Genomic DNA, 57,671 nt, shown 5'->3' on the forward strand with positions numbered 1-57,671 from the left:
ATTTACAGTGTCGAGGTAGTACGTATGCGAGTCGAAGAAATCGACGCTGCTCACCACCGTGTGCCGCTTTTCCACCGGATCGTAGTGCGCTTCCACGCCGATGTCGCTATACGCGCCCCTGAACACCACGGGCGCGTCGGCGAGCGCCGTGCCGCGCGTCCAGCGCCGCACCTCGCGCGGATAGCCGGAGCGCGTGAGGCTCTTGCGTCCATTGTCCCAGCCGACGTAAAGCGTATCGCGGTCGATCCACGATGCCGTGTGCTTGCCGGCCTTCGGGATCGCAAAACCATCGTCGATGAAACGGCGCGCGTCGATGTCGAACTCGCGCACCACGAGTGCGTCGGAGCCGCCCGGCGACATCGTGATCAACGCGCGGTCGCCATCGGGATAAAGAATGTCCAGCTCGACGCACACCCACGGCGTGCCTTCGGCCTCGCCCAGCGCGTCGAAATCGATCAGGTTCTGCCATTCAGGCTTGCCGCTGCGCCAAGCCGCCCACGTCGTGCGCCGCCACAGGCCTTTGGGATTGCGCTCGTCCTGCCACAGGTCGTACGCCCACTCTTTCCATCTGTCCGGAATGACCGGACGTTCGCGCGGCAAGTAGGCATCGGCGAGCCGTTGCCGCAGCGTCTCGAATGGCGCGCCGCTGCACCACGCGGCGCGCGTCCGGGCATTCTGCTGTTCGACCCATGCCAGGGCTTTGGGGTCGTCGAGCGCTTCGAGCCAGAGGAACGGATCGGGGGAAAGCGGCCAGGGAGAAAGAACGGCGGAAGCGGAAGGCATCGTGGGCTGTTGGATGGAAACAGCGTTGATTATGCCTTGAGGCGTCGTGTGCGTCGGGCGCGGCGGGGCGGCGGCTGCGCCAGAGCAACAACTCAAGCCCGGCCCGCCGCGTCCGTATGAGCCCCCATCAGGGCTCGAGATTCAACTCCTGAATCTTGCGCGTAATCGTGTTGCGGCCGATGCCAAGACGCTCCGCCGCCTCGACCTTGCGCCCGCGCGTGAAGTCGAGCGCCTCGCGAATCACCGCTGCTTCGAAACGGCGCGCGAGTTCGTCCATCACATCCGCCGAATTCTCGCGCAACATGCGCGCGACTTCCGTGCGCAAGCCGCCTTCCCATGCGCTGACAGGCGACGCGACCGGCATGCCGCCCGCCGCAGCGGGATGCACCGCGGAGCTCCCGGCGTTTAGCGGAGCAGTCGCCGCAAGGCTCGCGTCCGCAGTGCCGATCACCGCACCGCCACCGCCGCCCAGATCCGTCGCACCGGCTTGCGCGGGACCGAGATCCGGCGGCAAGTCCTTGCTCTCGATGGTCTGCGCGGGCGCCATCACCGTGAGCCAGTTGGCAAGATTCTCCAACTGCCGCACATTGCCCGGAAACGGCAGCGACGCGAGATAAGCAAGCGCCTCTTCCGACACGCGCTTCGGCTCCACGCCGAGATCGCGCGCGCTCTTTTGCAGAAAGTGCCGCGTGAGCAGCGGAATGTCTTCGCTGCGCTCGCGCAACGCCGGCAAACGCAGGCGAATCACATTGAGGCGGTGATACAGATCTTCGCGGAATAGCCCTTGACGTACGCGCGATTCAAGATTCTGGTGCGTCGCCGCGATCACGCGCACATTCGCACGCAACGGATTGTGGCCGCCGACCCGATAGAACTGGCCATCGGACAGCACACGCAACAGACGCGTCTGCAAATCGAACGGCATATCGCCGATCTCGTCGAGAAACAGCGTGCCGTTCTCGGCCTGCTCGAAGCGGCCCTGGCGCATCGCCTGCGCGCCGGTGAACGCGCCGCGCTCATGACCGAATAGTTCGGATTCCAACAGATCTTTTGGAATCGCCGCGGTGTTCAGTGCAATGAAGGGACCGTTCGCGCGTGGGCTATGTCGGTGCAGCGCACGCGCGACCAGTTCCTTTCCGGTGCCTGATTCGCCCGTAATGAGCACGGTTGCCGCAGAATGGGACAGACGGCCGATCGCGCGAAACATGTCCTGCATCGCGGGCGCCTGGCCGAGCATTTCAGGTGCATCGGCGACGCGCTCGTCCCACGTCTGTTCGCCGCGCATGCTTTCGTCCACCGCGCGGCGGATCAGCTCGACCGCCTTGTCGACGTCGAACGGCTTCGCGAGATATTCGAACGCGCCGCCCTGGAACGCGGCGACCGCGCTGTCGAGATCGGAGAACGCCGTCATGATGATGACCGGCAAGCCCGGTACCTTGTCACGCACGGTTTGCAGCAATTCGAGGCCGGAGCCTCCCGGCATCCGGATATCGGACACCAGCACCTGCGGGCTTTCGTGATCGAGCGCCGCCGACGCCTCGCGCACATTCGCGAAGCTGCGCGTCGCGAAGTTTTCGCGAGCGAGCGCTTTTTCGAGCACCCAGCGAATCGATTGATCGTCGTCTACTATCCAGATCGGCTTCATATAGGTCTGTCAGAAGTCTTGAGATGCTTGCGGTGTGCAGAAGCGTGTCAGTAGTCGAGCGGCAGCAGAATCTGAAACTCGGTGTGGCCGGGCCGGCTTTCCACTTCGATCAGGCCGTCGTGTTGTTGTACGAACGTCTGCGCGAGCGTCAGGCCGAGACCGCTGCCGTCCTCGCGCCCCGATACGAGAGGATAGAAAATACGGTCACGGATATCCTCGGGAATGCCCGGACCGTTGTCGATGATATGCAAGTCCAGTGCCAACTTACATAAACGTTTCGAGATCGTGATCTTGCGCGCGATGCGCGTGCGCAATTCGATGCGCGCATCGCCTTGCGAGATGCGTTCGCGCAAAGCTTCAGCGGCATTGCGCACGATATTCAGCAGCGCCTGGATCAGTTGCTCCTTGTCGCCGCGCAGGTCCGGCACGCTCACGTCGTAATCGCGTTCGATCGTGAGGCCGCGGGGAAACTCCGCGAGAATCACCTGACGCACGCGCTCGCATACTTCGTGAATGTTCACGTCGCCGACGATATGCGGATGACGGTGCGGCTCGAGCAAACGATCGACTAGCGTTTGCAGGCGGTCCGATTCCTTGATGATGACTTGCGTGTACTCGCGTAACTCGTCGCGCTGACGCTCGCCGAGTTCGAATTCGAGCAACTGCGCCGCGCCGCGAATGCCGCCGAGCGGATTCTTGATTTCGTGCGCGAGGTTGCGAATGAGTTGCTTGTTGACCGCCGTGAGGTCGTTGATGCGCTCCTCGCGGTCGGTGCGCAAATGCCGCTCGTTCTCGAACAGTTCGAGCAGCACATAGTCTTGCGCGCTTTCCATAAAGCCGACGATCGCATGCACGTGCAGCGGCTCGTGGCCGGGCCGCTCGAGAACGGCGTCCACATGCGTCGCGTGAAAACGGTGGGCGGCAATCGCAGTGATGGTCGCGACCAGTTCGTCCGCGTTCGAGAAGATGTCCGGCCACGCCATCTGCGTGAGCTGCTTGCGCGAAAGCTCGAGCATCGACTCCGCCGACGGATTCGCGAACGCCACACGCAGCGTGCGCTTCTCGAGTATCAGCACGACGGTCGGCAGTGCCTCGAGGCCCGGCAACAGTCCGGAGGCGACCAGCTGTGCATCGTCCGACAGCGTCTCTACGTGCCCTTTTCTCGTCTTGATCAGATTCTTTAGAACCATCTTGCAGTCTGGCCGATAGGAGATGGTGGCAAACCCTGCGCCCGGTCTAACGAAAAAGGGACGGCGCCGCCGTCCCTTCGTGACCGATCGCGAGCGTCGGACAACGCGCTTCGCCGTTCGAAGGGCGAAGCGCCATTGCCGCTTACAGCGAGTAGTACATTTCGAATTCGATCGGGTGCACCGACTGACGATAACGCTGCAGCTCGTTCGTCTTCAGTTCGATGTACGCGTCGAGCATCGAATCCGTGAACACGCCACCGCGCGTCAGGAATTCGCGGTCGCCGTCCAGCGCGTCCAGAGCCTGATCCAGGCCGGCGCACACGGTCGGGATCTTTGCATCCTCTTCCGGCGGCAGGTCGTACAGGTTCTTGTCGGCTGCTTCGCCCGGATGAATCTTGTTCTGCACGCCGTCCAGACCCGCCATCATGAGCGCGGAGAAGCACAGGTACGGATTGGCCATCGGATCCGGGAAGCGCGTTTCGATACGGCGGCCCTTCGGGTTGCTCACGTGCGGAATGCGGATCGATGCCGAACGGTTGCGTGCCGAGTAAGCCAGCTTGACCGGTGCTTCGAAGTGCGGCACGAGACGCTTGTACGAGTTCGTCGACGGATTCGTGATCGCGTTCAGCGCGCGAGCATGCTTGATGATGCCGCCGATGTAGAACAGCGCGAATTCCGACAGACCTGCGTAGCCGTTGCCCGCGAACAGGTTCTGGCCGTCCTTCCAGATCGACTGGTGAACGTGCATGCCCGAACCGTTATCGCCGACGATCGGCTTCGGCATGAACGTAGCCGTCTTGCCATACGTGTGCGCGACGTTCTGGATGATGTACTTCATCTGCTGCAGCCAGTCGGCGCGTTGCACCAGCGTCGAGAACTTGGTGCCGATTTCATTCTGGCCCTGGCCCGCGACTTCGTGGTGATGCACTTCGACCGGAATGCCGATCTGCTCGAGCAGCAGACACATTTCCGAGCGGATGTCCTGGAACGTGTCGACCGGAGCGACCGGGAAATAGCCGCCCTTCGTGCCCGGACGGTGACCGGTGTTGCCGCCTTCGAATTCCTTCGACGACGACCACGGTGCTTCTTCCGAACCGATCTTGACGAAGCAGCCCGACTGGTCCGTGTTCCACTGGACGGAGTCGAAAATGAAGAATTCCGGTTCCGGACCGAAGAAGGCCGTGTCGCCGAGACCCGAGCTCTTCAGATAGGCTTCGGCACGCTTGGCGAGCGAGCGCGGGTCGCGCTCATAGCCCTTGCCGTCCGCCGGTTCGACGACGTCGCAGGTCAGCACCAGAGTGGACTCTTCATAGAACGGGTCGATGAAGGCCGTATTCGCGTCCGGGACCAGCAACATGTCCGATGCTTCGATGCCCTTCCAACCGGCAATCGACGAACCGTCAAACGCATGGCCGCTTTCGAACTTGTCTTCATCGAATGCCGACACCGGCACCGAAACGTGTTGCTCTTTGCCGCGCGTGTCGGTGAAACGGAAGTCGACAAACTTGACGTCTTCGTCCTTGACGAGTTGAACGACGTCGGCCACGGATTTACTCATAACCTATCTCCTGATTAACGAATTCGGCGGATTCAGCCGCCGCCCAATCTAGCTGACCCGTCCCGGCGCGTCCACCCCTGTATTGTGAAGAGCGAATGTGAAGATTAGCCGTCGCAGATCGATCGGGACGAACAAAGCAGCAATCGTGCCATGTGTGCGCCAATACGGCGCGCAGGCGCGCTGCGCGCGCGTCAGCGGGGAATTCGCGCACCGACGCGTATGCAGCCCTTATATCGGTGAGGCGTCTTGAGCACCAAAATGGGGCGTTTTTGGCGGCAGGCGCTGTCGGGCCGTTTATCGTGGTGCATCACGCTAATTCTGCACCAGTTTGGGGCTGTCACGGGGGAGCGCGTTGCGGCGTCTCGCCCCCGCTTGCGAATGCCGCGCGCGCCCAAAACGCCGCGCTAGAATGGTCGTTTCAGGAAGGAGACCAAGCCATGAGCACACTGGAACAGCTGTACTCGCAAGCCGAGAAACGCCGCACGGAAAACCAGTTGCCGTATGCCGGCGCACTCTCGCCGGCCGAGGCGTTCGAGCTACTGCAACTCGACCCGCGCGCGCGTCTCGTGGATGTGCGCACGCGTGCCGAACTCGACTGGGTCGGCCGGCCGGTGATCGGCGACGGACAATACGCGCACGTCGAATGGACGCGCTATCCTGGCGCCGTACCGAATCAGGGATTTCTGCATCAACTGAGCGAAGTAGCGTCGCCCGATACGCCGGTGCTGTTTCTGTGCCGCAGTGCCGCGCGCTCGAAGCTCGCCGCGGTCGCCGCCGCCCAAGCCGGCTTCTCCAAGGCGTACGACCTGCTGGAAGGATTCGAAGGCGACAAGGACGGCCAGGGGCATCGCAAGACCGTGTCAGGCTGGTGCTTTCGCGGCCTGCCGTGGATCGGCGCGTGACGGCTTGAGCGAGCTGGGAGCCGGCAAGGCGTGTCGCGGGCCGCTCCCTCCCTTCGCAACCGCGCTCGCAGCGCTTACCGGGTCAGCGGTTAGCCTCAGTGATCGCTCCCGGCGATCACCCTCGGCGATCACCCTCGGCGATCACCCTCAGCGATCAGGCTCGGCGATCAGACGTCGCTCAGGCGCGCGGCTTTGCCGCCGCAGTCTCGTGCTCGACGATATCGCCGCCGAGCAGATGCACACCCTCGCGCAGCTTGACGAACGCCGCGGCGACCGCTTCCGGCTCGCCTTTCACGCCCAGGTCGATGTGATGGCGCGCATAGACGCCGCCGCGTTCGGCGTCGCCCACGCTCGGCAGACTGAACACCCGCACGCCCGGGAAATCCTGCTCGATCTTTTCCATCAGCGGCGTGACACGCGACTCGGGCAATTCGAAAACCAGCAGCGACTTTTCCGCGTGCGGCATTGCGTGGTGCAGATGCGCGTAGTGCGTGTCGAGCACCCATTCGATCATCGGCCATGCCATGACCGGAAAGCCCGGCACGAAGTAGTGCCCGCGAATCGAAAAGCCGGGAATCTTGTTGTAGCCGTTGGGGATGATCTCCGCGCCTTGCGGATACGTACCCATGTTCAGCCGATGCAGATTCTCAGGCGAGTTCAGGTCGAGCGGCGCAGGGGCCGTCGCCGGATACATGTCGCGGATACGCTCCTGAATCAGCTTCTGCGCTTGCGGATGCAGTTGCAGCGGCACCCCTAGCGCGGCCGCCGCGCATTGACGTGTGTGGTCGTCGGGCGTCGCGCCGATGCCGCCGGTGGAAAAGACGATGTCGCCCGACTCGAAAGTACGCCGCAGCGTCGCGGTGATGCGCTGGGGGTCGTCGCCGATGTACTCTGCCCAGCCAAGCGACAGTCCGCGCGCGCCGAGCAATTCGATGACTTTCGGCAAATGCTTGTCGATGCGCCTGCCCGACAGGATTTCATCGCCGATGATGATGACGCCAAATGCCATTGCCGCCTCTTTGGTTGTCTCGTTCGTTGATCAATAAGGAATGGGGGCCGTCTGCCGGACTCCGCCAGCCTCGTCCGCCCGCATGCGCTGCAGCGCCCGCAGACAGTAGTAGCCGAACCACAGCGCCGAAAACACGAGGATGAACGCGTAAATCCAGATCGTCACCGCGGTCATGACCGGAAACAGCACGACCAGCCAAACCGACGACGCCCACAGCAACGTCGGCAGCGACCCCAGTAGGCCGCTCGCGACGCCAATCAGCAGGAGCGGCAAGCGAAAGCGCCGCACCAGCGCGCGCCGCTCATCGCGCGTGGCGTGCAGCGCAAGCGCGTCGTAGCTCATCACCCGGTACGTCAGCCAGCCCCACAGCAGCGGCGGAATCAACGCGAAAAACGGCGGCACGAGCCATAGCGGCAGCGTCACGATCAGCAGCACGAGACATACCAGCGTCGTCCACAGCGCCTGGCCGAGGCTACCGTACCACGTTCCGCCGCGGCGCATTTCGAGGCCGGCGAACTGGCGTGTCGCCAGAAAGCGGATGACGGCCGGCATCGACAGCGTCGCGATCAGCAGCAAGACGGTGACGACAATGAGCGGGATCGTCATCGCAATCACGAGGAACGGCGCAATGGCCGCGTGCAGCGCCGAAAATCCGAGCGAGTCGAACAGATGGTAAAGCGTGACGGTAAACGACCAGCTCTCGAGCCAGGTGCGGGTCGCGCCGATCAGCGTCTGCCAGGAAAACCACAGGATCACGCCCCACCCGACCGTTGCCGCGAAGAACGGCATGAAGGTCAGCCAGAGCATGCGCGGGTGGAGCGCGCTTGCGAGCGCGCGCCCGAACGAGCGCAAAAGGTCATTCATGCGAGCGGGTGCCGGTGAATGCAACGATGAAATAAAGAAAGCGACACGGCGGCCATTGAACTCGGACCGCGCGCAAACGTGGACAGCATAAACCACGCGACGGGCCACCGGGGAGACCGGTAGCGCACGAAGAAAGGGAGTCAGCCGGGTTCAGACCGCGTTCGCACCGCTCTCGTTGCGGCGCCGGGCGGACAGGCGCCGGCCGATGCGCACGAAGGCGAGCCAGTGCTGCGCCCAGAAGCCTTCGCCGTACCCGCGGCCCTGCAACTGGTCGCTGATGCCGGTGGGCTCCATGTCGCGGCTCCACGACACGCTGCGAAACAGCATGTCCCACCACGGAAACAGCACGCCGAAGTTGCAGCCGTATTTCAGGCCTTCATGACCGTAGCCGATTGCATGATGGCGCCTATGAAACGTCGGGCTGACCAGCAGGCGCTCGCCGAGCCAGCCGAAGTACAGGCGGATGTTGGCGTGCTGGACGCTCTGCGCAAGATTCGTAATCGCGACGAGCACGACGAACTGCGACGGCGGCACGCCGATCACAAGCGCAATGATCGCGAAGAACGACGCCTGCAGCAGGTCGTCGAGCAGATGGTTGCGGTCGTCGGCCCACAGCGACATCTGCTGCTGGCTGTGGTGCACCGCGTGCAACTCCCACCACACGCCGATGCGGTGCTGCCAGCGGTGATACCAGTAACCGGCGAAATCGAGCGCGAGCAGGTACATGACGAACGTTACGAGCGGTTGCGTCGTAACGCCCGGCCAGAGGTTGTCGAACTCGATATTGGAGATGTTATGCAGACGCAGCCACGCCTGAACGTTGTCGAAAAACGGCTGCAGCGCGAAGAAGAAGAACAGGTTCAGGATGCCGAGCTTGGCGATCCACGTGTAGATCACGTCGACGCGCACTGCCTTGCGGTTCTCCCACTGCTCGACTGGCCGCAGCGACTCGAGCGGCCGCAGCACCGCGTACATGGCCAGCACCTCGAGCACACCCACGATCACCCAGTAAAGGCTGTCGTAAGTGTCTTCGTCGTAGTCCATCAGATCGAAGTGGAACAGCAGCGGCTGCACCACATTGACGTACAGCAACGTCTGCGCGGCACAGACGAAGTTGTCGAGCGAAGAGAAGATCAGATGGAACATGGCGCTGGTCGGTTACTTCGATCTTTGCGGCTCGTGATCTTGCAATATGACGTTGCGATGTGAGCTTTGCGATATGCCGCGGCTTTGACGCGGCATGGCAGGCTCTATTATCACGCGCCGTTCGGCGCCGTGACCGGCGCCCGATTAAAGAAATAGATGCCGTGCGGCGAGCGGCCCACGGCGATCGTCTGGATCAGCTTGCGGGTGCTCAGGTCGATGATGCCGACGTGCTTCGCGAAGCGGAACGTTACCCACAGATAGCGTTTGTCGGCGGAAAGTTCCATGTCGTCGGGCCCCGGCATCAGACCGGTGATGTCGCCCACGTTGGTGAGCGACTCTTCGTCGATGATGCTGATCGTGCTCGCCACGCGGTTCGACACCGCGACGTGCTTGCCGTCCGCCAGTGAGCGGAAGTTGTGCGCGCCGTTGCCCGTATGGATCGTCTTGACGATCTTCTGCGTATGCCAGTCGACCACGGCCACGTAGTCGGCGCCGGTCATGCCGACGAGCAGGTACTTCTCGCCCGGCGTCATCCACAGCCCCGCCGGCACCTTGCCGACCTTCATTTTCCACTTGACGGACTGGGTGGCGAGGTCGATTGCGGCGAGTTCGCCGGACACCTGCAGCGTGACGAAGACCGTCTTGCTGTCATTCGTGAAAGCCATGTGACTCGGCATGACGGCGAGCGGCAGACGCGAGGCGAGCGTCATCTGGTTCTTCTGGCCGTCGTAGTGGTAGATGTCGAGGCGGTCGAGGCGCAGACCGGTCGTGACGAGCCACTTGCGGTCAGGCGAAAATCCGATCTGATACGGATCCTCGATGTTTTCGACCCAGCGCTGGACCTGCCCTGTTTTCGGGTCGACGAACATCAGATTGTTCGACACCGAGTTCGCGACGATCAGCGACGAATTGTCCGGCGTCGCCATCAGGTGATGCGGTTCCTTGCCTGTCGGCACCGTGCCGATGACCTGACGGGTCGTCTCGTCGATGAGGCTCAGCGTGGCTTCGGCGGAATTCAGCACGATCACGTTGTTGGCGTGGGCCGCCGGAGAAAAAAAGCCTGCCGCGGCGGCGAGAGCGAGGCCTGCGGCGAACGTGGCTGTCACGCCGGGAAGAAAAAATTTACGCATGAAAACTCGCTTCGGAGAACGGCTGTCATTGTAGAACGTTTGCCGCTGCCTGCGGTTGACGCAGGTCGGGCTGCGCTACCGGGAAAATGAAGGGCCACATGCGTGATGGCGGGGGGGCGAACGGGCCCAGAAACGGGCCCAGAAGCGCCCCCCCGGGAAGCGAAAAACGTTGTCTTATTTGATGTTCAGCGCAACCAGGAACATGCCGAATAAGACAAGTTTCCATAAAGACAAAATGCGACTCCTCTTTATATTGCCCGGCGAATTACGTCGAATACACACAAAGATAAGACAGAAAAAATCGATTTTTCATATTTCGGATTTGGCTTATTTTTGGGCTTACACCGAGCCCGGACAATCCTCGCGCGTTCATCGTCCAGCCCTTAACCAGGTGGACTTTCGAGTGAGCGCGGACTGATCCGGTTACTGAAAATGCGCCAACAGCACCCACGATTATTAATGGCAACAAACGGCACCGCCATTAATATCCGTTAGCTTTGCAAGACCAGAAAATGGGCGATGACGCCTCTCCGGATTATCGCGCCCACTCCGCCACAAAAACAACAGTGCGGAGTTTAATACATGAATAAAACCTATCAATCAATCTGGTGTGAAGCGACGTCGACGTGGGTAGCGGCCCCGGAAACGTCGAAGGTGAGGACGAAACGGGGTTCGGCCCGCACGAAAGCCGTGGGACGAGCTGTCGCGGCAATTGCTCTATTTGCCGCAGCGAATGCGATGGCAGCGGGCAGCAGCGCGACAGAGGTGGGACCGGGCGCCAATGCTGCGGGAAGCGGCTCGGTCGCGGTTGGCGTCAACGCGAATGCATCAGGCACCAATGCCATTGCTGAAGGCGCAAATGCCGTTGCCTCGGCCGACAATTCCATAGCCTTGGGCATGGGCACCACCGCGACCGGCTCTGGCTCGACTGCGATGGGCGTAGGCGCCAGCGCGTCGGCGGACGGCGCCACTGCTACTGGAATAGCTTCGGTAGCGGCGGGCCTGCGCTCGGTGGCGAGCGGATTCACTGCACAAGCGAACGGCACAGACTCGATCGCGGCAGGTGCCGGAGCCGTCGCGGGCACAGCCGGCGCAACCGCGTTGGGCGGCTTGGCGCACGCCAATGCCATGATGTCGACCGCGGTTGGATATGGCGCACGGTCTGACGGGGTCAACGCTGTTGCACTTGGCGATGGCGCGACCGCTTTGAGCAGTTACTCGTTCGCCGGCGGTACATCCGCCACGGCCGCGGGCGCTAACTCCACGGCACTCGGCCATGCCGCCTCGACCACCGGCCTGAACTCGGTCGCCCTTGGCTACGCTGCCGGCGCGTCGACTGACAACAGCGTTGCGCTGGGCGCCCGGTCCACCACAAGCGCGGACCTCAGCAAGGGCGCCTATGTACCGCCCGGCGCCGATCCCACGACAATAGCGGGGGCGAGAGCAAACGGCGAAGTGTCGGTGGGTTCGTTTGGAGCGGAACGCCGCATGACTAACATCGCCGCCGGTGCCGATGCAACCGATGCGGTGAACGTCAGTCAGTTGCGGGCCGCAACCGCAGGTCTCTCGCGCTACTTCAAAGCCAACGGCGCCAATGACGGCAGCGACGACGCAAGTTCCACCGGAGACCGTGCAGTCGCCGTCGGCAGCAGCGCGGCGGCCAGTGACGCTCAGACCGTCGCCGTCGGCGCTAGCGCGGCGGCCAGTGGCTCTCAGGCCATCGCCGTGGGCGCAAGTGCCATGGCAAGCGGCGCCGACGCGGTCGCCATCGGCAGTTCGGCGCAGGCCGTCGGTCAGGCCAGCTTCGCCGCCGGCACCAGCGCGCAGGCCCAGGGCAGATTCAGTACGGCCGTGGGGGGCTTCTCCAATGCGGCCAGCGACGGCTCCACCGCCCTCGGCTACGCGGCAAGCGCGACCGGCGGCAACGCAACTGCGCTCGGCTATCAGGCAGGCGCGCCCGGCGGCAATGCAACCGCGCTCGGCTATCAGGCACGTGCGCAGGCGGCGAACTCGGTCGCACTGGGCCAAGGCTCTTTAGCGGACCGGGCCAACACCGTTTCCGTAGGATCGAAAGGCAACGAACGGCAGATTGCGAACGTGGCGGCCGGTACAGCCGGTACGGATGCGGTCAACGTCACGCAGCTCAATACAGTGGTCGGCAACGCGTCGCGCTACTTCAAGGCCGGCGGCGCCAACGACGGCAGCGACGACGCAAGTTCCACCGGAGACCGTGCAGTCGCCGTCGGCAGCAGCGCGGCGGCCAGTGGCTCTCAGGCCATCGCCGTGGGCGCAAGTGCCACGGCAAGCGGCGCGGACGCGGTCGCCATCGGCAGTTCGGCGCTGGCCGTCGGTCAGGCCAGCTTCGCCGCCGGCACCAGCGCGCAGGCCCAGGGCGGATTCAGTACCGCCGTGGGCGGCTTCTCCAATGCGGCCAGCGACGGCTCCACCGCCCTCGGCTACGCGGCAAGCGCGACCGGCGGCAACGCAACTGCGCTCGGCTACGAGGCGAGCGCCGCCAGCGGCAACGCAACCGCGCTCGGCTATCAGGCACGCGCGGGCGCGACGAACTCGATTGCACTCGGCAATGGCGCCTCGACCAATGGCGTCGGCGCCATTGCCATAGGCACGGGGGCGAGCGCGCCCAACGACTATGGCATCGCGCTCGGTCACTTCGCCTATGCGGAGGACGCCGGGTCTCTGGCTCTGGGTGCGATGTCGGAAGCTCGCGCGCAGGGCTCGGTTGCACTCGGCCAGCGCTCCATCGCCGATCGCGCCAATACGATCTCCGTCGGCTCCGCCGGCAACGAACGCCAGATCACCAACGTCGCCGCCGGCACCGCCGACACCGACGCGGTCAACGTCGCCCAGTTGAAAGCCGTGAGCGACCAGGGTGCCGCTACCGCCGCGAAGCTCGACGGCGCGGTGACGTACGACCGCAACGCCGACGGCAGCGTTAACAAAAACAGCGTCACGCTCGGCGGCGATGCAGCGAGCGGCGGCACGGTCATCCACAACCTGGCGGACGGCGTCGACAGTTCCGACGCGGTCAACGTCGGTCAACTGAACGCAGCAATCAACGGCGCGGTGAACAACGCCGTCGTGAACGCGGCGAACCCGTTCATGAGCGGGGAAGGCGACCGCGACCTGGAAGGCGCGGTGTCGTCGGGCGTGCATTCGGTTGCAAGCGGAGCGAACGCGCGCGCCACCGGCGCCAACGCCAGCGCCATGGGCGCGAACTCGCTTGCGAGCGGCAGTGGGGCGACTGCGCTGGGTGCGGGCGCCACCGCGAGCGCCGCGAGCTCCGTCGCATTGGGCCAAGGCTCGGTCGCGGATCGCGCGAACACCGTATCGGTGGGCGCGGCGGGTCAGGAGCGCCAGATCGCCAACGTCGCAGCCGGCGTGCAAGGCACCGATGCGGTCAACGTCAACCAGTTGCAACAGAGCATGAGCGACGCGCTCGGCGCAGCGCGGAGCTACACCGACGATCAGATCCGTTCCGCGCGACGCGATTCGTACGGCGGCACGGCATCCGCACTGGCCACGGCCGGTCTGCCCCAGGCGGTCCTGCCTGGCCGCGGCATGGTCGCAATGGCCGGCGGCACGTATGGCGGGCAGTCCGCGCTGGCCATCGGCGTGTCGCAGTTGTCGGAGACCGGCAAGTGGGTCTACAAGCTGCAAGGCAGCACGGACTCGCGCGGCCAGTTCGGCGCGTCGGTGGGTGCGGGCATGCACTGGTAACCGGTTCCGCGGACCAATGCAGCGCGGTCCGCCGTGCGAAGCATGGTGAAGCGGATGTAGTGAGCAGGTAGGCCCAGGTCCAACTCCGCCCCTGGGCCGGCTTCGCGCGTGATGGGTGCAGCATAAGGGAGCCCATCACGCGCCTTTTTCCCGCACGGCAAAAAGAGCTGGAAGCACGCCAGCCTTGCGTTGCATTCCGCGATCCGGCCGCCTTCTGCCTCTGTCACCGCTGCATCGAATCCCACACCTTATGAAGCCGCTTGACCGACACCGGCATCGGCGTGCGCAATTCCTGCGCGAACAGCGACACGCGCAACTCTTCCAGCAGCCAGCGGAACTCGGAAAGACGCGCGTCCGGCACCCCGCCACGTTGCGCGACCGCGCGCTGATAGTGCTGCAGCAACGGCTGGAATTCGGCGAACTGCCGTGCATCGCGCGCGGGGTCCGCTTTCAGCTTGTCGATGCGCAACGCAATGCCTTTCAGATAACGCGGAAAATGCGTCAGTTGCGAATACGGCGTATCGACCACGAACCGCTTGCCGATCAGCGCATCCAACTGATTCTGCATGTCGGCATGCGCCACGCTAAACGACTTGGCCTGCACCAGCTTTTTCAATACGGCCGCGTATTCGCCAAGAATCTGCCCGACGAGCCGCGCAATTTCCTGCGCCAGCAGGGTGAGACGACTGCGCCCTTCATCGCGGCGTGCATGAAAACTCGCGTCGTCGTCCGGCAACGGGTCTTGCAGGCACGCGCGATCGAGCGCCGTGTCGATCAACTGATCGCGCAGTTCTTCCTGTGTGCCGCGGGTCAGGAACTGCATCGCCATTTCGCGCAGACCCGGCAGGTTTTTCTCCAGATACTTGATCGGCTCCTTCAACTGCAAAGCGAACAGTCGACGCAAGCCCGCACGATGAATCCGCGCCGCCTCATCCGGTGAATCGAACACCTCGACGTCGCAGTGCGTGCCGCGATCGACCAGCGCGGGATAGCCGAAGAGCGTCTGCCCGCCGCGGCGGATTTCGAGCAACTCGGGCAGCTTGCCGAAATTCCACGTGGTGAGGTTTTCGTACAGCGCAGTGCCGGCGGCACCGCCGCCTGGCGCGGGGCTCTGCGCGCCAGGCACGGCAGCGCCCTTGCCGCGCGCAGCCGTAACAGGAGACGAAGCCCCCGACGCAGGCCCTGACGCCACCGCCCCTTCGCCTCGCGCCCCCGCTGCGCCCGCGAGCGCCGCGCCCGCCGCGCTCGACGCAATCTTCTGAAAATGCTGCTGCGCCTGGCCGCCCAGCTCCGCGCGCAGTTGCGACAGATTGCGGCCCATCGCCAGTTGCCGCCCGTGTTCGTCGATCACCTTGAAGTTCATGAACAGATGCGGCGGCAACGTTTCGAGCTTAAAGTCCGCCTGCTTCAGCGCGACCTGCTTCTGCTCGCGGACATCGGCGATCAACGCTTCGAGCAGACCGCCCGCGGCAAAGCGCGGCGCCTCATGACGTTCGACGAAACCCGCCGCGTATTCCGGCAGCGGCACGCAATGGCGCCGCAACTTCTGCGGCAAGGACTTCAGCAGCAGTTGGGTCTTCTCCTTCAGCATGCCGGGCACGAGCCACTCGCAGCGCCGCGCGTCGACCTGGTTCAGTGCGAAGAGCGGCACGGCGAGCGTCACGCCGTCGCGTGGCGAACCCGGCTCGAAGTGATAGCTGAGCGCCATCTCGACGCCCGCCATCGTCATCCGTTTCGGGAACAGGTCGGTCGTCACGCCGGCGGCTTCGTGGCGCATCAGGTCGTCGCGCGACAGATACAGCAGGCGCAGCTTGTCCTCCGGCTGGCCGCTTTTCTTCACCTCGTCGCGATACCAGCGCTCGAACGCCGCGCCTGTGTAAATGCCCTTGGGCAGCGCGTGGTCGTAGAAGCCGAAAATCAGCTCTTCGTCGACGAGCACGTCCTGACGGCGCGACTTGTGTTCGAGTTGCTCGATGTCCGCAAGCAGCTTGCGGTTGTGCGCGAAAAATCCAAGCCTCGTGTCGAATTCGCCTTCGACGAGCGCGCCGCGAATAAACAGCTCGCGGGCCCGCGCCGGGTCCTGCCTGCCGAAGCTCACGCGCCGGCGGTGATAGATGGGCAGCCCGTACAGCACCGCGCGCTCGAACGCCGAGACCTGCGCCGCGCGCTTTTCCCAATGCGGCTCGCTAAGCGATTTCTTCAGCAGATGCGCGCCGATCTTCTCGATCCACTCGGGCTCGATCTTCGCGATGCAGCGCGCGTACAGACGGCTCGTTTCGACCAGTTCCGCGGCCATCACCCACTTGCCCGCTTTCTTCACGAGTGCGGAGCCTGGCCACAGGTAAAACTTGATGCCGCGTGCGCCGAGGTAATACGGCTCGTCGTCGGCTTTCAGACCGATGTTGCCGAGCAGGCCCGTGAGCAGCGCCAGATGGATCTGCTCGAACGTCGCGTCAGCTTCATTCAGTCGCCAGCCATGCTCGCGTACCACGGTCAGCAACTGCGAATGGACATCGCGCCACTCGCGCAGACGCAATTGCGACAGGAAGTTCTTGCGGCATTCCTCGTGCAACTGCTTGTTCGACTTCTTGTGCGCAATCGCTTCTTCGAACCAGTTCCAGATCTTCAGCCATTGCAGGAATTCCGAGCGTTCGTCGGCAAAGCGGCGATGCGCCTGGTCGGCCTGCTCCTGCGCTTCGATCGGCCGGTCACGCGGGTCCTGCACGGACAACGCACTCGCGATGATCAGCACTTCCTTCAGCGATTGCTGGTCGCGCGCGGCGAGAATCATCCGGCCGACGCGCGGATCGAGCGGCAGGCGCGCGAGCTCGCGGCCGAGCGGCGTGAGCTGATTGTCGTCGTCGACGGCGCCGAGTTCGTTCAGCAGTTGATAACCGTCGGCAATCGCGCGGCCCGGCGGCGGCTCGATAAACGGAAACGTCTCGATCGCCGTCAGATGCAGCGACTTCATGCGCAGAATCACCGAAGCCAGCGACGAGCGCAGGATCTCCGGGTCGGTAAAACGCACGCGGCTCTGGTAATCGGTTTCGTCATAAAGACGAATGCAGATGCCGTCGGCCACGCGCCCGCAACGCCCCGCCCGCTGATTCGCTGCCGCCTGTGAAATCGACTCGACCTGCAACTGCTCGACCTTGTTCCGATACGAGTAGCGCTTCACGCGCGCCAGACCCGTGTCGACCACATAGCGGATGCCTGGCACCGTCAGCGAGGTTTCCGCGACGTTCGTCGCGAGCACGATGCGCCGCGCGTTCGACGTGCGGAACACGCGCTCCTGGTCGGCGGCGGAGAGCCGCGCGAAGAGCGGCAAGATTTCCGTATGCGGCGGATGGTGCTTGCGCAGCGCCTCCGCGGCGTCGCGAATTTCGCGCTCGCCGGGCAGGAACACCAGCACGTCGCCGTGACCTTCGCGACACAATTCGTCGACGGCGTCCACGATCGCCTCCATCAGATCGCGGTCGGACTCGCGCTGGGTCTTGGGCCGCTCGCCGCGCGACGACGCCGCGCGCGAGCCACCCAGCGTGCCTTGCGCCGCCTTCACCGCCGGGCTTTCTTCGGCAACCGGACGGTAACGCACCTCCACCGGATACAGGCGCCCGCTCACTTCGATCACCGGTGCGGGCTTCTCGTCGCTGCCGAAGTGGCGCGCGAAACGGTCGGCGTCGATGGTCGCCGAGGTCACGATGAGCTTCAGATCGGGGCGCTTCGGCAGGATTTCTTTCAGGTAGCCGAGCAGAAAGTCGATGTTCAGGCTGCGCTCGTGCGCCTCGTCGATGATCAGCGTGTCATACGCTTTCAGCAGCGGATCGGTTTGGGTCTCGGCGAGCAGAATGCCGTCCGTCATCAGCTTGACCGACGCGCCCGGCGACAGATTGTCGGTGAAGCGCACCTTGTAGCCGACCACCTCGCCGAACGGCGTGCCAAGTTCCTCGGCGATGCGCCGGCCCGTCGCCGAAGCCGCAATACGGCGCGGCTGCGTGTGCCCGATCAGCCCCGAGCCTCCCGCGCCGAGGCCGCGGCCCAACGCGAGGCAGATTTTCGGCAACTGCGTGGTTTTACCGGAGCCTGTTTCGCCCGACACGATCACCACCTGGTTTTCGGCGATGGCTTTCGCGATCTCGTCGCGGCGGCCGGAAACCGGCAGCGCTTCGGGGAAAGTGATCGGGGGAATCGGGTTCGGCTCGGCGAGCGCGCGCACAGTGCGCGGCGTTTGCGCAGCGCGCGGCTCGCGGCGCTCGCCGCGCCGCGCGTTCTTCGCGGCCTGCGCCGGATCGCGCGGTTTGGCTGGCGTCTCTTCGCCCGGCGCGGCACGCTGCGGCTCGCGCGCCGTGCGGGGCGCGTTCGGCTTGCCGCGGTTCGCCTCGTGGCCGGGGCGGCGCTGCGCGTCGCCAGCCTTCGTTTGATCGGCGGCCGGCGCCGCATTCTCGTTCGCCGCGGCGGGACTTTTGGGTACATTCGACATGGGGGCGCATTATAATCCCGGGCATGAATTCCCAAACCGACCTCGTCCCCGCGCCCGCGAGCGTTCCGGCCCCCGCCGGCACATCGGAAGACCTCGCACAGCACGCGCAATTCGTCGACTGGATGCGCTCAGTCGCCCCTTATATCCACGCGTTCCGCAACAAGACCTTTGTCGTCGGTTTTGGGGGCGAGGTGGTGCATCAGGGGCTCCTGAATGCGCTCGTGTCCGACATCGCGCTGCTGCAGGCCATGGGTATCCAGATCGTGCTGGTGCACGGCTCCCGTCCGCAAGTCGAGGAGCAGATGAGCCTGCACGGCGTGGAGTCGGAGTTTTCACACGGCATGCGAATTACCGACGCGCGCGCGCTCGAGTCCGCGAAAGAGGCGGCCGGCGAAGTGCGCCTGGATATCGAGGCAGCCATCAGCCAGGGCTTGCCGAATACGCCGATGGCGCACGCGCACATCAGCGTCGTGTCGGGCAATTTCGTGACCGCGCGCCCGGTCGGCATTCTGGACGGCGTGGACTTCGCGCACACCGGCGTGGTGCGCAAAATCGACGCGGATTCGATCCGCCATTCGCTCGCGAGCCGCAAGCTCGTGCTGCTGTCGCCGCTCGGCTTCTCGCCCACTGGCGAGGCATTCAATCTGGCCATGGAAGACGTCGCGTCCGCCGCCGCCATCGCGTTGCGCGCCGACAAGATCGTGTTCCTCACTGAAACGCCCGGCCTCATGCAAGCCGGCGAGGAAGGCCCCGAACTCATTCGCGAACTGTCGCTCGACGACGCCTACAAGCTGCACGAAAGCGGCGAAGTGACCGGCGACGCGGGCTTCTATCTGAAGCACTCTATCCGCGCCTGCCGTGGCGGCGTGGCGCGGGCGCACATCATCCCTTATGCGCTCGACGGCAGTTTGCTGCTCGAACTGTTCCTGCACGACGGCGTCGGCACGATGATCTCGTATGAGAACCTCGAAAGCCTGCGCGAGGCCACGCCGGACGACGTCGGCGGCATTCTCGCGCTGATCGAGCCGCTCGAATCGGACGGCACGCTGGTGCGGCGCGGCCGCCATCAGATCGAACGCGACATCGACCATTTTTCGGTGATCGAGCACGACGGCGTGCTGTTCGGCTGCGCCGCGCTGTATCCGTACACGCAGGAGCGCATCGGCGAAATGGCATGCCTCACTGTTGCGCCCGAAGCGCAGGGCACCGGCGACGGCGAGCGGCTGCTCAAGCGCATCGAGCAACGCGCGCGGGCGCGCGGCCTGACGCGCATTTTCGTGCTCACCACGCGCACCGAACACTGGTTCCTGAAGCGCGGCTTCGTCAAGGTCACGGTCGACGACCTGCCCGAAGACCGCCGCCGACTCTACAACTGGCAGCGCAAATCGCTCGTGCTGATGAAACAGCTCTGAGCGGCCTCATATAAGCGCCTGGCCGGTCCCCACATCGATTAGAGGAGAAGCACAGCATGACTCGTATGGTTCAATGCGCGAAGCTCGGCAAGGAAGCCGAAGGCCTCGATTTCCCGCCGCTGCCGGGCGAACTCGGCAAGCGGATCTACGAAAGCATCTCGAAGGAAGCGTGGCAAAGCTGGCTGAAGCAGCAAACCATGCTGATCAACGAAAACCGCCTGAACATGGCCGACCCGCGCGCGCGCCAGTATCTGATGAAGCAGACCGAAAAGTTCTTCTTCGGTGAAGGCGCGGACACCGCTCAGGGCTATGTGCCGCCGGCGGGCGAGTAAGGGCCTCGTGGTCGCTCAGTGGTCAATCAGTGGTCGCTCAGTGGCCACTCAGTGACGGCTCGGTGAGCGCCGGGGTCCCACGGCTGAATCAGCGTCCGCCGCCCGCAACCCGCAGCAACGAGATCCGCGCCTCATGCGCGGATTTTTTTCGTCCGCACACCGGCGCGAAATTCTCTAAACGGTACATTTTCGAGCCGTTTCAAGCCCTTTCTGCACACTGCCGCGATTCTCCGAATCCCCCGCCCGGCAAGGGATCGGACGCCGTAGCCGGCACTCTGAAGCAAAACCGGGTTTGCGCGATCCTCTGTCATCGTGCTAACATGTGCCTCGTTCCAACAGCAATTCACCTTCATTCGCGTTCTCTGACCTTGCGACACCAAGTGCGTGCACTGCGCGTGTCCATCGCGATGGAACAGTTTTTATACAAGAAGGCTTGTCGGTCGTATCGTAGTTTGAGCTTGCCCTGAGGGTCCGCCAAAGGATCGTCCAAGGGTTGTCGCAAAGTTGTCGCAAACGGCGAATCAAGCACCGGCCTTTTTCGTTTCAAGCCTTCCAGTGGCGCAGGTCCGGCTTCCAGCCATCCGCGTCCTCATGCACCTGCCCCGTTTCACGGCCACGCAAGTGCGACAGTCAGCACAATCTAGACGAGTGTTTTTTCGCGACCTGGCTCGCGAGGCACGGGCGCTTGCCGCTTTTGCGGCCTTTGCTGCGCTGCTGCGTTTTCTTTTGACGCGCGCCCACTCTTTCGCCGCCGCGGCGAAGAGGCCCTCGCCCCGTTTGCGAAACTGCACTTCCCAGCAACCGTGGCGGAACGCATCATGAGTTTCGTCGCAGTCATCGGAGTTTTACCTTGACCGCTTCCAGCAACGGCTTCTGGCGACACCAACAAGAACAACGCCTTTCCCTCGACGACATCACCGTCGTCGACAACTCCCTCCTCAAGCGTGCCGTCGGCGCCATGGCGCTCGGCAACGCAATGGAATGGTTCGACTTCGGCGTGTACAGCTACATCGCCGTCACGCTCGGCAAAGTGTTCTTCCCGTCGTCGAGCCCGTCCGCCCAGTTGATCGCGACCTTCGGCACGTTCGCCGCCGCGTTTCTGGTGCGCCCGGTCGGCGGCATGGTGTTCGGGCCGCTCGGCGACCGCATCGGCCGTCAGCGCGTGCTGGCGATGACCATGATCATGATGGCGCTCGGCACCTTCGCGATCGGCCTGATTCCGAGCTACGCGTCGATCGGCATTCTTGCGCCGGCGCTGCTGCTCGTCGCGCGTCTCGTGCAAGGCTTTTCGACCGGCGGCGAATACGGCGGCGCCGCCACCTTCATTGCCGAGTTTTCGACGGACAAGCGCCGGGGCTTCATGGGCAGCTTCCTTGAATTCGGCACGCTGATCGGCTACGTGCTCGGCGCGGGCACGGTTGCGGTGCTGACCGCAACGCTCTCCAACGACGCGCTGCTGTCGTGGGGCTGGCGTGTGCCGTTTCTGATCGCCGGTCCGCTTGGGCTCGTGGGTCTGTACATCCGCATGAAGCTCGAGGAAACGCCCGCGTTCAAGAAGCAGGCCGAGCAACGCGAAGCCGAGGAAAAGGCGCTTCCCAAGCAGTCGTTCCGCCAGCTGCTCGTGCAGCAATGGAAGCCGCTGCTGTTGTGCGTCGGCCTTGTGCTGATCTTCAACGTCACCGACTACATGGCGCTCTCGTATCTGCCGAGCTATCTGTCGGCGACGCTGCACTTCAACGAATCCCACGGTCTTTTCATCGTGTTGATCGTGATGGTGCTGATGATGCCGGCAACGCTCGCCGCGGGCCGTTTGTCGGACGCGATCGGTCGCAAACCGGTGATGCTGCTCGGCTGCGTGGGTCTTTTCGCGCTGTCGATTCCCGCGCTGCTGCTGATCCGCATGGGCACAGTGCTGCCGGTGTTCGCCGGCCTGATGATTCTCGGCATGCTGCTGTCGTGCTTTACGGGCGTGATGCCGTCGGCACTGCCGGCGTTGTTCCCGACGAAGATCCGTTATGGCGCGCTTGCCATCGGCTTCAACATTTCCGTGTCGCTGTTCGGCGGTACGACGCCGCTCGTGACCGCATGGCTCGTCGACCGCACCGGCAATCTGATGATGCCCGCGTATTACCTGATGGGCGCGTCGCTGATCGGCATCGTCTCCGTGGTCGCGCTGCGCGAAACCGCCCGCAAGCCGCTGCTCGGCTCGGGCCCGTGCGTCGCGACGCGCGCGGAAGCGCACGCCGTGCTGCGCGGCGAGCGTGAAGCCGAAGAGATGGACGAACGTTACGCCGCGACCGCTACGGCGCGTGCGTGATCAAATGAGGCGCGGCGCGCTGCCGCGCTGTTCATGAGAATCTGTGCAAGACGGGCCGGCTTTACAGCCGGCCCGTTTTTCATTTGATCAGCAGATCGAATCTCGCCGCCGCCCGCGCACCTTCGACAATCACAATGCCCGCCGAAACGGGCAACTTGAAACGCCGTGGTCCTGCACTGCCGGGATTGACGAAGAGCACACCGTCGCGTTCGCTGATCGACGGCTTGTGCGAATGGCCGGTCACCACCACGCCGATGCCCTCCTTGCGCGGATCGGCTGGCACGTCGGCGATGTCGTGCACGACCAGAATCGTGACTTGCTGCACGGTGAGCGTCGCTTGGCTCGGCAGGGACGCGGCCCAGTCGCCGATGTCGTTATTGCCGCGCACGACTGTAAGCGGTGCGAGTTTCGCGAGCGCGTCGAGCACGGCCGGGTTGCAAATGTCGCCCGCATGGACGATGGCGTCGCAGCCCGCGAGATAGTCGAGCGCTTCCGGCCGCACGAGGTTGTGTGTGTCGGAGATCAGGCCGATGCGGCTTGGCGGCGAACGATGTGTGGATGAGGTCATGAAGACACTATCTCGCGAGCTTCAACGCGAGCACGCTCAGGTTTCCAGCACGTGTTCGATACGCCGGTCCGGCACCAGCCACCACGCGGCGGCGAGTGCGTACAGCGCCGCCGACAGCCAGGGCACAACGAACGCGAGCACGATGCCCGCCAGATAGATGCCGACAGATACCCTGCCCTTGAAGTCGTTGCCGACCGCCTTTGCCAGTGTCGAATCGCGGCCATGCTGACGAACGAGCAAGCGCGTCAGAATGAAATAGGCAATCGCCGACATGAAGAGCACGACGCCGTACATCGCGGTCGGCCAGGAAGCCAGATGATTTTCGCCGACCCAATGCGTGACAGCAGGTAGCAGCGACAGCCAGAAGAGCAGATGCAGATTGGCCCACAGCACCCCGCCGTTGACCTTCTGCACCGCATGGAACATGTGGTGATGGTTGTTCCAGTAAATGCCCACGTAGATGAAGCTCAGCACATACGCGCCGAACACCGGCACGAGCGGCCGCAGCGCGGCCAGGTCGAAGCCTTCCGGCACCTTGATCTCGAGCACCATGATCGTGATGATGATGGCGATCACGCCATCGCTGAAGGCTTCGACGCGTCCCTTGCCCATCGGCTGTTCCTCGAGTGAATGCGGGGTTGAATGTGCACCGCTCGGGATTATCCGCGATGCCAGGACGCCTTGTCGATCCGCGCCTCGCGGGCCGCGCTACTTCATGGGCCTCAGACCGTCGAGCAAAGTAGGAATCAACTCGCTGATGGTCGGATGAATGTGCATCGCGTATTGCAAGGTCGGATACGGCGCGCCCGCCGTCATGATGTCGATGAACGTGTGGATCGCCTCGTCGCCTTCTATGCCGTGAATCGCCGCGCCGAGAATCTGCTTGCTGCGCGCATCGGCGAGCACCTTCATGAAGCCGTCGGTTTCGCCGCGTTCGCGCGCGCGGCCCACGCGCGACATGGGCATCGTCGCGATCAGTGCCTCGCGGCCGCTCTTGCGCACGTCTTCTTCGGAGAGCCCAACGCGCGCGAGCGGCGGATCGACGAATACCGCGTACGCCATGACGCGCGTGTCGACCGTGCGCGCACCGCCGTCGAGCAGATTGGCCGCGACGATCTGGTAATCGTCATAAGACGTGTGGGTAAAAGCGCCGCGCCCGTTGATGTCGCCGATTGCCCACACGCCCGGCACGTTGGTGCGCAACTGGCTGTCCACAGGAATCGTGCCGTGCCGGTCTGTCTCGATGCCGGCGGCGGCAAGGCCGAGATCATCCGTATTCGGTTCGCGCCCGGTCGCGAACAGCAGGTGCGACGCCTCGAGCGCCGGCACGTTCTGCTCGAAGCCAATGCACACTTCATTCTCGCGATGCGGATGCGGCTCGACCCGCGAAGGCTGCATGCCGAAGCGAAACTCCACGCCTTCGCGTGCGAGTACCTTCTGCACCGACTCCGCGAGATCGGCGTCCTCGCGCGTGAGTACGCGGTCCCCGCGCACCAGCACGGTCACTTCGCTGCCGAACCGGCGAAACACCTGCGCGAATTCGAGCGCGATATAACTCCCGCCGACAATCACGAGCCGGCTCGGCAACTCGGTCAGCTCGAGCATGCTGGAGTTGGTGTAATAGCGGATTCGCTCTATACCTTCGAGCGGCGGCACCACCGCGCGCGTGCCCGTATTGAGGAAGATTTCGCCGGCGCTCAGTTCGTGCAGCAGCGTGCCGTCCGGTCCGCTGATGGACAGCGCATGCGGTCCTGTGAAGCGTGCATGGCCGTTGAATACGGTGATGTTTTCCGTGCCGCGCAGCCATTGTTCGACGCCGTCGCGTGACTGCCCGATGATCTTGTCCTTGCGCGCCTTCACCGCCGAGAGTTCGACGTTGACCGCGCCGCTCACCAGCACGCCGAGCCGTGCAGCATGGCGCGCCACGTGCGCCGCGCGCGCGCTCGCCACATACGCCTTGGTCGGCGTGCAGCCGACGTTCACGCAAGTCCCGCCGAATGCCGCGCGTTCGATCACCGCCGTGCGGCGGCCGCTTTTGCCAAGACGAACGGCGAGCGGCGCACCGCCCTGCCCGGTGCCGATCACGACTGCGTCGAAGTGCTGTGCCATGGCGACTCTCCTCGCGGCTCGTATGCTGGTCGTTGCATCTTACGCCCAGTCGCCGCCAGGCTTGCGCCATGCTGCCAATTGCGGAGCGACTACCCGCAACGCCCCAGCGGCATCGTCATACCGGGTAACGCACAAGGCGGCTCAGCTCGCCGCGGGCACACACGCATCCGCCAGTGCGCGCGCATAGGCGCTCGCACCCACCGGCCGGCTGTACAGATAGCCCTGCTGCTTGTCGCAATCGATGGATCGCAGAAACGCCGCCTGCTCGGGTGTCTCCACGCCTTCCGCGGTGACGTTCATGCCTAGCGAATGCGCCATTGCCACCACGGCCTGCGTGATCGCAATCGAATCGCGATGATCCGGCAAGCCCGCGACGAACGACCGGTCGATCTTGAGGTTGTGCAGCGGAAAGCGCTTCAGATACGACAGCGACGAATAGCCGGTGCCGAAGTCATCGACGGAAATGCGCACGCCGGTCGCGCTCAGTGCCTGCAGCATGGGCAGCACTGTGTCGCTGTCGCTCATCAGAAGCCGCTCGGTGATTTCGAGTTCGAGCGCCGCGGGCTCCAGCCCGGACTGGTCGAGACAGCGCCCGATCCGCTCGACGAGGCCGTCGTTGAACTGGCGCGGCGACAGATTCACCGCGACAATCAGGTCGGGCGCGAGCGTACGCCGCCAGTGCGCCGCCTGCTTGCACGCGTGCGCGAGCACCCATTCCCCGATCTCCGCGATCAGGCCCGCGTCTTCCGCAACCGGAATGAACTCGACCGGCGAGACGTTGCCAAGCTCGCTGTTGTACCAGCGCAGCAGCGCCTCGGCGCCGATGGTCCGGCCGCCGTGACTGTCGACGATCGGCTGGTACACAAGGCTCAGCTCATTGGCCGCGAGCGCACGGCGCAGCGACTGCTCGATCACGAAGCGGCGCTGCAACTGCTGATTGAGCTCGGCGGTAAAGAACTGGAAGTTGTTACGGCCGCGCTGCTTCGCGTGATACATGGCCGAGTCGGCGTTGCGCATCAGCGTGGGCGCGTCCTGGCCGTCTTCGGGAAAGCGGCTGATGCCGATCGAAGCACCCAGGTAGTACTCGTTGTCCGCCACCGCGAACGGCACCGCGATCGCGTCGAGGATACGGCGGGCTAGCGCGATCAACTGGTCGTTGCAGTCGCACGCGCTGACCACGATCACGAACTCGTCGCCGCCCACCCGCGCAAGCGTGTCTTCGTGGCGCACGCAACCGGCGAGCCGCTCGGCGACGCTCTTGAGCAACGCGTCGCCGGCTTCGTGACCGGCGGTGTCGTTGACCTTCTTGAAGCCGTCCAGATCGACGAACAGCACCGCGACACTCGTCATATCGCCGCTGCCGTTCGGGCCGCCGGGCGCGAACAGGCTGTTCATCCGCTCGGTCAGATAGGCGCGGTTGTAGAGGCCGGTGAGGGAATCGCGGGTGGCCAGGAATTTGAGCTGGCGCTGGGCTTCGCGCACCGGCCCGATATCGGTGAAAGAGATCAGCACGGAGTCGGGCTTGCTCTGGCCGGGCTTGAGGATCGGCACCACATTCTCGGTGACCCAGATCACTTCGCCGCTGACCAGTTCGATGGCGATTGTGACGTCGAGCATCGGTTTGCCGGTGGCGAACACCTGGTTGGTGGGCCGCTCGTCTTCCGCGACCGGCGAGCCGTCCTCGCGAAAGCCGCGCACCATCACGGTGCGAATGCTGCGTCCGATGATTTGCGGCCCCGTGCGCAGCATGCGCTGCGCACTCGGATTGCAGGCCAGCACGACGCCCGCGCGCGACTGCACGACGATGCCTTCGATCAGATGATCGACCACGAGCCGATGATGCTCCTCGCTGTGCGCGAGACGTTGCGCCATGGCGTCCTGATGCACGGCGAGCCCGACGCTGCGGCTGATGTCGCGCAGCATGGTCTCTTCCTGCGCGGTGGGCCGGCGCGGCTCGCGATAATAGACGGCAAACGCGCCCAGCACCGCGCCGGCGTCGTTTTCGAACGGCACCGACCAGCACGCGCGCAAGCCGAACGGCAACGCCAGCGCGCGGTAGTCCGCCCACAGCGGATCTGTCTCGATGTCCTCGACGACCACGAGGCGCCGCTCGTACATCGCCGTGCCGCACGAGCCCGCGCAAGGACCGATCGTCGCGCCGTCGATCGCCGCGCTGAAGCGCTTGGGCAGCGACGGCGCGCCGCCCATGCGCACATGCATGCCGTCTTCATCGAGCAGCAGGATCGAGCACGACGCGCCCGCGCCCAGCAGCGCTTCCGCGCGGCGACACACCTCGTCCAGCACTTCCGGCAACGGCGTATTGCGGGTGATGAGCCTCAACACGCTGCGCTCCGACGCCAGCACCTCTTCGGCCAGATCCGGCCGGTAACGGCAATCCTCGGGCGTCGCTCCCATCTCCATACGTGATGTCGCTTCGCGGTTCATATATGCGCCCCCCAACCCAACATCGGCAAGATTATGTAAGCAGCGCACCAGGGTATACCCGTTGACTGCCCAGATATTTTCCCTGCGCACACCGCCTGCGCGCCGTGCCTTGCACTATCGCGACATACACCGCGCCGCGCAAGGAAACATCTGGTAATCACTTGCCGGGACTGCTGCCTGTTCCGGCGTCTGCATGACGCGCGATTGGACGATCATCCGCTGCATGAGCAACCTCGCATCGCGTGAATCGTCATGAAAATCGTCCGCCCCGTTATGCTCGCCGCGCTGCTGATCGTGCATCCGTTCGCTCAGGCCGCGAGCTTCGATTGCAGCAAGGGACGCTCTCTCACCGAAAAGATGATCTGCAACGACCCCGCGCTGTCGCGTCTCGACGATACGCTGGGGCAACTCTACTGGAAAGCGCGACGAAAAGTGAGCGACCGACGCGCCTTCATCACCGACAGCGACAGCAAATGGGCGTGGCGCGAGGCCAACTGCCGCGACGCCGCGTGTCTTGGGACGTGGTATGGCACGCGTATCGACGAGTTGCAGCAAGTGCTTGCGGGCATGCAGCGAAGCCCCGCGGCGGCGAGTGAAACGATCTCTGCCACCGCCGCGCCAGCGCATTCCGGCAACGAACCTGGGCTCGCGCAACCGCAGCGGCGAAGCAAGCCGCCGGTGCCCGTGCCTTCTACCGCCGACACCGCGATGCTTCAGTGCACGGCCGCGCATCCGGGTCTTGTGATCGGCGAGCAGTGCCCGAACGTGATCGGGCAGAGCGGCAGTCCGTGGAAATACCGGCCGCATGGCGGCGACTGGTTCTGCGGCGTCGCGATGTTGGACCGCACGTGAGCAAGGATCGGCGCGACGTGGTTCGCGGCTTTGTTCGCAACTTCGTCATCAATCAGTGAAGCCTCGGCGGCACGTCCGCATCCGGCGACTCCGGGTCGGGCTCGCCGTCCTCCGTGGGCCCGCCCGCGCCGAACAGCCCGGCGCATACATCGCGGCCCGTGTCCGTGAGACGCGCGGTGCCCGCGCCCTCTTCGTCGAACGTCGTCTGCACGAGGCCGCCATCGACGAGCACCGTCAACTGCCGCCGCAGCACACTCATCGGCACGTTGGCCTGCTTCGACAGCTTCGCGAGCGACCACGCGCCGCCGGGCATCGTCCGCGCGGGCCTTTCGCTTTGCGCGCGCCACAGTTGCCCGAGCACGGCGAGCAGCAACGGGTCGATTTCATCGTCATCCATTCATGTCTCCCTGTTTTATCCGCCGAGCGCATTTCTGCACGCCGCGACGGTACTGCTTCACGCCATCTGGGCCACCAGCTCGCCGAGTGTTTTTAGCGCCGCCTCGCTTTGCGCCGTCCACGGATAGCTGTAGTTGAGCCGGATGAAGTGGCGGAAATGGTTGCGTGTCGAAAACATCATGCCGGGCCCGACGGTGATGCTGCGCGCGAGCGCCGCCTGATACAGCTTCATCGAATCGACGCGCTCAGGCAACTCCACCCACAGCACGTAGCCGCCCTGCGGCGCCGAGATGCGCGTGCCGGCCGGAAAAAAACGCCGCACCATCGCGCTCATGATGCTCGCCTGCTGGCGATAAACCTTGCGAACGTGCCGCAGATGCCGGTCGTAGCCGTCCTGACGCAGATAATCGGCCACGGCGACCTGCGGCACGGAAGGCGTCGTCAGTGTGTTGAGAAACTTGAGCTTCTCGACCTGCGCGCGATAACGCCCGGGCAGCGCCCAGCCTATCCGGTACGACGCGGTCAGGCTCTTCGAAAACGACGCGCAATGCAGCACCAGCCCCTGCGTGTCGAAGCTTTTCAATGTCGACGGCCGCGTCTCGCCAAAATACAGCTCCTGATAGACATCGTTTTCGATCACGGGAATCTGATGCGAGGCGAGCAGTTCCACGAGTTGCCGCTTGCGCGCGTCCGGCATCTGGAAGCCGAGCGGGTTCTGGAAGTTCGGCATCACCATGCACGCGGCGACCTTCTGTCTCGCGATCACCTGCGCCAATGCGTCGATGTCGATGCCGTCGACAGGATGAGTCGCCACCTCGATCGCCCGCATGCCCAGCCGCTCGATGGCATGCAGCATCGCGTAATAAGTCGGCGATTCGACGGCCACCGTGTCGCCGGGTTTCGCGACCGCCTGCAGGCTGAGATTGATGGCCTCCGTCGCACCGAGCGTGATGACGAGTTCACCGGGATCGACAGGCATGCCGTTCTCGGCGTAGCGGCGCGCGATCTGCCGGATCAGTTCCGGGTTGCCGGGCGGCAGATCGTCGATCAGGTTCCAGCTTGCCTGACGGCGCGCAATTGCGTTCGCATACTGATTGATGCGCCGCCAGGGAAAGAGCGAAGGATCCGGATACGGCGAGCCGAACGGCACGGCGTCCTGCGCACGGATGCTGCGCAGTGTCGAGAGCACGAGGCGGCTCACGTCGACTTCGGCGGCAACGGGCGTTATGGGCGTTGCCGGCGGCATGATTTTGCCGTCCACGCGCCGCGTCTCGGGCCTGAACGCACTGAGCGCCGCTTCGCGCACGAAAAAACCCGACTGCGGACGCGTTTCGACGATGCCCCGGCTTTCCAGTAGCGCGTAAGCATGCAGCACGGTCTTGATGCTGACGCCATGCTGCTGACTGGCCTGGCGCACCGACGGAATACGCTCGCCCGCCGCAAACACGCCGCGGCGCACGGCTTCGGTGATCTCGTCGGCGAGCTTTTCGTAGAGTTTCAAGGACGTGGCTCAAGGAAAGGGAACCTCTCGCGCGCCAGTCTATGACAAAACGCAAGGAGCCAGAACTGTACCCCTTCCCTTTTTGTTTTTCTGTATGCTGCACTGCGATTGGAACACAGTAGGCTTGTCACATCGGCTAAAGGCCATGACAGACCACGCGCGGCACCTTATGAAGAACACCGACACCCGCAGCAACCCAGTCGCAGACCCGAGCAGCGGCGCCCGTATCGAGCCGTATAAGCACCCGGCCGCCGGCTGGGGCGCGCTCAAGTACGTCGCCATCAACCTGATCAAGGAAAAGGTGACGGGCGGCAATTACCGCACGCTGCTCAAGCAGAATCAGCCGGACGGCTTCGACTGCCCGGGCTGCGCATGGCCCGACCGCGAACATGCGTCCACCTTCGAATTCTGCGAGAACGGCGTGAAGGCGGTGGCCGCGGAGGCCACCAGCAAGCGCGTGACGCCCGCCTTCTTCGCGGAGCACACGGTCGCTGAACTGATGGCGCAGTCCGACTTCGAACTCGAACAACACGGCCGGCTGACCGACCCGCTGGTCTATGACGCGCTCAGCGACCGCTACGTGCCGATCGGCTGGGACGAAGCGTTCGATCTGATCGCCGGCCACCTGAAGCGCCTTGACGATCCCAATCAGGCTGCGTTCTACACGTCGGGCCGCGCGAGTAACGAAGCTGCGTTTCTCTACCAGTTGTTCGTGCGCATGTACGGCACCAACAATTTCCCCGATTGCTCGAACATGTGCCATGAAGCGACGAGCCGCGGCTTGCCGCATACCGTGGGCATCGGCAAGGGCACGGTCACGCTGGACGACTTCGAACACGCGGACACGCTGCTTATCTTCGGCCAGAATCCGGCGACCAACCATCCGCGCATGCTCGGCGAATTGCGCGAGTGCGCGAAGCGCGGCGCGACCATCGTGTCGATCAACCCGCTTAAGGAGCGCGGCCTCGAGCGTTTTGCGAGCCCGCAGCATCCGGTGGAAATGCTCACGCTCGGCAGCACGAAGATCAGTTCCGTGTTCATCCGCCCGAAAGTCGGCGGCGACTTCGCGCTGCTCAAGGGCGTGGCCAAGCGCGTGATCGAACTCGACGACGAAGCGCTGGCATCGGGCCTTTCACGCGTGCTCGACGTCGCGTTCATCGCCGAACATACGGTGGGCTTCGAGGCGTTCGCGGAGGACCTGCGCGCCGAAAGCTGGGACACCATCGTCGCGGAATCGGGCGTGCCGTATGAAGACGTGCTCAAGCTCGCCGACATCTACGCGAAGGGCCGCGCGGTGATTTCGACGTGGGGCATGGGTCTCACGCAGCACAAGAATTCGGTGCCGACGGTGCAGCTGCTGTCGAACCTCATGATGATGCGCGGCAATATCGGCCGGCGCGGCGCGGGCCTGTGCCCGGTGCGCGGCCACTCGAACGTGCAGGGCGACCGCACCGTCGGCATCGAGGAAAAGCCCACCCAGGCGTTTCTCGACCGGCTCGGCGAGGTCTACCATTTCGCGCCGCCGCGCGAGCATGGGCTCGACGTGGTCAACACCATTCAGGCGATGCTCGACGGCAAGGTGAAAGTGTTCATCGGCCTTGGCGGCAACTTCTCGATTGCGACGCCCGACACGCCGCGCACATGGGAAGCGATGCGCTCATGCGATCTCACCGTGCACATCACGACCAAGCTGAACCGCAGCCACCTCGTGCATGGCCGCGACGCGCTCATTCTGCCGACGCTCGGGCGCACCGAGATCGACTTGCAGAACGGCATCGCGCAAGGCGTGAGCGTCGAGGATTCGATGAGCATGGTGCATATCTCGTACGGCATGAACAAGCCGGCCTCGGAGAACCTGCTCTCGGAGATCGCGATCGTCGCGCGCATGGCGCATGCGACGCTCGGCAGCAACAAGGTGGACTGGCTCGCGCACGCCGCGGATTATTCGCTGATTCGCGACGGCATTGCCAAAGTGATCGACGGTTTCCACGATTACAACGAGCGCCTCAAGCGCCCCGGCGGCTTTCATCTGGGCGTCGCGTCGCGCGAACGAATCTGGAAGACGCCGAGCGGCAAGGCGCAGTTTCTCGTGCATGCCATTGCGCTCGACACGCCGATTCATCGCGCGCGCGAGCAGCATGGCGAACGCCTGATGACCTTGATGACGACACGCTCGCACGATCAGTACAACACGACGATCTACGGCCTCGACGACCGCTATCGCGGCGTGTACGGACAGCGGCGCGTGCTGTTTGCGAACAAGGAAGACATCGCAATGCTGGGTTTCGCGGCCGGCCAGCGCGTGGATATCACGAGCGTTTGGGCCGACGGCATCGAGCGTCACGCGGATGGTTTTCTGCTTGTCGAATACGATATTCCGCGCGGTTGCCTTGGCGCCTACTATCCGGAGACGAACCCGCTCGTGCCGCTGTCGTCCGTCGCGGACGGCGCCGGCACGCCGACTTCGAAGTCGATTCCTGTGTTGCTGAAGGCGTCGGCGCTCGAGGCGGCCGCTGCCTGATCAATCACGCAGACCCTTGGCCAGATCGCGATGCGTGAGGTAAAGCCGCAGATCGAATTCGATCTGATGGTAACCCGGCTGCATGAACTCGCAGAGGCGGTAGAACGCCTTGTTGTGCTCGCTTTCCTTCAGATGCGCGAGTTCGTGCACCACGATCATTTTCAGAAACTCCGGCGCTGCCGTTTTGAATAGCGACGCGATGCGGATTTCCTTCTTCGCCTTGAGCTTGCCGCCCTGCACCCGCGAAATGCTGGTGTGCAGGCCCAACGCATGACGCATCACGTCGAGCTTGCTGTCGTAGACGACCTTGTCGATCTGCTCGGCGCTGCGCAAATGCTCGCGCTTCAGTTCGGCGCAATACGTGTAGAGGGCGCGGTCCGTTTGCACGTCGTGTGCGTTCGGGTAGCGTGCGGCGAGGTACGGGCCGAGCTTGTCGTCGGCGATCAGTTTCTTGACTTTCTCCAGCAGCGCGGGAGGATAGCCGCTCAGGCATTTCAGGTGGTGCATGGTCGTGTGCCGGCGTTGGCGGCCCGCATTTCGACTGCAATGCGAGCCGCTAAACGCGCAGTTTACACGGCTGCCTCGCGACGATGCCTCACGCGCGCCAGACCGGCCCGTCAGGAAAGTCGTGCTGATCGAGCGAGGCCGCATGAATTTCGATGCTGTAGCCAGGACTTTGCGGCGGCATATAGCGGCCGTTGCGAATCACTACGGGATCGACGAAATGCTCGTGCAGATGGTCCACGTATTCGAGCACGCGGTTTTCCAGCGACGCCGACACGCAGATATAGTCGAACAGCGAAATGTGCTGGACGTACTCGCATAAACCGACGCCGCCCGCATGCGGACACACCGGCACGCCGAACTTGGCCGCCATCAGCAGCACGACGATCACTTCGTTAAGACCGCCGAGGCGGCAACTATCCACCTGGCAGAAGTCGATGGCATGCGCCTGCAGCAACTGCTTGAACATCACGCGGTTATGACAGTGCTCGCCGGTTGCCACGCCGATCGGCGCAAGCCGCTCACGGATCGCGGCGTGACCGAGAATGTCGTCGGGGCTCGTGGGCTCCTCGATCCACCACGGGTCGAATTGCGCCAGATGCCGCATGTTCGCGATGGCTTCATCCACGTCCCATACCTGGTTCGCGTCCATCATCAGTTTGCGTTCGGCGCCGATTTCCTCGCGCAGAATGCGGGCGCGCCGCATGTCTTCCGCGAGATTGCCGCCCACCTTCTGCTTGAAATGCGTCCAGCCCTGCGCAACGCCTTCGCGCGCGAGGCGGCGGATCTTGTCGTCGTCGTAGCCGAGCCAGCCCGCGGAGGTGGTGTAAGCCGGATAGCCGTGCGCGAGCATTTCGCTCTCGCGCGCGGCCTTCGTGCCCGCATGACGATGCAGCATCGCAATCGCTTCGTGCGGCGTGATGACGTCCGTCACATAGCGGAAGTCGAGACACCGCACCAGCTCTTCGGGGCTCATGTCGACGAGCAGCTTCCACACCGGCTTGCCTTCCGCTTTCGCCCACAGGTCCCAGACCGCGTTGACGACCGCCGCCGTGGCCAGATGAATCGCGCCCTTGTCCGGGCCGATCCAGCGCAACTGGCTGTCCGACGTCAGTGCGCGCCAGAAGGCGCCCATGTCCGCGGCAATCTCCTCAAGCGTTTTACCGACGACGAGCGGCGCGAGCGCCTCCACCGCTTTCACGCAGATCTCGTTGCCGCGTCCGATTGTGAACGTCAGGCCGTGGCCTACCAGTGCGTTTGGTGCGCCAGGCGCGTCCGTTTCGAGCGTTACGTAGGTGGCCGAATAATCAGGCGCGGCGTTCATCGCATCCGAGCCGTCGAGCGAACGCGAAGTCGGAAAGCGGATGTCCCGCACCGACAGTCTGGTGATGGTGGTCATGGGTACGCTCCAAGGCGGCTCTATTCAGGCGACGATCAATCGTAGAGCACCGCCGCGATCTTCGGATCGCTCATGTTGCTCTTGTCGTACCAGTAAAAGCCGGTGTCGACTTTCTTCGGCAGCTTTTCGCCCTTGAGCGCCTTGACCGCGGAATCGACGACACACTTGCCGATGCCGATCGGGTTCTGCGTAATCGCGCCCGCCATAAGCCCCGAGTTGATGTCGTCCTTTTGCTCCTTGCCCGAGTCGTAGCCGATCAGCACGAGCTTCTTGCCCGACTCCTTCACGCCGATTGCCGCACCTTCCGCGGAACCTTCATTCGCGCCGAATATGCCCTTGAGATTCGGATTCGCCTGGATCATCGCCTTGGCGATTTCCGCTGACTTCAAATGGTCGCCGCCGCCATACTGCACGGAGACGATCTTCACGTTCGGGTGTTTGCTCTTCATTTCGTTGAGGAACCCGTCGCGCCGGTCGATGCCGGTGCGGCTCGTCTGGTCGTGCACGATCACGCCGACTTCGCCCGCATTGCCGATTGCATCTGCCATCTTGTCCGCGGCGAGCGCGGCTGCGGCGAGATTGTCGGTCGCGCAGGTGGTGAGCGGAATGTCGCTGTCCACGCCGGAGTCGAAGGCGATCACCGGGATTTTCGCGGCCTGCGCTCTTCTCAAGAGCGGAATCGCGGCCTTGCTGTCGAGCGCGGCGATGCCGATGGCTTGCGGTTTTTTCGCGAGCGCGGCCGACAGCATGTCGATCTGCTTGTCGACCATCGCCTCCGTTTCAGGGCCCTCGAACGTAATTCTGACCTTGTGTTCCTTCGCGCCCTGCTCGGCGCCGGCTTTCACGGCCTGCCAGAACTGATGCTGAAAGCCCTTCGAGATGAGCGGAATATAAACGTCCTCCGCATGCGCGAGAGTGGTTGCGCCGATAAGCGCGCTCAAGCCAAGCACGACGCCGAATGCTTTTCGATTCAACATGGACTATCTCCTCTAAGGTGTGGACCCTTCTTCTTCAGCCGTCGAGGAAGCCTTTGTGCGCCTCCTCTTGTTGATATTGTGCGGCGCGGGCTCAGCGCTTCCTGCGTCGCAGGATGTCGGCGTAAACCGCGAGAATGATGATGAGGCCCGTCACCACGATCTGCCATTCCTGGGCGACCGACATGATGCGCAAGCCATTGGTCAGCACGCTCATGATGAACGCGCCGATGATCGTGCCGAGTATCGTGCCCGAGCCGCCCGAAAGTGACGTGCCGCCGATCACGACGGCAGCAATCGCCTCGAGCTCGTAGCCCTGCCCGAGCGCCGGCTGAGCCGAATTCAGACGCGACGCGATCAAAAGCCCAGCAACGCCGCAAATCGCGCCGCCGAGGCCATAAATGGCGATCTTCCAGCGGTCGACGTTGACGCCTGAAAGGCGCACCGCCTCTTCGTTGCTGCCGAGCGCGAAGGTGTAGCGGCCGAGCGCGGTGCGATTGAGCGTGATCGAGCTTGCGATCGCTAGAAAAAACAGGATCAGTACCGCGTTCGGAATGGGCAGGCTCGGCAATAGGTAACCGATCAGCGAGTCCTGCGAAATCATGTAGAAGTTCTCGGTATCGGTGAAATAGATCGGCTTGTCCGCCGACACGACGAGCGAGAGCCCCTTGAGCAACAACATCATGCCGAGCGTCGCGATGAACGGCGGGATTTTCATCTTCGCGGTGAGCGTGCCGGAGATCGTCCCGCAGATCGCGCCGGTGCCGATTGCGGCGAGCACGCCGAGCCACATCGGCAGATGCCAGTAAGTGAGGAACACGCCGCAAATCACTGCGGTAAAGGTCATCAGGGTGCCGACCGAGAGGTCGATGCCACCCGTGATGATGACGAACGTCGAGGCAATCGCCAGCACGCCGTTGACCGCTGTCGCCTGCAGAATGCCGAGGATGTTGTCCATCTGCATGAAAGCCGGCGACGCGAAGCTGAAGAACACCAGCAGCAGAATCAGGCTCGCGAACGCAAGCAGCTTCTGCAAAGCCGTGGGCGAGAAGATGCGGGCCTTCAGTCCGCTCAGGCGCCGCTCGCCGGTCAGTGCGGGAGAATCGGATTGCAGTGTCATAGCGTCCTCACGCGGCTCACGCCGCTTTCAGGGTTTGGCGCTGCGTGGCCAGATGCATGATGCGCTCCTGCGTCGCCTCGGCTGCGCCGAGTTCGCCGGTAATGCGGCCCTCGCACATCACGACGATGCGGTCGCTCATGCGCAGAATCTCCGGCAACTCCGACGAGATCATCACGATCGCCTTGCCTTCGTCCGCGAGCGCGCGCAGCAGCTTGTAGATTTCGCTCTTTGCGCCGACGTCGATGCCGCGCGTGGGTTCGTCGAAGAACAGCACGTCGCAGTTGCGCTCGAGCCACTTCGCAATGACGATCTTCTGCTGGTTGCCGCCCGACAGCAGGCGCACTTCCTGCGCGGCAGACGGCGTGCGGATCGCGAGCAGATTGATGAAATGGTTCGCGCGGCGGCGCATCCGCGCGCGACGCAGGAAGAAGTTGCACGACAGGAAGTCCCGCAGGTTCGACATGACGATGTTCGACTCGACGTCCATGCCGGTTGCGAGGCCGAAGCGCTTGCGGTCTTCCGAGAGATAGCCGATGCCGTGCGCAACCGCATCGCGGGGATGCCTGATCGACGCCTTGGCGCCTTTCACGAAGATCTCGCCGGACTCGACGGGATCGGCGCCGAACACCGCGCGCGCGACTTCGGTGCGCCCAGCGCCCATCAAACCGGCAAAGCCGAGAATCTCGCCCTGGCGCACGGTAAAGCTCACGTCGCGCACGAGCGGGCCGGCGTTCAGGTTTCTCACTTCGAGCGCAGTCTCTCCTTGCGTCGCGGCGCGCGCCGAGGGAGTCGTATCGCTTAACGTGCGCCCGACCATCATGCCGATGATGGCCTGAACGGTGGTGTTCGCGGCGTCGACGGTGGCCACATACTCGCCGTCGCGCAGTACGGTAACGCGGTCGGCGATCTGCTTTAACTCGTCCATCTTGTGCGAGATGTAGATGATGCCAACGCCCCGCGCTTTCAGTTCGCGGATGATGCGGAACAGCTCGGCAATTTCGGCGTCGTTGAGCGCAGAGGTGGGCTCGTCCATGATGAGCACGCGCGAATCGAAGGACAACGCCTTGGCGATCTCGACCATCTGTTGGCTGGCGACCGTGAGGTCGCCGACCATCGCGCGCGGATCGAGTTTCACATGCATGCGCGAGAGGATTTCACGCGCTTGCGCATTCAGCTTGTCTTCGTCGAGAAAGAGGCCGAGCCGCCCGCGCGGCTCGCGGCCGATGAAGATATTTTGCGCGACGGTGAGGTGATTCATCAGTTGGAGTTCCTGATGAATGATGCCGACGCCGACGGCTTGCGCGTCACGCGGGCTCGCGAAATGGACCGGCTCGCCGTTCAGGAGGATTTCGCCGGAATCGCGCGAGTACACGCCGGCCAGGATTTTCATCAGCGTGGATTTGCCGGCGCCGTTCTCGCCCATCAGCGCGTGGACTTCGCCTGCCATCAGTTCGAACTGGACGTCGTGAAGCGCCCGCACGCCGGGAAAGCTCTTGCTGAGCTTGTTGACGGAAATCAGCGGGGTCATGGCGCCAGGCCAACGGCGATTGCACGGCAAACGCTCGTCTCAACCCGGAAGGCGGGACGCGAAAGCGCCGGAGGGCGCCGGGTTGTTCGACTGTAATCGCAACGAGAAGCCAGGCACATTGCTGGACCCCCAAACCGATGTCCGACGATTCTACGACGCCCGGCGGCAACGGCTCAAGTGCAGGCATTCCCCAGTGTCTGGAGCGGTTACGGGGATGCGGGGTTGTGCAAAGTGTGGGATTTGGGATGTAGTGGGGTGGGATGGGATGGGCGGTGCCGGCTGGACGATCGGCGTGCGAGAGCGCGCTAGTTCAGCGACGTTGCCACCAGACTCTTGAAGTTGTCCGCGTCGAAAATCATCGTCTTTCCGGTGTAATAGTTCGCGCGTTCAAACTGCTTCTTGCCGACCGCCTTCTGGCTTTCGACCACGGCGAGCACGAAGCCGGGGGTCTTCTGCATACTTCGAATTATCGCCTGCCCCGCATCCTGAAAATGGACAAAGCACATTATTCGAGAAGCGCTTCGTCAACGCCTGCCAAACCGTTTCGCGAGGCAGGGTCGGGCCACGATTGAATTCAAGTGCCGACCGGCAAGCGGTAGGGAAAGATGAAGAGAAGAAGCGCCCTATCGCTCTAACTTACGAGCTTTACAGCGAACTACGAAAGGTTGCCAGGAAATCATGGTGCCGGGGACCGGACTCGAACCGGCAAGCCGTGAAGCGGCGGATTTTAAGTCCGCTATGTTTACCAATTTCATCACCCCGGCGAGGGTGGGAAAACCGCGTGGACGCGCATTCTACCATTCGCCGCACGGCCGACCAACCGGCCCGCTGGCCGCCTGACAGACCCGCCGCGCGTCTATCTCCCAAGTCATCTGCAAGTCATAAACGTTCCCGATAATCCGCTCCGAAAACGTTTACAACCGAGCGGAAATCATGACCCCGACAATCAAGGATGTTGCCGCGCACGCCGGCTTTTCGATCGCGACGGTCTCACGCGCGATCAACGCGCCGCACACCGTGAGCCCGGTCACGCTCGACAAGGTGCGGCAATCCATCGACGCCCTGCAGTTCCGGCCGAGCCCGCTCGGCCGTCAACTGCGCGGCGAGCGCACGCGGCTGATCGGCGTGATCGTCCCGACGCTCGCCAATCCGGTGTTCGCGGAGTGCCTGCAAGGCATCGACGAACTCGCGGCGGCGCAAGGCTACCGGCTCATGCTGATGACCACGCAGTACGACGCCGACCGCGAACGCCGCGCGATCGAAACGCTGCGCGAACATCGCGTGGAAGGTCTCATTCTCACGGTCGCCGACGCCGACACCCATCCGCTGCTCGACGAACTCGACCGCGACGGCCTGCTCTACGTGCTGATGCACAACGACACGGTGCGGCGTCCGTCGGTCTCGGTCGACAACCGTCTGGCTGCTTACGAAGGCGTGCGCATGCTGATCGCGCACGGCCATCGCCGCATCCTGATGCTGGCGGGCACGCTCGCCGCGTCGGACCGCGCGCGTCAGCGCCACCTCGGCTATGCGCAGGCGATGCAGCAGGCGGGCCTCACGCCCGCACCCGCGCTCGAAGTCGATTTCAACGCGGACGAACTCGCGCCCTCGGTGCTCGCCCATCTGACGCACGGCCAGAACCGCCCGAGCGCACTCTTCTGCAGCAACGACCTGCTCGCGATGGTCGTGATGCGCGGCCTGCGCCGCGCGCGTCTGCAGATTCCGCGCGACATGTCGATTCTCGGTTTCGACGGCCTCGCGATGGGCGAACTGCTGTCGCCGCCGCTCGCGAGCGTCTGCGCGCCGAACCGCGAAATCGGCTGCGCGGCGTGGCGTCGTTTGCTGGCGCGCGTCACCGGCAGCTATGAACAGCTCGGCGACGCGCCGCTTGCATTGACGCTGCCGCACAGCCTGCGCGAAGGCGCGACCATCGCCGCAATTTCCAATCATGGCGGCGGCGTTGCAATGCGCGCGAGCGCGCGACTTCATCTCGAGTCCTGAACAACTCGCTGAACACAACTTCGTCGAACAACAAACAGAACCGCCCGCTCTTTCCCCTTCCTGGAGAACCCCAGTGACCCGCTCGTCGAAACGCCTCGCCTCGCCGCTCATTTCACCGCTAAAACCGCTGATGCGCCGCCTCACGCAGTCCACCGTGGTCGCTCTATGCGCCGGCGCGCTCATGAACGCCGCGCTTGCCATCGTCACGCCGCAAACTGCCCTCGCCGACGAAACCGCGATCTGCTACAACTGCCCGCCCGAATGGGCCGACTGGGCAAGCCAGATCAAGGCGATCCAGCAGAAGACCGGCATCCGCGTGCCGTTCGACAACAAGAACTCGGGCCAGTCGATTGCGCAATTGATGGCCGAGCAGAAGAGCCCGGTCGCGGACGTGGTGTATCTGGGCGTATCGTCGGCATTCCAGGCCAAAGAAAAGGGCGTGGTCGAGCCGTACAAGCCCGCGCATTGGGACGACATTCCCGCGAACCTGAAGGACCCGCAAGGCTACTGGTTCACGATCCACTCGGGCACGCTCGGCTTCTTCGTCAACAAGGATGCGCTCGAAGGCAAGCCGGTGCCGCGCTCGTGGGCCGACCTGCTCAAGCCCGAATACAAAGGCATGATCGGCTACCTCGATCCGTCGAGCGCGTTTGTCGGTTATGCGGGCGCGGTGGCAGTAAACCAGGCGCTCGGCGGCACGCTCGATAACTTCGAGCCGGGCCTCGACTGGTTTCGCAAGCTGAAGGCGAATGCGCCGATCGTGCCGAAGCAGACTGCGTACGCGCGCGTGATGTCCGGCGAAATTCCCATTCTGCTCGACTACGATTTCGACGCCTATCGCGCGAAATACAAGGATCACGCAAACGTCGAATTTGTGATTCCTAAGGAAGGCACGATTTCCGTGCCGTATGTGATGAGTCTGGTGAAAGGCGCGCCGCATGAAGCGAACGGCAAGAAGGTTCTGGATTTCGTGCTCTCCGACGAAGGCCAGAAGCTGTGGGCGGACGCCTATCTGCGTCCGGTGCGTGCGAATGCGATGAGCGCGCAGACCGCGGCGAAGTTCCTGCCGGCAAGCGACTATGCCCGCGCAAAACCCGTCGATTTCGGCAAGATGGCCGAGAAGCAGGCGAGCTTCGGCGAACGCTACCTGCAGGTGATGCATTGAACGACATCACGTTCCCGCTGCGCTGGCGCATCGCATTGCTCGCGCCGGCGCTGGCGGTTTTCATCGCGTTCTGGCTATTGCCGATGGGCGCGCTCGCGCAACTGAGCGGCGACGGCCACGCGTTCGCCACCTATCGCGCGATGCTCGCGAATCCGCGGTACATGTCGAGCCTCGGCGCAACCGTGGTGTTGTCGGCGGCGGTGACGGCGGCGACGCTGGTGCTCTCGGTGATCGCCGGCTTGCTGCTGGCGCGCCGCGAGTTCGCCTTCAAGCGCACGCTGCTCGCGTTGCTGACGTTTCCACTCGCGTTTCCGGGCGTGGTGGTCGGCTTCATGGTCATTATGCTGGCGGGCCGCCAGGGGCTCGTCGGCGCGCTCTCGCTCAAGCTAACCGGCGACCGCTGGGTGTTCGCCTATTCGATGAGCGGGCTTTTTCTCGGCTACCTGTACTTCTCGATTCCGCGTGTGATCGTCACAGTAATGGCTTCGGCGACGAAACTCGATGCCTCGCTCGAGGAAGCCGCTCGTTCGCTTGGCGCATCGCCGTGGCGCATTACGCGCGACATCGTGTTGCCCGCGCTGTCGCCCGGTCTGATCGCGGCGGGCGCCGTGTGCTTTGCCACCGCGATGGGCGCATTCGGCACCGCCTTCACACTCGCCACCGACATCGACGTCTTGCCGATGACCATCTACACCGAGTTCACGCTCAACGCAAACATGGTGACGGCCGCGGGTCTCTCGATCGTGCTTGGCATCGTTACATGGGCGGTGCTCGCTCTTGCTCGCAGCATGAGCGGCTCAGCCGTGGCAGCGAGTGCATGAGCGGAGTCACACGACAAGGCAGCAGCGCAAACCTCATGCAGGACCTCTCGATGAATTCGATAACTGCCACCTCACAGGCGGCCCTCCCCAAGCGCCGCGCGCGACTGCATATGCCCGACGCCAGAACGTGGCTCGCGGCAGGCCAATGGTTCGTCACGCTGCTGTTGTGCGCGTTTCTGATCGTGCCGGTCGCGATGTCGATCCTCGCCGGCTTGACGGTCAACTACTTCAAGGGCATCTCGAGCGGCTTCACATTGCGCTGGCTCGGCGAAGTGTGGACGCAATATCACGGCTCGGTGTTTCTTTCACTCGAAGTCGCGGCGGCGACGCTGGTCATCACGTTGCTGACTGGCGTGCCGGCGGGTTATGTGCTCGCGCGCAGCAGGACGCGGCTTTCGCGCATCATCGAAGAGTTTCTCGTGCTGCCGATCGCGCTGCCTGGGCTTGCCTCCGCACTTGCGCTGCTCGTGGTCTACGGCGGCTTCACGATGTTTCGCATGAGCGTCGCGTTCATTGTCGTCGGGCATGTGGTGTTCACGCTTCCGTTCATGGTGCGCGCGGTCGCCGCAGTATGCGCGAGCAGCGATCTGCGCACGCTCGAAGAAGGCGCTGCGAGTCTCGGCGCAAGCTTCATGCAGCGCTTCGTGACCATCGTGCTGCCCAATGCAAGGCCGGGCATCGTGGCGGGCGCGCTCGCGGTGCTGACGCTTTCCATCGGCGAATTCAATCTGACGTGGATGCTGCACACGCCCGACACCAAGACGCTGCCGGTCGGTCTCGCCGACACGTACGCGTCGTTGCGCATCGAGATCGGCAGCGCCTACACGATTCTCTTTTTCATCATGACGATGCCGCTGCTCGTCGCCATGCAATGGCTGGGCGTCGATGCGACCGGCCAGCGCAGCCCGGCGAAACGCCGCGGCGCAGCTTCTTCGAAATCCATCACGACGCCATGACACCCGCCTTTGCCCCCTCTTGCGTTTCCGCTTCGGTTCCCATCACGCTCACGCAGTGCGCGAAAACATTTCGCGGCACACGTGTGCTCGAACCGGTCGATCTGCGCATCGACGCAGGCGAGACACTCGTGCTGCTCGGTCCGTCCGGCTGCGGCAAGACCACCACGCTGCGCATGATCGCGGGCCTCGAGACTCCCGACGCGGGTGGCCGCATCGCTTTCGGCGAGGACGACGTCACCGCACTGCCCATCGAAAAACGCCAGGTGGGCATGGTGTTCCAGAGCTATGCGCTGTTCCCGAATCTGACGGTGCGCGGCAACATCGGTTATGGCCTGAAAATCCGCCGCATGCCGGCTGATACCGCACGAAAACGCGTCGACGAATTGCTCGGCATGATGCGTCTCACTGCGCACGCCGACAAACCAATCGATCAATTGTCCGGCGGCCAGCGTCAGCGCGTCGCGCTCGCCCGCGCGCTTGCCGTGCAGCCGCGCGTGCTGCTGCTCGACGAACCGCTCACCGCGCTCGACGCCCGGTTGCGCGACGCATTGCGCGGCGAGATGAATGCGCTCCTGCGCGAACTCGGCATCACCACCGTCTATGTGACGCACGATCAGGCCGAAGCAATGGAGCTGGGCGACCGCATCGTCGTGATGAGCGCGGGACGTATCGAGCAGATCGGCGCCCCGCGCGACATCTACTATCGGCCCGCGAACCGCGCGGTCGCGCAATTTGTCGGCACCATCAATCGCGTGGCAGGCGAGCGCCGCGGCAACCTGCTGACGACCACGGGCGGCGCGGTGCCGCTGCCGTCGGCGCATCAGCATCTGGCGGCCCGGGCCGACGACAAGCACGAGATTTTCTTTCGCCCCGAAGACGCCTTTCTCGCGGATCCGGCTCAAGCGCAGTTGCGCGGCACCGTGGAAAGCAGCGCATTTCTCGGCGAGCGCACGCGGCTGACGATTAGCGGCGCCGCTCCCGATGCGCTATTCGTCGACGTGGCGGGCCGCGTCGCACTCGCGCGCGGCACGCCGGTCGGTATCTCCATCGGGCAGGACGCGCTGATTGCGCTATCGTAATGAAGCCGCGCTTTGCATCTGCGCGAAACCAACAGGACTACCCCATGCTGCTGGCTCAAATTAGCGACCTGCATATCAAGCGGCCCGGCGCGCTCGCCTATCGCCGCGTCGATACCGCTGCTCATTTTGCGCGATGCGTCACCGCATTGAACGCGCTTGATCCTCGCCCCGACGTCGTGATCATGACGGGCGATCTCGTCGATCAAGGCGAACCGCAACAGTACGAACATCTGAAGGCACTGCTCGCGCCGCTGGAAATTCCCTACTTGCTCCTCGTCGGCAATCACGACGACCGCGCCGCGCTGCGCGCTGCGTTTGCCGAGCGCGCGGAGCTGCAAAGCGGCGGCGAGTTCGTGCATTACGCCGTCGATGTCGGTCCGCTGCGTCTGATCGCATTGGATTCGCTGCTGCCCGGCCAAAGCGCCGGCACACTGTGCGACGCGCGGCTTGCGTGGCTCGCGGCACAGCTCGACGCAGCGGGCAGCAAGCCGACCGTGGTCGCGCTGCATCATCCGCCGTTTGCCTGCGGCATCGGACACATGGACAGGCTGCGGCTCGATCCGCTCGCGGCCGACAAGCTCGCCGCGCTGATTGCGCGCTATCCGAACGTGGAGCGCGTGATCTGCGGGCATGTGCATCGCCCGATGTTCGTGCGCTTTGGCGGCACCATCGCATCCGCGGTGCCCGCGCCCGCGCATCAGGTGGCGCTCGACCTTCGCGACGATGCGCCGTCGGCTTTCATGATGGAGCCGCCCGCCTATGCGCTGCATCGCTACGATCCGGCGACTGGCATCGTCACGCATCACGCGTATGTCGACGCCGCCGATGGTCCCTATCCGTTCTACGAGCCCGAGGGCGCGTTGATTGACTGAACGCGTTTGCCGACAACGCGCTCAACGGTTGACGAAGGTCTGCCGCACGCGCCGCGACGCCCTGAAATAAGGTATGCCGAGCGCAGCGGCGACAATGGCCTGCATCAGGCCGTCAAACGGAATGGCGATGTGGATGCCGATGGTGTGCGTCATGTAATCGCTCAGCAGATACGCGCCTGTCCGCATCGCGAGAATGGCGCCGAGCCACGCCTGCACGTGAGTAGGCAAACGCGCCGACTTGCGCCACGCGAGCAGCACGAACCAGCCGATGCCCGCGACCATGAATGCGCCGATAAACACGTCGAAGCCCGTCATCACCATCACCGTGCGATACCAGCCATGCGTGCCGGCTCGCACGGACACTGCAAGCAGTTCCCATTCGAGCATCAGGTGCAGCGGGTCGCGCATCGCCCACGCGGTGATGAACGTCCACCCCGCGAGACACAGCAGCGCGATCAGCAGGCATCCGCCGATGCGGCGCGGCGCGAGCTCCGGTTGCGCGTGGCGCCGGGAAGAAGACAGAGGGAGTTCTTTCATCGGATCGTGAGAAGTGGGCCGGATAGCGCGGCGATTCTACGAACCCGTGTGCAGCAAACTTCGCATTTTTGTCACAAGCGCCAAGTCGTGTGTAACTCGCCGTGCGCAACGCGCACAAACGTTGCGCAAGCGTGGCAGCGAGTCAGCACGATCCCGTTCGCTCCGGTATGATCGGCACGCTCGAGGACCGCGCATGGGCCGGTCCGCCCACTGTCCTCTGCCATGTCCACGTCCAACGCCTCCACACCCGTTTCCGCCGACCGGTCGCTGCGCGGCCTGCTGCTTCTGCTTGCCACCATCGCCGGCGTCGCGGTCGCGAACATCTATTTCAACCAGCCGCTGCTCGACAACTTCCGGCAGTCGTTTCCCGCAAATTCGTCGTGGGTCGGCGTGGTGCCCGCCGTCACACAGCTCGGCTACGCGGCCGGCATGCTGCTGCTCGCGCCGCTCGGCGACCGCTTCGACCGGCGCGCGTTGATCCTGCTGCAAACCGCGGGCATGTGCGTCGCTCTCGTGGTGGCGGCGGCCGCGCCCGCGCTGCCGGTGCTGATCGCCGCGAGCCTCGCGATCGGCGTGCTCGCCACCATCGCGCAGCAAGCGGTGCCGTTCGCCGCCGAACTCGCGCCGCCGTCCGGGCGCGGTCATGCGGTGGGCACGGTGATGAGCGGCCTGCTGCTCGGCATCCTGCTCGCGCGGACAGCCGCGGGCATCGTCGCGCAGTACTTCGGCTGGCGCGCGGTATTCGCCGCATCTGTGGTCGCGCTGCTCGCGCTCGCGGTGGTCATCATCCTGCGTTTGCCGAAAAGCAAGCCGACCTCTACGCTGCCCTACGGCAAGCTGCTGGTGTCGATGTGGCATCTGGTCGTCGAACATCGCGCGTTGCGTGAGGCGTCGCTCACTGGCGCGGCACTCTTCGCTGCGTTCAGCATCTTCTGGTCGGTGCTTGCATTGCTTCTGGCCGGTCCGCCCTTTCATCTCGGACCGCAGGCGGCGGGTCTGTTCGGCATAGTCGGCGCGGCGGGTGCGCTCGCGGCGCCGCTTGCCGGCAAGTTCGCGGACCGGCGCGGACCGCGCGCGATCATCACGCTGTCCATCCTGCTGGTGGCGATTTCCTTCGTGATTTTTGGCGCCTCCGCGAAAAGCATCGCGGGGCTCGTGATCGGTGTGATTGTGCTCGACGTGGGCGTGCAGGCCGCGCAGATTTCGAATCAGTCGCGCATCTACGCGCTGAAGCCCGACGCGCGCAGCCGCGTGAATACGGTGTACATGGTCGCGTATTTCATCGGCGGAGCGCTCGGTTCGGGCGTGGGCGCGGCCGTGTGGCCGGTGTTCGGATGGGTGGGTGTGAGCGTCGCGGGCCTGCTGTTCGCGGGCCTCGCCGCATGGAATCATCTGGCGCCGCACGTGAAAACGAAAGAATGACGAGGGACGCGCCTAGCCGTGGCTTCGCGCGAACGCGTATTCGTGCAGCGCGTCGATCACGCGATCGAATTCGAACGATTTGTCGTAGAAGTGGCGCACGCCGTACTGTTCGCAGCGCTCGCGATACGCAGGCAACGCATGATTGGTGAGCACCGCCGCGAACACGGAGTCGATCAGGCCTTCGCGCTGCAAATAGGCCAATACGGGCACGCCTGAACCGCGCTTGAGCTGCAGGTCGACGATCACTGCGTCGAATGCTTCGTCGCCGAGCAGTGCGATGGCTTCGTCGGCGGAATCGGCATAGGCGGCCACACGCAGCGAACCTGAGGCGTCGATGGCTTCCACAAGGCTGCGGCGGATCAGCGGCGAATCTTCGATAAGCAGCACGCGCAACGGTGCGCGGCTGGCTGACTCGGCAAGGCTGTTCGATTCGCTGTTCATCGGGATCTCTCGATCGTCCATTATTCGATCAAGCCGTTCTTGATCGCGTAGTAAGTGAGGTCGGCATTGTTCGCCAACCGCATCTTCTCGAGCACGCGAGCCCGGTACGTGCTCACCGTTTTCACGGACAAGTGCAATTCCTCGGCAATCTGAGTGGGAATCTGCCCCGCGGCGAGCTTGCAGAAAATCTGAAACTCGCGCTCGGACAGCGCCTCGTGCGGCCGCGCAGCCGCCGGCTTGTCCAGATTGTCGGCGAGCGTGTCAGCCACTGCTTCAGACAAGTAACGATGCCCCCGCGCCACCGCACGAATCGCCCGCACGATTTCGTCCGGCTCGCAGTCCTTGTTCAGATAACCGTTCGCGCCCGCGCGCAGCAGGTTGATCGCGTACTGGCTCTCCGGGTAGCCGGAGAGGATTAGCACGCCCTGCTCGGGGCGCACCTGCTTGATGACGCGCAGAGTGTCGATGCCGTTCTTGTCCGGCATTGCAATGTCGAGCAGCACGACGTCGAATGCCTGCTCGCGCACGAGGCTGATGGTCTCGTCGCCTGTCGCGGCTTCCGCCGCCACGCACATGTCCGGCTCGTCGGCGACGAACTGTCTGAACCCCCCTCGGACGATCGCGTGATCGTCGGCTATCAACACTCGAATCATCGGCTTTGTGTCCGTACGATGGCGTCGCTCCAAAGCAGACATTGTAATGATGTCGCGGCGCGTGCCGACGCGCCGTGTGTCGGGATCATGGCGGCCGCCACTGCCGGCCAGCCGCTCGCCTTGCCGGGCACGCTCACTCGCGACCCTGGAGGAGATCGGCCATGTCGTCCGCATGCTCTTCCTCGACAGCGAGGATCTCTTCGAACAGACGCCGCGTCGTGACGTCTTTCTCGCCGAGATAGCGGATGATCTCGCGATAGGTGTCGATCGCGATGCGCTCGGCGACCAGGTTCTCGCGAATCATGTCCGTGAGGTTCTCGCCTTCCTTGTACTCGGAATGCGCGCGCGTCTTTAGGCCGTCCGGCGCGAAGTCCGGCTCGCCGCCAAGCTGCACGATCCGCTCGGCAATGCGGTCGGCGTGTTCCTGCTCTTGTGCGGCGTGCTCCGCGAATTCGGCGGCCACGGCTTCCGAGTTGATGCCCTTCGCCATGAAGTGATGCCGCTTGTAACGCAGCGTGCAGACGATTTCGGTCGCGAGCGCGTCGTTGAGCAGCTTGAGCACGGTGTCGCGATCCGCGCCATAGCTCTGCGTGACGGGACCGTCCGACATGTGCTTGCGGGCGTCCTCGCGGATCTTCTGAATGTCCATCACGAACGGGTCGCTCGAGCCGGATGCCGCGCCCTGCGCGCCAGGTGTGTTCGCCATTGAGTTTCTCCTTTATCCGTATTGGGGGAATGGACGCATCGCGAAACGTGCCCGCGACGCGCCGTTAGCGTCATGTTCAGGTCTACGTTCGGAACACGCCAAGCAGCAGCGTGACCACGAACACGACGAGGAAAATATAGAACAGGATCTTCGCGATTTCGGCCGCGCCCGCCGCGATTCCGGTGAAACCGAACACCGCTGCAATGATGGCGATGACGAAAAAGACGATGGCATAGTGAAGCATGGCAACTCTCCTTCTTGTTGGTATCCGCGTGAATTCTCGTGCGCTTGCGTTGCGTCAGCGCCGCCTCGCCCTGCCCTTCTTCGGGCGCCCTACAAAGGCAAAAGCGAAAAGGCAAAAGCGGCGCTAATCGACAATTTTTTTCGTCACCACGAAGCCGAGCACGAGGAACACCACGCACAGAATCACAAAGACGACGAACAGGAACTTCGCGATTGCCGCCGCGCCCGCAGCAATGCCGGTAAAGCCAAGAAGGCCGGCTATCACCGCAATGACGGCGAAAAACAACGCCCACTTCAGCATGATGGCTTCCTCCTGAAACAGTGAATGGGATCAGGGTTCATCCTATCCAGCAGCGGCGGCGGGCGCATTCCGACGCGCTCCGGTTTTCGTGTGAGAATCCGCTTACATTGGATTACGGCAGCTTTACGCCGCGCGCCTTTGCTGAGGACAGCACTCAGCGCAGTGCTCGCGCGGGCGCGGCGTCGAACGCTACACTGATGCGTATCCAGGGAGTCGAACTTGTCTAACGTGCACAACGCGCCAGATTTGCCGAACGACGCACCGTATGAAGTACCGCATGAAGCGCCAAGCCGGGCAATGCCAGGCCAGGCCGCGAACCATGCGCAGCGCGACGCGCAACCGCGCCGCGCCGCCGCGCGCCTGAGCGCATGGATGCGCACCCGCAGCTGGGCAATCGCGATGACCGTGGCGATCGTAATTACGGTAGGCGGGCTCGTCATTCTGGAAACTGCCCGCGAGCGCATTGCCGCCGAGTACGAGACGGCGCTCGAAGCGCGCGACGTCACCGTGCAACTGAGCGCGCTGGCAAGCCAGCTATCGCATCTGAGCGCACAGCAAAGCGAGTTTCTTCTGACGAAGCGCGACGACGCCGCCCACGCATTTTGCGCAACTGCCGCACGCATCCGCGCAAGCGAAGAGCCGCTGCAGCGCTTTTACCTCAGCCCCAAGGCCGACGGCGCCGAGCTTGCGAGCTTCACGCAGATTCGTGCGCTGATCGACGCACGAATCAGTGCGGGCGCAGCGGCGTTGCAGCGGGCCGCAATGCATCCACTCGATCTTGCCGCATGCGGGAGCATGAGCGGCGCGCAAGCTGTCGACGCGGCGTTCGTCGAGAGCACGCTCAGCCTGCTGCGCGACAACGAAGAGCGGCGCGCGCAGCACGCGCTCGCCGCGAGCCGCGCTGACCAGCGCATCTCGACACTTTGCGCGGCGGGACTCTCGGCGCTCAACATCGTGTTGTTCATTCTGCTGTTCCGCAATCTCGGCATTCAGATTGACAGGCAGGCGCGCGTGCAGCGTCAGTTGATTACGCAGCAAGGAGAGCTGGATCAACTGGTCAACGAACGCACCCGTCAACTGGAGGCGCTTGGCTGGCATTTGCAGGCCGTCAGCGAAAACGAAAAGACGCAGCTCGCGCGCGAACTGCATGACGAATTGGGCGCGATTCTCACCGCGAGCAAGATGGACGTCGCGTGGGCAAACCGCAAGCTGAAGGACAGTGCTCCCGACATCTCGGAGAAGCTTAAGCGCGCGCTCGCCAACCTCGACCAGGGCATTGCGCTCAAGCGCCGCATCATCGAGGACATGCGTCCCACGGTGCTGGCAAACTTCGGTCTCGTGACCGCGCTGCGCACACTCGCCGACGAAGCCGCGCAGCGCAACAACTGGACGCTGGACCTGCAGCTTCCAGAAGACGATATTCAACTCGACGAGCAAACGGAAATCGCGCTCTTTCGTGTCGCGCAGGAATCGCTGACGAACGCCGCGAAATATGCGCGTGCGTCGCAGGTGTCGATCGGTCTGCACATCGGCGAAGGCTTCGTGACTCTCGACATTGCCGACAACGGCGTCGGCATCATGCCGGCCGATCTGAAGCGCACTCACACGCACGGTCTGCTCGGCATGCGTCAGCGCGTCGCCGCACATGGCGGGCGCTTCGACATCCGGCGCGGCGTGCCCAACGGTACAGACATTCGTGTCGTCATGCCGAGCGTGAGCACGGCTGTGCAGCCGGGCAGCGACGCCTCGCCTGCTACGCTGCGAACGCCCATCTGAGCGCGTTGCGAAGCCGCGCAATGCGTCGTTGTAGGAGTGCGCCGACGCGAACACCAGAGCACACCTACAACAAAATCGCAGCGCAGCCGACAGCGCCGCACACGCCCTTTTTTTACCATGCAATCAGACCGGATCGACTGGCGCAAGCCACGGTCGGCAGCTAGCAGAGCCGCTAGCGGGACACGTCAACCGATACCTTCTAGACAAGGAGAACTTCCATGAATCGACTGATCGCTTTGCTCCTCATTGCAGGCACGGCCGCGCTCGCCGGCTGCAACACGATGGCAGGTGCCGGCCAGGACATCTCCAAGGGCGGCGACGCCCTCACCAATCAGGCCGAAAAGGCAAAGTAAATCGCTGCTGGTCAAGCCATGTGCCTGTGAGGCGCATGGCGGATCGGCGTGATGCATCATCGAGCCCGCTGCGGGAAACCGCGGCGGGCTTTTTTGCTGGCTTTGCCGGACGCGAACTGAACGGGTGCGGGATGTTGCGTCGACGCCGCCTGCGCAGCCGACAAGCGGGCATCGTGAGAAGCGGTCCGCAAAAACAAAGCGGCGACCCACTTGCGTGAATCGCCGCCCCGTCCTCCCCAGGACTTGCCGCTATGCCATGCGCTGCAATGCGCGCATGCTTGCTAGCGAGCTTATACGCCCGTCAGCGTATTCGGGAGCTCGACGCTCGGTGTGCTCGTGTTGCCGTTCTGCACGATCAGCAGATGAATCTGCCCGGCCGCGAGCTGACTCAGCGCACCGCCGATCGGCACCGAAGTAATGAGCCAGTCGGCGTTGTTCGACAAGGTGAACGACTGCGATTGATAAATTGGCGTCTTGCTGCCCGCCGCGGTCGCGATCAGTACATACTGGCCGCCCGATACGTAGATCGAATCCTGGCCGCTCGCCGGCACGGCGTTCTTGAACGCGACGCCGGCCATGGTCGGCGAAACGCTGCTGATGCTCGTGTTGCTGGCCTGCATAAGATAGAGGTCGAGATTCGGCGCGTTGCCCGATGCGTTGAAGCCGCGCACGCGTGCGCTGTTGGACAGCAGGCCCTTGTCAAACGGATCGTCGATCAGGCCGATGTCCGGCGCCGCGGTGCCGGGCAACGCGAGCACCGTATATTCGTGACCCTTCGCGACGTTCGGGAAGTTGCCGCTCGCAAGCGCGGTCGTGGTGCCGGTCGCCGCATAGGCGACATTCGTCGAGCCCGTGTTGATGTTTGTGAAGTTCGTCACGCCCTTATACGAGACATTCGTCTGTCCGGAGGGCGCGCTGCCGTTGACGAGAAAATCCACCGCCGGTCCGCTCGGGATGGCGTGCACGAAATGGATTTCCGGGTTGGTGACACCAAGCTCCTTGCCTACGTCGTCGGAGCCCCCGCCGCATGCGCTCAGCACGGATGCGACGGCAATCATGGCCGCCATGGTTCGAATCAGTTTCATTGTCATCACCTATCTCGATGTCGGGCTCTCCGCCCATTCATATGCGGGCGCACGCTCCCGGTTCCGCCATCGGAAACCGTGTTCGGCAATCGTTCGAACGGTCTCGCTTTGGCTGTCCAGGGCGAAGCACTCCCTCCTATCCCTGCGCGTCGCGCGCTTTTTTTAAGGCGCGGCGCGGTCCACGTCGATGGACGCACCCAACGAGCAATGGCTGTGCCGCGACCATCGAATTGGCTTATGGCGCCGCGAGAATGTCTTGCCGGACAACATGCCGCGAGCATTAGAAGCTTTCCTCAGATGGTGGGCACGATCGTGCGGTGTATCGTTCGTGCGCACCCCATACTTACAACGGCAGCCTGTATGTCTTACCAACGCTTACTCGCTGAGCTCGACCTCGGCTTCACCCGCTTGCGCAATCGCGTGGTGATGGGCTCCATGCATACGGGCATGGAAGACCGCTTCTGGAATTATTCGAAGCTTGCCGAATACTTCCGCGAGCGCGCGAAGGGCGGCGTCGGGCTGATCATCACCGGCGGTATCTCGCCGAATCGTGAAGGATGGCTGCTGCCGTTCGGTGGCACGCTCAACTCTGTGTTCGATCTGCACAATCATCGGCGGCTCACGCAAGCGGTTCACGAGGAAGGCGGCAAGATCGCACTGCAGATCCTGCATGCCGGGCGTTACGGGTATCAGCCGTTGGTTGTGTCCGCATCGGCATTGAAGTCGCCTATTTCGAAGTTCAGGCCGCGCGCGCTCAGCATCGGCGGCATAAAGAAGACCGTGCGCGACTATGCGCGCTGCGCGAAGCTCGCCCAGCGCGCGGGCTACGACGGCATCGAGATCATGGGTAGCGAAGGCTATCTGCTCAACCAGTTCCTGTGCCCGCGCACCAACCGTCGCACGGACCGATACGGGGGCAGCATCGACAACCGCATGCGCATTGCGCGCGAAATTGTCGAACGTGTGCGTGAGGTGTGCGGCGAGCGCTTCATCGTCGTCTACCGGCTCTCGCTGATCGATCTGGTGGAAGGCGGCAATACGTGGGATGAAACCGTGCGTGTCGCGCGCGCGCTCGAAGCGGCCGGCGTGACGATGTTCAATACGGGAATCGGCTGGCACGAGGCGCGAATTCCCACCATCGTCACGTCGGTGCCGCGCGCAGCGTTCGCCGCATTGAGCGCGCGGCTCAAAGCCGCTGTGAGCGTGCCGGTGATCGTCTCGAACCGCATCAACACGCCCGAGGTTGCGGAATCATTGCTCGCCGACGGCGCGGGCGATCTGGTTTCGATGGCAAGGCCGCTGCTCGCCGATCCCGAGTTCGTGCTGAAAACCGCCGAGGGCCGCACGCGCGAAATCAACACATGTATCGCGTGCAATCAGGCCTGTCTCGACCATACGTTCAGGAATCAGCGCGCAACCTGCCTCGTCAATCCGCGCGCGGGCCGCGAAACCGAACTGGTGTACCGGCCGGTCACGAGTCCGGACAAAGTGCGCTCGGTCGCGGTGGTCGGTGCCGGGCCGGCGGGATTGTCGGCGGCGACGGTGGCGGCCTCGCGCGGACATCGCGTGACGCTGTTCGATGCGGCCGCAACCATCGGCGGCCAGTTCAACCTCGCGATGCGCGTGCCGGGCAAGGAGGAGTTCAGCGAAACGATCCGTTATTTCCAGAGCCAGCTGGAGCGGCATGGCGTCGACGTTCGGCTCGGCACGCGCGTGGACCCCGCGTTGCTCGCGGCCGGCGCTTACGACGACATCGTGATCGCAACCGGCATCGTGCCGCGACGGCCGGCCATTGCGGGTATCGACGCGCCCAATGTTCTGTCGTATGTCGACGTGTTGCGCGGAGCACCGGTGGGAAACCGCGTCGCGGTGATCGGCGCTGGCGGCATCGGCTTCGACATCAGCGAGTTCCTGCTGCACCGCGCGGACGAGCCGCTGCCGGTGCCGCGCGATGCGTGGCTCGACGAATGGGGCGTCGATCTGTCTGTGAGCGAGCCCGGTGGCCTGAAGGCGCCCGCGCCTGCTCGGCCGCCGCGGCAGGTCTGGCTACTGCAGCGCAAAGCCGGCAAGCTCGGCGCGGGCCTCGGCAAGACCTCGGGCTGGGTGCATCGTGCGACGTTGGCGAGAAACGGTGTGAAGATGCTCGCCGGCGTTTCATATCTGGAGATTGGCGCACGCGGGTTGAAGATTGCGCGCGACGGCGCGCAAGAGTGGCTCGAGGTCGACAACATCGTCGTGTGCGCGGGACAGGAATCGCTGCGGGATTTGCATCCACGCGAGTCCGCGCACGGGAAATCAGCGGATGCGCGCGGCTCGCGTTACCACGTAATCGGCGGCGCGGCGCTCGCCACCGAACTGGACGCGAAACGCGCGATTCGCGAAGGCGCGGAACTGGCCGCCCGCCTTTAGCGCGGCGGGCGTGACTGAGTTCGTGCGCGAGCGCTGCTCTCTTTCACGGAGAGCCTCGCGCATCAAGCGAGCCCTTTCTTCCGATAATCGAGCCAGAAAGACAATCCCACGCTCACGAGAATCACAACGGTCGCAATCACCGTCGAATGCGTGACCGGCTCCCCGAGCAGCAACGCGCCGAGTGCCACGGCCACTACCGGATTCACATACATGCAGCTGCTCGCGATGATCGGGCTCGTGTGCCGGATCAGGAAACCGTACGCGACGTAGGCGGCCATCGTGCCGATCAGCATCAGATAAATGAACGCCAGCACCGGCAGGAAATGCACTTCTAGCATCCGTTCGCCCGACACCCACGCGACCATGGTCGACATCGCACCGCCAAGGCCGATTTGCAGCGACGTCGAGAGAAACAGGTCGGACGGCAGTTTGAGGCGGCTCGCGAGATGAGCGCCGCCCGCCCAGAAGAGCGCGCCGCACAGAATGGCGAGACTGCCTCCTGCCGATCCGGGCGCGCTGTCACCATGGCTCAGAATCGCTATGCCGACGAGCCCGAGCCCCACCGCGAACCACTCGCCTTTGCCGATCTTGCGCCCGGCAACCGCCGCGATCACCGTTGCGAAAAGCGGTACGGTGGCAACCATCACCGCCGCCGTGCCGGTGCCGACCGTGCGCATGCCGTACGCCAACATGCCGCTCGACAAGCCGACCAGCATCGTGCCGACGAGCCCCGCATTGCAAATCTCCGCGAGGCTCGGCCACACCGGATTGCGGCGCGCAGCAAACGCAAACAGCCCCACGCCCGCGAACAGATTGCGCAGGCCCGACATCAGCAAAGGCGGGAACGAGCCGAGCGCGACGTGCACGGCGAGATAGGTCGAGCCCCACACCAGATAGACGACACCGAGCGCGAGCGCAATCTGACCGTTGCGCGAGCGCGGCAAACGGAGCGGAAAACCACGCGAAAACCAGCCGGAGAGTTCCTGCGACATACCGTCAACCCGCCCACGCCGTTCGGGATTCCCGCTGCGGGGACGGCGGACACCGCATCGGCGATGCGGTCAAACGGGCGAGGCTGGCGGACATGATGGTGGAGCGAAGGACGATAGTTGGCTAACAAAGAAAGCCATACGGGAACTGCATAGCCGCGCCGGTCATTCCGGCAGATTCGCGGCTCACGCGCGGAGAATACGCGGCGCACAGCATCGCATTATGCAGTAAGCGCCCACCGCGCCAGGCGAAAGAATCGTAACTTTTGGTGCGCATGCAACAAAAAGCCGGGGCCGAACGGCACCCCGGCTTTCTGCCCTGACACGCGCCGCACCAGGCGGTCTATGCGGTGCGCATGGGGACAACTGCGACGCCGCGCAAGGTTTTGCAACGGCTCGCCGCGTCCCGCCCGGTTTCTCAGTTGCTCATCGCGCCCGACGCCTCGTGCTTCATGCCCATCGCGTCGCCCTTTTTCATCTTGTCGTGCTTCATCGCGTCTTTTTTCATGTGGTCTTTCGACATGGCGTCTTTCGACATCGCGTCATGCGACATCGAATCGTTGGACATGGCGCCGCTCGCCTGGGCGAACGCGGCGCCGCCACTGGTCAGAAACGCGACGGCTACTGCGGCGATTGCAAGCTTTTTCATGGGATCACTCCGTTTGTTGTGGATGAATCGAACCGGCTCCAGCCGGCGTATTTCCGAAGCTTCTGCCACCCGGGATCGCGCAGGCACAGGGCGCCTGCTGCGATCCGCGCGCGTCAGGAGCCTCCGAACCAGTTGTAGCCCTGATCGACCCAGTAGCCGCCAGGATACGTGTTGGTGACGAACATCTCGACGATATGCTTCGGATTCTTGTAGCCGAGCTTGGTCGGCATGCGCAGCTTCATCGGGAAGCCGTATTTCGCGGGTAGTTGCTCGCCGTCGTATGAAAAGGTGAGCAGCGTCTGCGGATGCAGCGCGGTCGGCATGTCGATGCTTTCGTAGTAGTCGTCCGCGCATTTGAAGCCGACGTACTTCGCGCTCGTATCCGCGCCGATGCGCCGCAGAAAATCGCCGAACGGCGTGCCGCCCCAGCGGCCGATCGCGCTCCATCCTTCCACGCAGATATGCCGTGTGATCTGCTCGGCGTGCGGCAACGCGTACAGTTCGGACAAGGTCCACACGCGCTGGCCCGTGACGAGGCCGCCAATCTTCAGCTTGTAGCCGGATGCGTCGACGTGCGGCACTTCGTCGATACCGTAGTACGCATTGAACGGAAACGGCCGCGTAATTTGCGCTTCCGTGTAAGTCGGCGCGAGCAGCTTCGGGTCGAACAACGCAGCTTGCGCGCGATCGTTCAGGCGCGACACGGCGACGAGAAACCTGTTGACCGATTCGTCGTCGGTGAGCGAACAGCCGGTCAGCAGCGACAGGCCGCCGAGCGACAGCAACTGCT

48 protein-coding genes and 1 tRNA gene (2 of these 49 cut by a window edge) are annotated in these 57,671 nt (G+C 63.8%); 17 read left to right on the forward strand and 32 right to left on the reverse strand.

What is annotated here, in order from left to right; genetic code table 11:
• The 4 genes from A3AC_RS0110470 to glnA all read right to left on the reverse strand — a co-directional run.
• Positions 1-783, reverse strand: the beginning of a protein-coding gene (locus A3AC_RS0110470; protein WP_025598766.1) for a prolyl oligopeptidase family serine peptidase. It extends 1,362 nt beyond the left edge of the window; only the first 783 of its 2,145 coding nucleotides appear in the window; its start codon is at positions 781-783; its stop codon lies beyond the left edge, outside the window.
• Positions 784-910: 127 nt separating this feature from the next.
• On the reverse strand, positions 911-2,428 hold the full coding sequence (ntrC, locus tag A3AC_RS0110475; RefSeq protein WP_025598767.1) for a nitrogen regulation protein NR(I): 1,518 nt from the start codon (positions 2,426-2,428) through the stop codon (positions 911-913).
• Between the two features lie 47 nt (positions 2,429-2,475).
• Positions 2,476-3,618, reverse strand: coding sequence for a nitrogen regulation protein NR(II) (glnL, locus tag A3AC_RS0110480; protein WP_025598768.1), 1,143 nt, complete (start codon positions 3,616-3,618; stop codon positions 2,476-2,478).
• Positions 3,619-3,760: 142 nt separating this feature from the next.
• Positions 3,761-5,176 carry a type I glutamate--ammonia ligase gene (gene glnA, locus A3AC_RS0110485; protein ID WP_020065477.1) on the reverse strand — a complete coding sequence of 472 codons (1,416 nt, stop codon included), beginning with the start codon at positions 5,174-5,176 and terminating at the stop codon, positions 3,761-3,763.
• A gap of 437 nt (positions 5,177-5,613) precedes the next feature.
• On the opposite strand from glnA, the gene A3AC_RS0110490 reads away from it, so the two are divergent.
• The gene (locus A3AC_RS0110490; protein ID WP_025598769.1) at positions 5,614-6,078 is read left to right on the forward strand and encodes a rhodanese-like domain-containing protein; all 465 of its coding nucleotides are present in this window, start codon (positions 5,614-5,616) and stop codon (positions 6,076-6,078) included.
• A 178-nt stretch (positions 6,079-6,256) separates the two neighbouring features.
• Here the strand turns inward: A3AC_RS0110490 and A3AC_RS0110495 are convergent, their stop codons facing one another.
• From A3AC_RS0110495 to A3AC_RS0110510, 4 genes are all read right to left on the reverse strand, one after another.
• Positions 6,257-7,087: a competence/damage-inducible protein A gene (locus A3AC_RS0110495; RefSeq protein ID WP_025598770.1), complete on the reverse strand. Its 831-nt coding sequence runs from the start codon at positions 7,085-7,087 to the stop codon at positions 6,257-6,259.
• 30 nt (positions 7,088-7,117) lie between these two features.
• Positions 7,118-7,951: an EI24 domain-containing protein gene (locus tag A3AC_RS0110500; RefSeq protein ID WP_025598771.1), complete on the reverse strand. Its 834-nt coding sequence runs from the start codon at positions 7,949-7,951 to the stop codon at positions 7,118-7,120.
• Positions 7,952-8,101: 150 nt separating this feature from the next.
• Entirely contained in the window at positions 8,102-9,097 is a 996-nt protein-coding gene (locus A3AC_RS0110505; protein WP_025598773.1) for a sterol desaturase family protein, read from the reverse strand.
• A gap of 110 nt (positions 9,098-9,207) precedes the next feature.
• The gene (locus A3AC_RS0110510; protein ID WP_025598774.1) at positions 9,208-10,227 is read right to left on the reverse strand and encodes a YVTN family beta-propeller repeat protein; all 1,020 of its coding nucleotides are present in this window, start codon (positions 10,225-10,227) and stop codon (positions 9,208-9,210) included.
• Positions 10,228-10,809: 582 nt separating this feature from the next.
• Here A3AC_RS0110510 and A3AC_RS0110515 point away from each other — a divergent pair.
• The gene (locus A3AC_RS0110515; protein ID WP_025598776.1) at positions 10,810-13,965 is read left to right on the forward strand and encodes a YadA-like family protein; all 3,156 of its coding nucleotides are present in this window, start codon (positions 10,810-10,812) and stop codon (positions 13,963-13,965) included.
• A 223-nt stretch (positions 13,966-14,188) separates the two neighbouring features.
• Here A3AC_RS0110515 and hrpA read toward each other — a convergent pair whose 3' ends face one another.
• A complete protein-coding gene (hrpA, locus tag A3AC_RS0110520) occupies positions 14,189-18,445 on the reverse strand; it encodes an ATP-dependent RNA helicase HrpA (protein ID WP_025598777.1) in 4,257 nt (1,418 codons plus the stop codon).
• Positions 18,446-18,468: 23 nt separating this feature from the next.
• Here hrpA and argA point away from each other — a divergent pair, with 23 nt between their 5' ends.
• The 3 genes from argA to proP all read left to right on the forward strand — a co-directional run bounded on the left by argA (position 18,469) and on the right by proP (position 22,506).
• Positions 18,469-19,857 carry an amino-acid N-acetyltransferase gene (argA, locus tag A3AC_RS0110525; protein ID WP_025598778.1) on the forward strand — a complete coding sequence of 463 codons (1,389 nt, stop codon included), beginning with the start codon at positions 18,469-18,471 and terminating at the stop codon, positions 19,855-19,857.
• 56 nt (positions 19,858-19,913) lie between these two features.
• Positions 19,914-20,189 carry an oxidative damage protection protein gene (locus tag A3AC_RS0110530; RefSeq protein WP_013338731.1) on the forward strand — a complete coding sequence of 92 codons (276 nt, stop codon included), beginning with the start codon at positions 19,914-19,916 and terminating at the stop codon, positions 20,187-20,189.
• 850 nt (positions 20,190-21,039) lie between these two features.
• Positions 21,040-22,506 (forward strand): glycine betaine/L-proline transporter ProP, encoded by a 1,467-nt coding sequence (gene proP / locus A3AC_RS0110535; RefSeq protein ID WP_025598779.1) that lies wholly within the window; start codon positions 21,040-21,042, stop codon positions 22,504-22,506.
• 79 nt (positions 22,507-22,585) lie between these two features.
• Here proP and A3AC_RS0110540 read toward each other — a convergent pair whose 3' ends face one another.
• The 4 genes from A3AC_RS0110540 to A3AC_RS0110555 form a co-directional block, all read right to left on the reverse strand.
• Positions 22,586-23,074, reverse strand: coding sequence for a metallophosphoesterase family protein (locus A3AC_RS0110540; RefSeq protein ID WP_025598780.1), 489 nt, complete (start codon positions 23,072-23,074; stop codon positions 22,586-22,588).
• Between the two features lie 36 nt (positions 23,075-23,110).
• Positions 23,111-23,686 carry a TMEM175 family protein gene (locus A3AC_RS0110545; protein WP_025598781.1) on the reverse strand — a complete coding sequence of 192 codons (576 nt, stop codon included), beginning with the start codon at positions 23,684-23,686 and terminating at the stop codon, positions 23,111-23,113.
• Between the two features lie 96 nt (positions 23,687-23,782).
• Complete coding sequence (locus A3AC_RS0110550; protein WP_025598782.1) at positions 23,783-25,183, reverse strand: FAD-containing oxidoreductase; 1,401 nt, start codon at positions 25,181-25,183, stop codon at positions 23,783-23,785.
• Between the two features lie 141 nt (positions 25,184-25,324).
• Positions 25,325-27,628 carry a putative bifunctional diguanylate cyclase/phosphodiesterase gene (locus A3AC_RS0110555; protein ID WP_025598783.1) on the reverse strand — a complete coding sequence of 768 codons (2,304 nt, stop codon included), beginning with the start codon at positions 27,626-27,628 and terminating at the stop codon, positions 25,325-25,327.
• Between the two features lie 252 nt (positions 27,629-27,880).
• Here A3AC_RS0110555 and A3AC_RS0110560 point away from each other — a divergent pair, with 252 nt between their 5' ends.
• A complete protein-coding gene (locus A3AC_RS0110560) occupies positions 27,881-28,480 on the forward strand; it encodes a lysozyme inhibitor LprI family protein (protein ID WP_025598784.1) in 600 nt (199 codons plus the stop codon).
• A 52-nt stretch (positions 28,481-28,532) separates the two neighbouring features.
• Here A3AC_RS0110560 and A3AC_RS0110565 read toward each other — a convergent pair whose 3' ends face one another.
• Positions 28,533-28,877, reverse strand: a complete 345-nt coding sequence (locus A3AC_RS0110565) for a helix-turn-helix transcriptional regulator (RefSeq protein WP_025598786.1) — start codon at positions 28,875-28,877, stop codon at positions 28,533-28,535.
• A gap of 57 nt (positions 28,878-28,934) precedes the next feature.
• Complete coding sequence (locus A3AC_RS0110570) at positions 28,935-30,377, reverse strand: aminotransferase-like domain-containing protein (RefSeq protein WP_025598787.1); 1,443 nt, start codon at positions 30,375-30,377, stop codon at positions 28,935-28,937.
• Between the two features lie 169 nt (positions 30,378-30,546).
• Here A3AC_RS0110570 and A3AC_RS0110575 point away from each other — a divergent pair, with 169 nt between their 5' ends.
• Entirely contained in the window at positions 30,547-32,898 is a 2,352-nt protein-coding gene (locus A3AC_RS0110575) for an FdhF/YdeP family oxidoreductase (RefSeq protein WP_025598788.1), read from the forward strand.
• Here A3AC_RS0110575 and A3AC_RS0110580 read toward each other — a convergent pair whose 3' ends face one another.
• The 7 genes from A3AC_RS0110580 to A3AC_RS0110610 all read right to left on the reverse strand — a co-directional run bounded on the left by A3AC_RS0110580 (position 32,899) and on the right by A3AC_RS0110610 (position 39,187).
• Positions 32,899-33,405, reverse strand: a complete 507-nt coding sequence (locus A3AC_RS0110580; RefSeq protein WP_025598789.1) for a YgjP-like metallopeptidase domain-containing protein — start codon at positions 33,403-33,405, stop codon at positions 32,899-32,901. It abuts the gene before it with no gap.
• An 88-nt stretch (positions 33,406-33,493) separates the two neighbouring features.
• Positions 33,494-34,801 carry an L-fuconate dehydratase gene (locus tag A3AC_RS0110585; RefSeq protein ID WP_025598790.1) on the reverse strand — a complete coding sequence of 436 codons (1,308 nt, stop codon included), beginning with the start codon at positions 34,799-34,801 and terminating at the stop codon, positions 33,494-33,496.
• A gap of 35 nt (positions 34,802-34,836) precedes the next feature.
• Positions 34,837-35,778 (reverse strand): ABC transporter substrate-binding protein, encoded by a 942-nt coding sequence (locus tag A3AC_RS0110590; RefSeq protein ID WP_025598791.1) that lies wholly within the window; start codon positions 35,776-35,778, stop codon positions 34,837-34,839.
• Between the two features lie 91 nt (positions 35,779-35,869).
• The gene (locus A3AC_RS0110595) at positions 35,870-36,895 is read right to left on the reverse strand and encodes an ABC transporter permease (RefSeq protein WP_025598793.1); all 1,026 of its coding nucleotides are present in this window, start codon (positions 36,893-36,895) and stop codon (positions 35,870-35,872) included.
• 16 nt (positions 36,896-36,911) lie between these two features.
• A complete protein-coding gene (locus A3AC_RS0110600) occupies positions 36,912-38,423 on the reverse strand; it encodes a sugar ABC transporter ATP-binding protein (protein WP_025598794.1) in 1,512 nt (503 codons plus the stop codon).
• 305 nt (positions 38,424-38,728) lie between these two features.
• Positions 38,729-38,881 carry a hypothetical protein gene (locus A3AC_RS30375; protein WP_156924601.1) on the reverse strand — a complete coding sequence of 51 codons (153 nt, stop codon included), beginning with the start codon at positions 38,879-38,881 and terminating at the stop codon, positions 38,729-38,731.
• Positions 38,882-39,102: 221 nt separating this feature from the next.
• Positions 39,103-39,187 (reverse strand) — tRNA-Leu (locus A3AC_RS0110610).
• A 169-nt stretch (positions 39,188-39,356) separates the two neighbouring features.
• On the opposite strand from A3AC_RS0110610, the gene A3AC_RS0110615 reads away from it, so the two are divergent.
• The 6 genes from A3AC_RS0110615 (at position 39,357) to A3AC_RS0110640 (ending at position 45,317) form a co-directional block, all read left to right on the forward strand.
• Positions 39,357-40,424, forward strand: a complete 1,068-nt coding sequence (locus A3AC_RS0110615; protein ID WP_025598795.1) for a LacI family DNA-binding transcriptional regulator — start codon at positions 39,357-39,359, stop codon at positions 40,422-40,424.
• Between the two features lie 73 nt (positions 40,425-40,497).
• Complete coding sequence (locus A3AC_RS0110620; protein ID WP_025598796.1) at positions 40,498-41,589, forward strand: ABC transporter substrate-binding protein; 1,092 nt, start codon at positions 40,498-40,500, stop codon at positions 41,587-41,589.
• On the forward strand, positions 41,586-42,410 hold the full coding sequence (locus A3AC_RS0110625; protein ID WP_025598797.1) for an ABC transporter permease: 825 nt from the start codon (positions 41,586-41,588) through the stop codon (positions 42,408-42,410). Before A3AC_RS0110620 ends, A3AC_RS0110625 begins: the two co-directional genes overlap by 4 nt.
• A gap of 50 nt (positions 42,411-42,460) precedes the next feature.
• Positions 42,461-43,366, forward strand: a complete 906-nt coding sequence (locus tag A3AC_RS0110630) for an ABC transporter permease (RefSeq protein ID WP_025598798.1) — start codon at positions 42,461-42,463, stop codon at positions 43,364-43,366.
• Complete coding sequence (locus A3AC_RS0110635; protein ID WP_025598799.1) at positions 43,363-44,445, forward strand: ABC transporter ATP-binding protein; 1,083 nt, start codon at positions 43,363-43,365, stop codon at positions 44,443-44,445. Before A3AC_RS0110630 ends, A3AC_RS0110635 begins: the two co-directional genes overlap by 4 nt.
• 44 nt (positions 44,446-44,489) lie before the next feature.
• A complete protein-coding gene (locus A3AC_RS0110640; protein ID WP_025598800.1) occupies positions 44,490-45,317 on the forward strand; it encodes a phosphodiesterase in 828 nt (275 codons plus the stop codon).
• A 21-nt stretch (positions 45,318-45,338) separates the two neighbouring features.
• Here the strand turns inward: A3AC_RS0110640 and A3AC_RS0110645 are convergent, their stop codons facing one another.
• Positions 45,339-45,854 carry a DUF2569 domain-containing protein gene (locus A3AC_RS0110645; protein ID WP_025598802.1) on the reverse strand — a complete coding sequence of 172 codons (516 nt, stop codon included), beginning with the start codon at positions 45,852-45,854 and terminating at the stop codon, positions 45,339-45,341.
• 222 nt (positions 45,855-46,076) lie between these two features.
• Between A3AC_RS0110645 and A3AC_RS0110650 the strand changes: the two genes are divergently transcribed.
• Positions 46,077-47,276, forward strand: coding sequence for an MFS transporter (locus A3AC_RS0110650; protein ID WP_025598803.1), 1,200 nt, complete (start codon positions 46,077-46,079; stop codon positions 47,274-47,276).
• A 12-nt stretch (positions 47,277-47,288) separates the two neighbouring features.
• Here the strand turns inward: A3AC_RS0110650 and A3AC_RS0110655 are convergent, their stop codons facing one another.
• The 5 genes from A3AC_RS0110655 to A3AC_RS29910 all read right to left on the reverse strand — a co-directional run bounded on the left by A3AC_RS0110655 (position 47,289) and on the right by A3AC_RS29910 (position 49,620).
• Entirely contained in the window at positions 47,289-47,717 is a 429-nt protein-coding gene (locus A3AC_RS0110655; RefSeq protein WP_025598805.1) for a response regulator, read from the reverse strand.
• Positions 47,718-47,737: 20 nt separating this feature from the next.
• Positions 47,738-48,370 (reverse strand): response regulator, encoded by a 633-nt coding sequence (locus A3AC_RS0110660; RefSeq protein ID WP_013338705.1) that lies wholly within the window; start codon positions 48,368-48,370, stop codon positions 47,738-47,740.
• A gap of 133 nt (positions 48,371-48,503) precedes the next feature.
• The gene (locus tag A3AC_RS0110665; protein ID WP_025598807.1) at positions 48,504-49,076 is read right to left on the reverse strand and encodes a ferritin-like domain-containing protein; all 573 of its coding nucleotides are present in this window, start codon (positions 49,074-49,076) and stop codon (positions 48,504-48,506) included.
• A gap of 82 nt (positions 49,077-49,158) precedes the next feature.
• Positions 49,159-49,320, reverse strand: coding sequence for a DUF1328 domain-containing protein (locus tag A3AC_RS29905; protein WP_006052455.1), 162 nt, complete (start codon positions 49,318-49,320; stop codon positions 49,159-49,161).
• A 123-nt stretch (positions 49,321-49,443) separates the two neighbouring features.
• Complete coding sequence (locus A3AC_RS29910) at positions 49,444-49,620, reverse strand: DUF1328 domain-containing protein (protein WP_013338703.1); 177 nt, start codon at positions 49,618-49,620, stop codon at positions 49,444-49,446.
• 219 nt (positions 49,621-49,839) lie between these two features.
• Here A3AC_RS29910 and A3AC_RS0110680 point away from each other — a divergent pair, with 219 nt between their 5' ends.
• Both A3AC_RS0110680 and A3AC_RS0110685 read left to right on the forward strand, forming a co-directional pair.
• A complete protein-coding gene (locus A3AC_RS0110680) occupies positions 49,840-51,396 on the forward strand; it encodes a sensor histidine kinase (RefSeq protein ID WP_025598813.1) in 1,557 nt (518 codons plus the stop codon).
• Positions 51,397-51,614: 218 nt separating this feature from the next.
• Entirely contained in the window at positions 51,615-51,749 is a 135-nt protein-coding gene (locus A3AC_RS0110685; RefSeq protein ID WP_006052452.1) for an entericidin A/B family lipoprotein, read from the forward strand.
• A 290-nt stretch (positions 51,750-52,039) separates the two neighbouring features.
• Here A3AC_RS0110685 and A3AC_RS0110690 read toward each other — a convergent pair whose 3' ends face one another.
• The gene (locus A3AC_RS0110690) at positions 52,040-52,834 is read right to left on the reverse strand and encodes a DUF4397 domain-containing protein (RefSeq protein WP_025598814.1); all 795 of its coding nucleotides are present in this window, start codon (positions 52,832-52,834) and stop codon (positions 52,040-52,042) included.
• A gap of 360 nt (positions 52,835-53,194) precedes the next feature.
• Between A3AC_RS0110690 and A3AC_RS0110695 the strand changes: the two genes are divergently transcribed.
• Entirely contained in the window at positions 53,195-55,243 is a 2,049-nt protein-coding gene (locus A3AC_RS0110695; protein ID WP_025598815.1) for an NADPH-dependent 2,4-dienoyl-CoA reductase, read from the forward strand.
• A gap of 62 nt (positions 55,244-55,305) precedes the next feature.
• Here the strand turns inward: A3AC_RS0110695 and A3AC_RS0110700 are convergent, their stop codons facing one another.
• The 3 genes from A3AC_RS0110700 to A3AC_RS0110710 all read right to left on the reverse strand — a co-directional run.
• The gene (locus A3AC_RS0110700) at positions 55,306-56,235 is read right to left on the reverse strand and encodes an EamA family transporter (RefSeq protein WP_025598816.1); all 930 of its coding nucleotides are present in this window, start codon (positions 56,233-56,235) and stop codon (positions 55,306-55,308) included.
• 415 nt (positions 56,236-56,650) lie between these two features.
• Entirely contained in the window at positions 56,651-56,881 is a 231-nt protein-coding gene (locus A3AC_RS0110705) for a pentapeptide MXKDX repeat protein (protein WP_025598817.1), read from the reverse strand.
• 113 nt (positions 56,882-56,994) lie between these two features.
• Positions 56,995-57,671, reverse strand: the 3' portion of a protein-coding gene (locus A3AC_RS0110710) for a molybdopterin-dependent oxidoreductase (protein ID WP_025598818.1). The gene runs 115 nt beyond the window's last position; only the last 677 of its 792 coding nucleotides appear in the window; its start codon lies off the right edge, out of view; it ends in the stop codon at positions 56,995-56,997.

The organism is Burkholderia sp. WSM2230, assembly GCF_000472445.1.
Taxonomy (GTDB): domain Bacteria; phylum Pseudomonadota; class Gammaproteobacteria; order Burkholderiales; family Burkholderiaceae; genus Paraburkholderia.

What these genes read in the sequence shown, in the direction of transcription:
- A3AC_RS0110505 (WP_025598773.1), bottom strand. Translation starts at nt 9,097, where the DNA reads ATGTTCCATCTGATCTTCTCTTCGCTCGACAACTTCGTCTGTGCCGCG.
- A3AC_RS0110650 (WP_025598803.1), top strand. Translation starts at nt 46,077, where the DNA reads ATGTCCACGTCCAACGCCTCCACACCCGTTTCCGCCGACCGGTCGCTG.
- A3AC_RS0110685 (WP_006052452.1), top strand. Translation starts at nt 51,615, where the DNA reads ATGAATCGACTGATCGCTTTGCTCCTCATTGCAGGCACGGCCGCGCTC.
- A3AC_RS0110575 (WP_025598788.1), top strand. Translation starts at nt 30,547, where the DNA reads ATGAAGAACACCGACACCCGCAGCAACCCAGTCGCAGACCCGAGCAGC.
- A3AC_RS0110635 (WP_025598799.1), top strand. Translation starts at nt 43,363, where the DNA reads ATGACACCCGCCTTTGCCCCCTCTTGCGTTTCCGCTTCGGTTCCCATC.
- A3AC_RS0110645 (WP_025598802.1), bottom strand. Translation starts at nt 45,854, where the DNA reads ATGAAAGAACTCCCTCTGTCTTCTTCCCGGCGCCACGCGCAACCGGAG.
- A3AC_RS0110630 (WP_025598798.1), top strand. Translation starts at nt 42,461, where the DNA reads ATGAATTCGATAACTGCCACCTCACAGGCGGCCCTCCCCAAGCGCCGC.
- A3AC_RS0110615 (WP_025598795.1), top strand. Translation starts at nt 39,357, where the DNA reads ATGACCCCGACAATCAAGGATGTTGCCGCGCACGCCGGCTTTTCGATC.
- A3AC_RS0110695 (WP_025598815.1), top strand. Translation starts at nt 53,195, where the DNA reads ATGTCTTACCAACGCTTACTCGCTGAGCTCGACCTCGGCTTCACCCGC.
- A3AC_RS0110515 (WP_025598776.1), top strand. Translation starts at nt 10,810, where the DNA reads ATGAATAAAACCTATCAATCAATCTGGTGTGAAGCGACGTCGACGTGG.
- glnA (WP_020065477.1), bottom strand. Translation starts at nt 5,176, where the DNA reads ATGAGTAAATCCGTGGCCGACGTCGTTCAACTCGTCAAGGACGAAGAC.
- A3AC_RS0110530 (WP_013338731.1), top strand. Translation starts at nt 19,914, where the DNA reads ATGACTCGTATGGTTCAATGCGCGAAGCTCGGCAAGGAAGCCGAAGGC.
- A3AC_RS0110580 (WP_025598789.1), bottom strand. Translation starts at nt 33,405, where the DNA reads ATGCACCACCTGAAATGCCTGAGCGGCTATCCTCCCGCGCTGCTGGAG.
- A3AC_RS0110600 (WP_025598794.1), bottom strand. Translation starts at nt 38,423, where the DNA reads ATGACCCCGCTGATTTCCGTCAACAAGCTCAGCAAGAGCTTTCCCGGC.
- A3AC_RS0110640 (WP_025598800.1), top strand. Translation starts at nt 44,490, where the DNA reads ATGCTGCTGGCTCAAATTAGCGACCTGCATATCAAGCGGCCCGGCGCG.
- A3AC_RS0110560 (WP_025598784.1), top strand. Translation starts at nt 27,881, where the DNA reads ATGAAAATCGTCCGCCCCGTTATGCTCGCCGCGCTGCTGATCGTGCAT.
- hrpA (WP_025598777.1), bottom strand. Translation starts at nt 18,445, where the DNA reads ATGTCGAATGTACCCAAAAGTCCCGCCGCGGCGAACGAGAATGCGGCG.
- A3AC_RS29905 (WP_006052455.1), bottom strand. Translation starts at nt 49,320, where the DNA reads ATGCTTCACTATGCCATCGTCTTTTTCGTCATCGCCATCATTGCAGCG.
- A3AC_RS0110495 (WP_025598770.1), bottom strand. Translation starts at nt 7,087, where the DNA reads ATGGCATTTGGCGTCATCATCATCGGCGATGAAATCCTGTCGGGCAGG.
- A3AC_RS0110500 (WP_025598771.1), bottom strand. Translation starts at nt 7,951, where the DNA reads ATGAATGACCTTTTGCGCTCGTTCGGGCGCGCGCTCGCAAGCGCGCTC.
- A3AC_RS0110590 (WP_025598791.1), bottom strand. Translation starts at nt 35,778, where the DNA reads ATGTTGAATCGAAAAGCATTCGGCGTCGTGCTTGGCTTGAGCGCGCTT.
- A3AC_RS0110700 (WP_025598816.1), bottom strand. Translation starts at nt 56,235, where the DNA reads ATGTCGCAGGAACTCTCCGGCTGGTTTTCGCGTGGTTTTCCGCTCCGT.
- ntrC (WP_025598767.1), bottom strand. Translation starts at nt 2,428, where the DNA reads ATGAAGCCGATCTGGATAGTAGACGACGATCAATCGATTCGCTGGGTG.
- A3AC_RS0110545 (WP_025598781.1), bottom strand. Translation starts at nt 23,686, where the DNA reads ATGGGCAAGGGACGCGTCGAAGCCTTCAGCGATGGCGTGATCGCCATC.
- A3AC_RS0110705 (WP_025598817.1), bottom strand. Translation starts at nt 56,881, where the DNA reads ATGAAAAAGCTTGCAATCGCCGCAGTAGCCGTCGCGTTTCTGACCAGT.
- A3AC_RS29910 (WP_013338703.1), bottom strand. Translation starts at nt 49,620, where the DNA reads ATGCTGAAGTGGGCGTTGTTTTTCGCCGTCATTGCGGTGATAGCCGGC.
- A3AC_RS0110655 (WP_025598805.1), bottom strand. Translation starts at nt 47,717, where the DNA reads ATGAACAGCGAATCGAACAGCCTTGCCGAGTCAGCCAGCCGCGCACCG.
- A3AC_RS0110490 (WP_025598769.1), top strand. Translation starts at nt 5,614, where the DNA reads ATGAGCACACTGGAACAGCTGTACTCGCAAGCCGAGAAACGCCGCACG.
- A3AC_RS30375 (WP_156924601.1), bottom strand. Translation starts at nt 38,881, where the DNA reads ATGCAGAAGACCCCCGGCTTCGTGCTCGCCGTGGTCGAAAGCCAGAAG.
- A3AC_RS0110550 (WP_025598782.1), bottom strand. Translation starts at nt 25,183, where the DNA reads ATGGCACAGCACTTCGACGCAGTCGTGATCGGCACCGGGCAGGGCGGT.
- A3AC_RS0110565 (WP_025598786.1), bottom strand. Translation starts at nt 28,877, where the DNA reads ATGGATGACGATGAAATCGACCCGTTGCTGCTCGCCGTGCTCGGGCAA.
- A3AC_RS0110540 (WP_025598780.1), bottom strand. Translation starts at nt 23,074, where the DNA reads ATGACCTCATCCACACATCGTTCGCCGCCAAGCCGCATCGGCCTGATC.
- A3AC_RS0110690 (WP_025598814.1), bottom strand. Translation starts at nt 52,834, where the DNA reads ATGAAACTGATTCGAACCATGGCGGCCATGATTGCCGTCGCATCCGTG.
- A3AC_RS0110585 (WP_025598790.1), bottom strand. Translation starts at nt 34,801, where the DNA reads ATGACCACCATCACCAGACTGTCGGTGCGGGACATCCGCTTTCCGACT.
- A3AC_RS0110660 (WP_013338705.1), bottom strand. Translation starts at nt 48,370, where the DNA reads ATGATTCGAGTGTTGATAGCCGACGATCACGCGATCGTCCGAGGGGGG.
- A3AC_RS0110555 (WP_025598783.1), bottom strand. Translation starts at nt 27,628, where the DNA reads ATGAACCGCGAAGCGACATCACGTATGGAGATGGGAGCGACGCCCGAG.
- A3AC_RS0110665 (WP_025598807.1), bottom strand. Translation starts at nt 49,076, where the DNA reads ATGGCGAACACACCTGGCGCGCAGGGCGCGGCATCCGGCTCGAGCGAC.
- glnL (WP_025598768.1), bottom strand. Translation starts at nt 3,618, where the DNA reads ATGGTTCTAAAGAATCTGATCAAGACGAGAAAAGGGCACGTAGAGACG.
- A3AC_RS0110510 (WP_025598774.1), bottom strand. Translation starts at nt 10,227, where the DNA reads ATGCGTAAATTTTTTCTTCCCGGCGTGACAGCCACGTTCGCCGCAGGC.
- A3AC_RS0110595 (WP_025598793.1), bottom strand. Translation starts at nt 36,895, where the DNA reads ATGACACTGCAATCCGATTCTCCCGCACTGACCGGCGAGCGGCGCCTG.
- argA (WP_025598778.1), top strand. Translation starts at nt 18,469, where the DNA reads ATGAATTCCCAAACCGACCTCGTCCCCGCGCCCGCGAGCGTTCCGGCC.